We start from the raw sequence: 57,671 nt of genomic DNA, 5'->3' as shown, positions 1-57,671 counted from the left end.
TGAACGCTCAGGTTGAATCGCTGCTGAAAGTTGAGCAAGATCGAAGCTTAATAATTGAGGATCAAGTAACTCTAGCTCAGCACCTTTTTTCAGGTAGGCTTCTAATGCATCGCTTTCACGTGTATCGGTTGCTAAACCTAAAAATGCTAAACCTGTGCTCACCAGTTCATTACATAATAAACGAGCAGTGACATATGAATAGTTTGGTTCTTGTTCAATGCGAGTACGCGTTGCCATCATCATGGTGGTGGCAATATCGCTTGCTTTGACGCCGTTATATAAGTTTTTAACGGTTTCGTCCACAATTGCTTGAACACTAATACCTTCCAAACCTTCTGCTGCGGTACTAATGGTGGCCGTTAACTCGCTTAAATCAAGCGGTTGTAATTGACCATTTACATCGGTAATTTGCAAGGTTGGATGGTGATTAGCATTTAATTGTTGGCGTGCAGTGCTACGCTGCTCGCGGTAAATAACGTAAGCACGTGCAACTTTTTGCTCGCCTGTACGCATTAACGCAAGTTCTACCTGATCTTGAATTTCTTCGATATGAATTGTACCGCCAGAAGGAAGGCGACGGCTAAAGGTGTTAAACACCATTTCGGTCAATTGTGCGATTCGGTCGTGAATACGGCTAGAATCTGCGCTCTGCTGACCTTCTACAGCTAAAAATGCTTTGCCAATTGCAACAGAAATTTTTTCAGCATCAAAAGGGGCAACATCACCTGTGCGTTTGATCACTTGCAGTTGACCAGGTGTTGATGAGATTACGCTCATATTAGCTTAGCTCCAATGTCATCATTGTAATGTTTATAGACCATTTGAATCGGACGGAAACGCCCTCGATGTTTGAGGAATAAACACAAGACTTAGTGGTTTAGATTGAATTTAGGCACAAGATACGGTAAAAAACGTCGAAGATCAATATTGACTTTTTTATAAATTTTCAGACTTGTTCAAGAAAAGAAAACCTGAGGTTTTAATCTAAAAACGTAGGCTGCTGATTTCTTGTGACATAGCATAACAAAGCCGATCTAAAAAACGTATAGATAACTATGTGGATAAATAAAATAGCGATGGAACTGGTTACAAAATGAGTCGCTCTCTGATAAACGGTGATGACTGTGCAAAGTCGTTTTAAGGAAGGGCTAAGGTGACTTGGTTCTAAGCAAAAATTAAAAAGACTAAACTTTTCAATACCTAACAAAAATATTACAAAATGCACAGGTCGTGTATCAGTTTGGTGAACATGCTCTTGTTTACAATGTAAACATGTGTATATTGCAAGAATAAATTCAAGATCTATTTGATGAATTAGCGGCCTAAACATAGGCATACATATTTAAGGGGCAGTATATGAGCCAAGAAGAAAAGTTACCCAAAATTCTGATTGTCGAAGATGACGAGCGTTTGGCACGTCTGACTCAAGAATATCTAATTCGTAATGGATTAGAAGTTGGGGTTGAACCCGATGGTAATCGTGCAATTCGCCGTATTATTAGTGAACAACCTGATTTGGTGGTGCTTGATGTGATGTTACCCGGTGCAGATGGTTTAACCGTTTGCCGTGAAGTGCGTCCACATTATCATCAACCTATTTTAATGCTTACGGCTCGTACTGAAGACATGGATCAGGTGCTTGGGCTTGAAATGGGGGCAGACGACTATGTTGCTAAGCCTGTACAACCTCGCGTGTTGCTGGCTCGTATTCGTGCGCTGTTACGCCGTACTGACAAAACTGTAGATGACGAAGTTGCACAGCGTATTGAATTTGACGACTTAGTTATTGATAACGGTGGTCGTTCAGTCACACTACATGGCGAACTGGTTGATTTTACCAGTGCAGAATATGACTTGTTATGGTTGCTTGCATCAAATGCAGGACGTATTTTGTCGCGTGAAGATATTTTTGAGCGCTTACGTGGTATTGAATATGACGGACAAGACCGTTCTATTGATGTACGTATCTCGCGTATTCGTCCAAAAATTGGCGATGATCCTGAAAATCCAAAACGTATTAAAACCGTGCGTAGTAAAGGATATTTATTTGTAAAAGAGACCAACGGTCTTTAATGCTTACATAATCATAGCAATCCTAAAGGGTGAGTTTCGGTGTTTAAGCACAGTATATTTTTGCGTATTTATGCAGGCGTAGTAATTTTAGTCGCCTTAGTTGCCGTATTTTGTTACCTGTTGGTGCAAATTATTAACTATCAGCGTGCGCAAGAATATCGTGAATCTTTAACCAATGGGATTGCTTATGTTATGAGCCAAGGGGTAGAGCGGCAGCAAACACTTCAACAAAAGCAAGACTGGATTTCAGATGCAGCAGATTTGTTGGAGTTGCCGCTATATTTAGTTGAACGCTCTAAAATGGATTTATCTCGTTCTGAGCAAAAAAGAATTGATAGTCAGCAAGCGGTGGTGCGTTATGATGCGCAAACCATGATTGCAACCTTATTGATTGGTTTACCACACGATTCTAAACATTATCTCTTTATTAAAGTTAATAAAATTGGCGAACGGCAAATGAAAGCCTTGCCCATTTTTATTTTGGATTATCTGATTTATTATCCAGGGCAAGAAAAACAATATTTAGATAAAATTCGTCCTTATTTTTCTTACCCCATTCAAATTGAGCCAATGCTGAGCTTAGGTTTAGACTCTGAACAAATTGGACGTTTACGCCAAGACCAAAGTATTTTGCTGTATCGCGACAGCGCTACCATGCGCGGCACGACCATTTCAATTGTGTCACCGATGCCGAACAATCCAAGCCAAGTTTTATTGATTGGCCCAGTACCGATGTTTAATTGGATGCCATTTCAACTGGCGGCAGGTATTACGCTATTAAGTTTATTTTTATTAAGCCTTGGTGTGTACGGTCTCATTTTGCCAATGCAGCGCAAGACTAAGCAAGTGATTAGCGCTTTAGATAAAATGAAAACAGGCGATTTGTCACTGCGTTTGCTTGTAGATGGGCATGATGAAATGGCAAGTTTGTCGTCTAGCTATAATGATATGGCCAGTCATATTCAACGTTTGATTGAAGCGCAGCGTGAACTCATGCGAGCCGTATCACATGAACTGCGAACACCTGTCGCGCGGATTCGCTTTGGTATGGAGATGCTGGCCGATGAAGACGATTACGAATTCCGTAAAAGCCAATTAGAAATGATTGATAAAGATATTGAAGCACTCAATACTTTGATTGATGAAATCATGACGTACGCCAAACTTGAGCAGGGCACACCATCATTAGATTTTGAGCGGATACAGATCGCTGATGTTTTACAACAAGTGGCAACTGAAACGGAAGCGTTAAAAACTCAAAAAACGATTGTTGTTGCTAATATTGATGCTGCTGTAGTTGCTGATGCTGAGCGCCGTTATTTGCACCGCGTGGTGCAAAATTTAGTGGGCAATGCTGTACGCTATTGTAATGAACGTGTGCAAATGAGTGGTGGCATTTTAGAAAATGGCCAAGCCTATATTTGTGTAGAAGACGATGGTGCGGGTATTCCCGAAGAAGATCGACAACGTGTTTTTGAAGCCTTTGCACGATTAGATGATAGTCGTACGCGTGCTTCGGGTGGCTACGGTTTAGGTTTATCAATCGTGAGTCGTATTGCTTTTTGGTTTGGCGGAAAAATTCAGGTTGACCAAAGCCCACAGTTGGGTGGTGCAAGATTTACCATGATATGGCCTGCTAAGCGGTTTAATCCTGCAAAACAGAAGCGTAAAGAAAAAGAAGAAAGTTAAGTTAATTGTTATAGAAAGCAGCATATATGAAATGTTGGGATTTAATGATTTAAAAAAGTAATTTGTCTATTTATGTGCTTGGCACAGCTTTTAGATTCGCTAAAGTCGTATCCGCTATTGGACGCTTTTTAATTTGGCTTCTTTTCATTTTCTTGTATCACAGCGGTTTCAATTATTTTCAAAGGATACACGTAGGGATACACGGCAAGCAATACTATATACAGTTATGTTTCGTTATATACAGGCAAGAAAAAAGGCTTAATCCCTTTAGAATCAAGCCTTTTGGTCTTATATATCGTTATGTAACGGCATATAAATTTAATGATTTGGTGGAGATGGCGGGAGTTGAACCCGCGTCCGCCAGCACTACACTCAAGAATACTACATGCTTAGATATCGTCTACTAGTTTAACCTCTTGTGACCCGACGAACAGGGTACAAGACGCGATCCTTTAAGTTTGGTATAAAGCCCCAAGGCTTGACTTTATACGGACTTGTGTGCGTGCGCTTCGGTCGGACTCTCTAACCACAAGTATTTAGAGAGGCGGACAAGCTGCCCTTAGGCAGCTAGAGCGTAAGTTTCGTCGTTTGCGACTAAAAAATGCAAATTTGATTTACGAGAGAAAATGCGCTCTCGACATGCATCTATAAGCTTCATTACCAGCGTCGAAGCCAATAACATCCCCAGATATTTCCATCATAACACAACTATTGAAAAAAACTGTGTATTTTTAAAACACTCTGTGCTCGAAAATATATTTCTGTGGGTGTTTGAGTTAATATTTTTGCTGTCTAATTCAATCAATGCCAAATTTATGCGTTACTTACTTGCGCTAGATCAGGGAACGACCTCTAGCCGTGCCATTATTTTTGATGAACATGGCAAAATTTATGCAACCGCACAACGTGAAACTCAAATAAAAACACCACAGTCGGGGTGGGTCGAGCAAGATGCCAATGAAATTTGGGCAACACAAATGGCTGTTGTACAACAAGCCTTTGCTTCTGCCCATTTGCTTGCCAAAGATATTTTTGCTTTAGGCCTTACTAACCAACGTGAAACTACTGTGGTTTGGGACAAGCGTACAGGTCAGCCTTTAGCACCTGCATTGGTTTGGCAAGATCGGCGTGCTGCATCATGGTGTAACCAACTGATTCAGCAAGGCTATTCCAATAAAATTCAGCAAAAAACAGGGCTGCGAATAGACCCTTATTTTAGTGCTGGGAAATTAGTCTGGTTACTTGAAAATATTCAAGGCTTAAGAACACTTGCCGAGCAAGGTCACGCGGCATTTGGCACAATTGACTGTTGGTTGGTTTGGAATTTAACTCAAGGTAGTGAGCATGTAATTGAAGCCAGTAATGCTTCGCGCACTATGCTAATGAATCTACAAAGCCAGCAGTGGGATACCGAATTACTCGACTTATTCAATATTCCACATCAGGTTTTACCTAAAATTATTCGTTCAGATGAATATATTGCAGATACTGCTTCAGGTTTACTTGGCAGTACCATTGCAATTGCAGGGATTTTGGGTGATCAACAAGCCGCGTTATTTGGCCAAGGTTGTTTTGATGTTGGTAGTGCAAAGAATACCTATGGTACGGGGTGTTTTATGCTTTTTAACACGGGGGATGAGTTGCAACTTAGTCAGAATCAGTTGTTAACGACACTTGCTTGGCAAGCGCAAAATCAAACCCGATACGCACTTGAAGGCAGTGTGTTTATGGCAGGTGCGATTGTGCAATGGTTACGTGATGGCTTAGGTATCATTCAACATAGTCAAGATGTTGAAACACTCGCCAATCAAGTGAGTGATACCGATGGCGTAGTTTTAGTCCCTGCTTTTACAGGTTTGGGTGCACCTTATTGGGATAGCGATGCACGTGCTTTGTTGTGTGGCATATCGCGTGGTACAAACAAGGCACATATTGCGCGTGCAGCTTTAGAAGCAATTGCTTTTCAGGTCGCCGATGTTTTAAGTGCTATGCAATCTGATGTATCGCAACCTCTAACCCAATTACGTGTTGATGGTGGTGCAAGCCGTAACGATATGCTTATGCAATTCCAAGCAGATATTTTGAATGTTCCCGTACTTCGTCCGAAAATGCATGAGTCGACAGCATGGGGTGCTGCGGCGATGGCAGGCTTAAAAATGGGGGCTTTCGAGCATTTAGATGAAATTGCAGCGACTTGGCAGTTAGACCGTGCTTTTGAACCGAGTATGTCAGTAGATCGGCGCGAGCAGCATTTAAATAAATGGCATCGTGCATTGGTACGTGCGCGGTCTGACTTATAAATTTAAACGAGGGTAAGTGTCAAAGCTGTTGGCTATTTTTCATTTTAAATTCAATTTTAAAACAGGTGCGTTTATTTAGGCTTGAACCATAACGATAACGCAGATTTAAAACACAAATAAAAAATGCCCCTCAAAATATAGAGGGGCAGCATTAAAATATTCAGTTCTTATATCGTTTTATTTTTGAACGGCCCAATCATAAATTTTACGTTGGTAGGCAATTGCGAAAAGCAAAGCACCGACTAGAATCATCGGGAACGAGAGCATTTGGCCTTTGGTGACCCAACCCAACAAAATAAAGCCTTGGTCGGCATCGGGTTCGCGGAAAAACTCGACAATAAAGCGTGCTAAACCATAGCCAATTAAAAATAATGCCGAGACCGCCATACGTGGGCGAGGCTTACTACTAAACCACCACAGCACAATAAATAAGCATAGGCCTTCGCATAACGCTTGGTAAATTTGTGAAGGATGACGTACCAAATGCAGTGGATCAGTTGGGAAAATCATTCCAAATGGGTAGCTCGGGTCAGTTACAGGGCGGCCATAAAGTTCACCGCCAATAAAGTTCCCAATTCGTCCAAACATTAAGCCTGTTGGTACACATGGTGCAATAAAATCCAAAGTTTGAAACCATGTTTTTTGATACTTTCGACACCACAGTAACATTGCAGCCATAACGCCCAAAAAGCCGCCATGAAAGCTCATGCCACCTGTCCAGACTTGGAATAGCCAAATCGGATGGGCTAAGAATTGATCGAATTCATAAAATAAGACATAACCAACCCGCCCGCCAATAACAACGCCGAGTGCGCCGTAAAAAATTAAATCAGACACCATGTCGGCAGTCCAATCCGTACGTTGTTTGGCTCTATAATTGGCTAGGCCCCAAGCGCATAAAAAAGCCAAGAGATACATTAATCCATACCAATGAACCTTGAGCGGGCCAAGGCTAACGGCAATTGGATCGATATGTGGATAGGTCAGCATTCTGCTTCCTTCGATTCAGATTTGGCATAATTTTATCCGAATCTTTAGAAAAATGTTGTACATTCAATGTGTAAAGATAGGAGACAACATGTGTATTGTCGCAATTGTATGGCAAGTCATTGAAAATATGCCGCTGTGTCTAATTTCAAATCGAGATGAATTTTATCAGCGCCCAAGCCAAGCACTGCACGTTTGGCCAAACTCTGAAATTATTGCAGGGCAAGATGTGCAGGCAGGTGGAACATGGTTAGGGTTGACGCAATCAGGTCGTTGGGCAGTGATTACCAATCATCGCGATGGGCACGATACGCGTCAATTTGAAGCTTCGCGTGGGCAGATCATCACTAAGTTTTTAAATAGCGAATTGCCTCCGATTCGTTTTGCAAAACAGTTGGAAGCGCTACAACAGCAATTTTCGGGTTTTCATATCTTAATAGGAACACGACAACAAGCGGTCTATATGAGTAATCGTGGTGAAGCACCGCAGGTTTTGGCAAATGGGGTATACGTACTTTCAAATACTCAAATGGGTGACTTTTGGCAGAAAACGCAACATTTAAGAACGCGTTTTTGCCAAGAATTATTACCACACTTAACGCAAAAAATGTTCAATGAAACTGAGCTTGAAGCAATGGTTTGGGATATTCTGCAAGATCAACGTCAGGTTAACCCCAAAGATTTACCAAATACAGGCATTGCAAGTGAACTTGAGCATGTATTGTCTTCAAGCTTTATTCAAAGTCCATATTATGGAACGCGGAGTTCGAATTTTTTACGAATTTATCAAAATAATGCGCTGTGGTATGAGAAGTTGCAGCCGTTAGGACAACAAATTATACGGCTGAATGTTCCACTCCAAGCAGAAACAAATTAAAATTTAAGTTTTCTTTTAATACAATAATTTAAAATAATAGAAATAGAATAAGCAGGGAAAAAATCGTGACCTTATTATTGCCATTACTGGCATTCATTTCGGGATGGGGATTGGCATCAACGCCATATATTGGTCATTTTCGCCGCTTTTTCTCAAGTATTTTGGCGCGATTTTTTATTCCATTTGTCATCGTTTATAACATGGTCTACTACCAAGCTGGCAGTCTTGCCCTCATGGCATTTAGCTTTTGTTCGGCACTTTTGGTATATGGCTATTTTGTCTATGTCTTTAAAGATCGTCTATTGGCACTTTGCGCCAGTTATGTCAATTTGGCATGGCTCGGTTTTCCATTTGCCTTGGCCATTTTTGGGCATGAAATTAGCTCGGCAATGATTGCTTTATATGTGGGTGGTTCGATTTTTGGTAATGTTTGCTCTGTAACGGCTGTGAGTAAAGCACCGCAATCGTTTGGTGTTATTTTAAAAAAAGTATTAAAGTCTCCCCCTGTGATTGCTCTCATTATTGCTGCGCTATGTCGTCTAATTCATTTGCAGGATGTACCTGAACCGAATTGGATATTACAGCTCTATCAATTTGCCAAACTGGGCATGATTTTTACTGGCATGAGCGTACTTGGGATGTGGTTGAAGCATACCCAAATTTTAAAACAAGATTTAATCCATAGTTTAAAGGTCATGCTGCCCAAGTTGGTTTTGGGGGCGATTATTTGTAGTCTGACGTATTACTTTATCGCAACACCGACCATGCAAAATTATATTGGTTTGATGTTCTTTTTATTTTGTTTACCTCCAGCCGCGAATATCGTGGCGATAGAAACACATTATCAAGGAACAGGTGAATCTGCGCGGTATATTGCAGCAGGAACGGTTGTGAGCATTTTTATGATCGCAATTTTTGCAGTCATTTGGCATTTTATTGCCAGATAGATTTCAGCTCTCCCTCATTCTAACGTTCTCCATAAAGGAAAGGTGAGAGTGAGGGGAGGAATCACTTAATTTTAAAAATGTGATCGAACTTAAGCGTGCAAAGATCAGTCTAAGCTTTGACGGAACAATTGCATGGCTTGCCCACGATGGCTGATCTGGTTTTTTTCTGCTTTAGATAATTCAGCACTACTTTTGCCAAGTTCGGGTAACCAAAATAGCGGATCATAGCCAAAGCCATTTTCACCACGGCTTTCTGCCAAAATTTCGCCATGCCAAATGCCTTGGAAGATTTGTGGTAATGGATCATCTGCATGTTCAACCAAAGCTAATACACACACGAACATGCCTTGAATGGCTTTATTTTCTTGGCGAAAAAGCAATAAATCTTTCAATAGTTTTTCATTGTTTGCAGCATCGTTGCCATGTTCACCTGCATAACGTGCTGAATAAATACCAGGTGCGCCGCCTAATATCGGCACACATAAGCCAGAATCATCTGCCATAGCAGGTTTTCCTGAAATTTTGGCCGCATGGCGCGCTTTAAGAATGGCATTTTCAACAAAGCTCAGGCCATCTTCAATTGCATCTTCAATATTGAGTTGTCCTTGTGGAATGACGCTTACAGGCAGTTTGAGTTCTTCAAATAATCGCTCAAATTCAGCCAGTTTACCTTTGTTATTGCTGGCAAGTACTAGGTTTTTGTGTTTTAACCACGTTGTGTTAGACATTTAATACAACTCAAAAAATGAAGAATAAACAGAATTATGCACAAACTGGTGCATAAAAACAAAAGACACCCTCAGGTGTCTTTGCTTATACACTTCATTTAAGTGAACTTATTGTGCTTGAATCCATTTGTCGGCACGGTCAACTGCCTGACGAATTTGTTCAGGGGTTAAGTTCGCAGCCAAAGCAGTTTTCTTGGTTTGTGACATATCAATAACTTTGTTGTCTAACATGCCATCACGCGTTGAAAGCTCATACCACTGGTAAGCGCCCATGTAGTTCTTTTTGTGCTCGTCCATTAACGCCAAATTAAAGCTGGCGCGGTTGTCGCCGTGGCTGGCTGCTTTTTCAAGATAGGTGCGTGCTTGAGATTCACTTTTCGCCGTGCCTATGCCATCAACCAGCATACGCCCAACGTTTAACTGCGCTGCTGCAACGCCTTGATCGGCCGCTTTTTTATACCATGCAAAGGCTTGGTTGACATCTTTTGGCGCATCTTTACCAAATTGATAACGGGTTGCAACATAGAATTGTGCCGCCGCTTGTCCTGCTTTGGCTTCTTCTAATAATTGATTAAAACTCATGGTAGAGTAGCGTGCAGCTAAAGCTGAAGTTGACTGCTGTGATGGAAGATAATCAGCATGGGTTTGAATGCTGATCATGCCAAACAAAAGAGTACCAAGAACAAATTTTTTCATAGGGCGCTTACTCGATAAATTGCGACTTCACCAAATAAGTTTGGAAGACGTTTACTGAGTAAACTGTCTTTTTGATTCCCATTCACGGCGAGTCGATTAATAATCTTAATCTGATTTTCTGCACAAAGTGCTTCAAAATCCCGAAAAGTACATAAATGAATATTCGGGGTGTTATACCACATGTAAGGTAATGTTTCAGAAACAGGCATCATTCCTTTAAGTGCAAGGAAAGAACGTGTCTTCCAATGCGCAAAGTTTGGAAAAGTAATGATGGCTTGTTTCCCTACACGCACCATGTCGCGTAATAAAACATCAGGAGCATCAACAGCTTGCAACGCCTGTGCCATGACCACGTAATCAAAAGATTGGTCAGCAAAGCGATGTAAGCCTAAGTTGAGGTCTTGTTGTATAATATTTAAGCCTCGACTGACAGCAATTGCAATCTTTTCTTGATCAATTTCTAGTCCATAAGCACGAATATCGTGTTTTTGGCTTAAATGGGCCAATAATTCTCCATCGCCACAGCCTAAATCTAAAATGCTTGCCCCAGGTGTAATCCATCTTTCTGCCAATTGCTGATCTAAACGCATTACACAGCCTCCTTCGTTTGGGCAAGGTGTTGCTCACCGCCTAAAAAGGCGCGTAATGATTTAACATACAACGGAATTGGGAATAAAAATGAGTCGTGACCTTGTTCTGCTTCAATATCTAAATAGCTGACGGGTTTGTGGTTACTAATGAGTGCATCGACAATTTCTTGTGAGCGTTGTGGGGTAAAACGCCAATCGGTGGTAAAGGACACCACCAAGAAACGGCACGTGGTATTGGCCATCGCTTTTTGTAAGGACTGTTCGTATTCACGCGAAGGGTCGAAATAGTCCAAAGCTTTGGTCATAATTAAATAGGTATTGGCATCGAAGTTTCGGCTAAATTGCTCACCTTGATAACGCAAATAACTTTCGACCTGAAACTCGACATCGAAACCATACATAAATTTGCCCGACTTTAAGTCACGGCCAAATTTTTGTTTCATAGCTTCTTCAGATAAATAGGTAATATGACCGACCATGCGCGCTAAAATTAAACCGCGTTTCGGGTAACTGTCGTGTTCTAAATAACGCCCTTGATGAAAATCGGGGTCGGATAAAATAGACTGACGTGCGACTTCATTAAAGGCAATATTTTGTGCTGACAGTTTAGGTGCACTGGCAATGATCACGCATTTTTTTAAACGGTTTGGATAGTCCACCGACCATTGTAGTGCTTGCATACCACCAAGCGAACCACCAATAATGGCATACCAAATATTGATGCCTAAGCGGTCAGATAACATTGCTTGGGTTTTGACCCAGTCGCGTACCGTCACTAAAGGAAAATCGGGGCCATAAGGCAAATTGTCATTTTCCGGATTCGGCGATACAGGACCCGTTGAGCCACTACATCCACCAATATTATTGAGTGCAACTACAAAAAACCGATTGGTATCGATGGCTTTATTTGGGCCAATACAAGCATCCCACCAACCTGCTTTTTTATCTTCAGCATGATGATAACCCGCAGCATGATGATGTCCTGACAACGCATGGCAAATTAAAATGGCATTGGATTTGTCGGCATTGAGTGTGCCATAAGTTTCGACCATCAATTCAAAACGTGGTAAAACTCGGCCACACTCTAGTTCAAGTGGCGCTTCAAAAGCGTATTTTTGCGGGGTGACTAAACCCACCGAGTCAGCGGAAGAAAAAGACACGAGTATCTGTCGCCTTAATTTAGTTTTAAGTTTTAACAAGCAGCTAAGCAGAAAAAGGATACCAGTTTAGGTATCCTTTTTAAATCATTTTTAAAGATTAGACGGTTTCAGAAACCATGTCTTCTGTGCGAAGTAAGCCTTGTTCGATTAAACGATTGGCGCAGGCAAAAATCGCTTCAATCGATGAGGTGACGGTGTTGTCATGAATGCCGGCACCGAAGGCACTTTTACCTGAACCTTTGACTTGTAATTCAACTAAGGTTAAGGCTTTGGCATGCGCACCCGAACTAATGCTACGTTCTTCATAATTTAATACATCAATGGGCAATTGAAGCGCGTTGACAATGGCTGAAATTGGGCCGTTGCCTTCACCACGTAAGTGCTGAATTTCACCGTCAATTTCAATCTCGACATCAATAATTTGGCTGCCATTTTCGTCAGATAATTTATAGTTGCGCGCAACATAATTTTTATCTTTAATCGACACATACGTGCTTTGGAACAAGCCCCAAATTTCGGTTGCTGAAATTTCTTTGGCGGTGGTGTCGGTGTGTTCTTGGACCACTTGGCTAAATTCGATTTGCAAACGGCGTGGCAACACGACGTTATAGTTCGACTCAAGTAAGTACGCGATACCGCCTTTGCCTGATTGGCTATTCACGCGAATGACTGCATCGTAGTCACGGCCCAAATCTTTCGGGTCGATCGGTAAATACGGCATATCCCAAATGTCTTGATTTTTTTGGAATTCGAAGCCTTTTTTAATGGCATCTTGGTGCGAACCTGAGAATGCAGTAAAGACCAAATCGCCCGCGTACGGATGACGTGGATGCACAGGCAACCCTGTACATTCTTCAACAGTTGCAATAATTTCGTTAATGTTCGAGAAATCTAAGTTTGGCGCAACGCCTTGGCTATACATATTTAAAGCAATGGCTGCGACATCGACATTGCCTGTACGTTCGCCATTTCCAAACACACAGCCTTCAACACGGTCAGCACCTGCCATAAGGGCAAGTTCAGAAGCGGCAATACCACAGCCGCGGTCGTTATGGCAATGTACCGAAATAATCACGCCGTCACGGCGGGCAAGGTTGCGGTGCATCCATTCAATTTGGTCGGCATAGACATTAGGTGTTGAAACTTCAACCGTTGCGGGTAAGTTTAAAATCACTTTATTTTCTGGTGATGCTTCCCAAATTTCAGTCACGGCATCGCAGACTTCTTTCGCGACTTCAAGTTCAGTTGCGCTAAAGCATTCAGGGCTATATTGGAAAATCCAGTCGGTTGCAGGTTGTTTTTCTGCATATTCTCTGACTTTTTGCGCAGCATTCATCGCCAATTTTTTTGCGCCTGCTACATCCACATTTAATACTTTTTGGCGGAAGGTGGGCGAGTTTGAATTATAGATATGAACGATGGCACGTTTTGCCCCTTCAAGTGCCTCAAACGTACGGGCAATTAAATGGTCGCGGGCTTGAACTAAAACTTCAATATAAACATCGTCAGGAATGTGATTTTCTTCAATTAATTTACGAGTGAAATCAAAGTCAATTTGTGAGGCAGAAGGGAAGCCAATCTCGATATGTTTAAACCCAATTTTGACCAACATTTGGAACATTTTGAATTTTTGTTCCATATCCATTGGCTCAAAAATCGCTTGGTTACCATCACGTAGGTCTGTACTCATCCAAATGGGCGCTTGGTTAATTTCTTTATTTGGCCATTGGCGGTCGGGTAAATCGACACGTTGGTACATACGGCGGTATTTTTTGCTTGGGTCTGCCAACATCATGGGATTGCTCCTTGCTTGTAGTTTTGCACTGGGGTAATGGCAATAGCTACTTTTAAATATGGTGTGTTAAATCTAGATTTCAATTGCTTAACGGATTGCTGAGTCAAAATAAGACACTAAAGCCATTGTGATCAGTGCTCTAAGGGTATTAGAGTTGAAACAAAGAGATCGGGTCAATCTAGCAAGCTTTACGAACTTGAATCATAAGCAATTATGCACAACACGTTTAAGTACGAGCAATGTCATCACAACAAGTTAGGTGCAATACATCGCAGTACATTTACTTCTATTATAATAAAGCAGTGGCTTGGGAAATATTTACCGAATTTAATCTTAAAGCCAAAGCTTTAGAAAATATTTTGCACAAATTAATTTATTCTCGATAAATATGCTCGCTATTAATCTCTTTTAAGGTTGATGTTCCCATTAAAGCCATAGTTACCTCAAATTCTTCCAATATGCAGCGAATGACGTGTGCCACACCTAAGGCGCCAGCGGTTGCCAGTCCATAAATATAAGGACGACCGATTAAAACAGCTGAAGCACCTAAGGCAATCGCTTTAAAAACATCGCTGCCACGGCGGATACCGCCATCGTAAAGTACCGGAATATGGCTTGGAATGTGACGCTTAATCATTTCTAATGCGGTGAGTGGTGAAATGGTGGTATCTAAGATCCGCCCGCCATGATTCGACACAATAATGCTTTGAACGCCAAGTTCAATGGCGCGTTTTGCATCTGCTGGATGCAGAATACCTTTTAAGATAACGGGTAGTGGCGTATTTTTGACCAGCCATGCAATATCGTCCCATTGCGGTGCAATTTTCATCAGCCCATTAAATAACGGATGTTCAGTCGGGGAAACTTGAGGGAAATCGATATGCGTTGGTGTATGCGGATGCTGCATGCCTTCGGGTAGTTGAAAACCGAGTTTTCGCTCGCGGTCGCGAATGCCAACATGTGGTGCGTCAACCGTCACCACAATTGCTTTAAAGCCGTGTTGTTCTGCTTGTTGAATCAGCGGATACGATTTTTCTTTTGAACCTTGCCAATACAATTGAAACCATTTGTAGGGATTTTCGATATTCAATTGATCCATCGCGGTATTGGTAAAGTTACTTAAAATATAGTTACTTTGCATCACTTCAGCCGCCAGTGCCGTAGCTGCTTCGCCTTGTGGATGAAACAATTGTTGATGACCAATCGGCGCTAAAAAAATCGGATGCGGATAACGTTGTCCAAACAATTCAACAGCAGTATGTCCTTGGGTTAAATTATTTAAATGACGTGGAATGAGTTGTAGTTGTTCAAATTGTCGAGGATTATTTTGAACACTTATCTCTTGCATTGCACCGCCAGACAAATATCCCCAAACATCGGCACTTAAATGCTGTTGGGCTTGCTGTTCATAATCGAAAACGGTTTGTAGATGTGCAGGAATTTGAGTGAGTGCAGCTAAAGGTGAGTGGGAGATTGTCATTATATATCTCCCCACTGGCGCAGTAAGTTGTGGTAATGATTGGTTAAATTCAGAACTTCTTCACAATCGCCTATTTTTTGTTTTAGTGCAATAATAGTCATGTCGAGATTAAATAACATCGAACGCTGCCAATCATCTTTCACGATACTTTGCATCCATGTAAAAGTGGCAATACGAGCGCCCTTAGTAACAGCCTCCACACGGTGTAAACTCGTGGCAGGATAAACAATTGCATCACCTGCATCTAACTTAACTTCATGGCTGCCATAAGAATCTTCAATGATTAATTCACCGCCTTCGTATTCATTCGGTTCAGATAAAAACAATGTCATTGAAACATCGGTACGAATAGGGGTGTGATCAAGCCGTGACCATTGCACCGCATTATCAACATGATTGCCATAGTGTCCACCATCCTGATATCGATTGAACATCGGCGGCAGAATATTTTTCGGTAAGGCAAAAGATTGAATCAGAATATTATTTTTAATTGCCGCTGCAATAAAGCCACTTAGGTCTTGGTAGAGCTCACTTTGTGTATCTATTTGCAAATTGTTTTTTATTTTTGTGGCTTGATGACCTGCAGTTTTTGTCCCAGAAATCCATTGTTCATCGGCTTGCATAGCCGCTCGAATTTGGGTGACTTGTGCCTTGGTTAGTACATTGGGAACATGCAGCATCATGGTGAAATTTCCTCTTGCAAAACCATGTTGATGTAAAAAACCAGTGAAACGAATTTCACTGGTTAAGTGTTGATGATATGCGATCTTAAAGCATAATCAATATTGTTATGAATTAGTACTTAAAGTTTACTGCAAGTACTGCATTACGGCCATCACCTTCAAAAGCGTAATGTGCTGCATGTGCACTTGTGAAATAACGCTTGTCAGTAATATTGTTGATGTTTAACTGCAAGTTTACGTTGTCATTCACGTTATATTTTGCCATTGCATTATAAATGGTGTATGCAGGTAAATATTTTGGTGTTGCCGTCGCACTGCCACTGTTCACATAAACATCATCTTTATATTGTGCACCTGCACCTAATGTTAACTTTGGTAAGACTTTATATGTTGACCATAAGGTTGCACTGTTTTTGGCAACATAGGGAATTGGACCGCCTGTTGGAATTGCTGCGCCACGAGAATAACCTGCACTCTTAAGTTCACTATCGAGGTAGCTATAGCCTGCTGCCACTTCCCATTTATCAGTGATGTGCCCATTTAAGCCAATTTCAAAACCATCAACTTGGCTGTCACCCACATTTGAGATAAAGCCCGCTGAATCTGTGATACGAGTATTTTGCTTTTCGGTTCGGAAAATAGCTGCGGTGATATTGGCACGTTTATTCAAAATATCCCACTTGGTACCAACTTCAAAGGTGCGGGCTTTTTCTGGTTTTAAATCATTAATAGTAATCCCGACAGCTGACTCGCTGCTGTCACCTTGACCAACACCTACAGGATTGGCAGAAGTAGCATAGCTTGCATAAATACTGCCATTTTCGGTTGGTTTAAAAATTAAACCTGCTTGATAGCTAAAGAAATCGCTATCGCTATCAATCATGGTACCTGCTGCTGTGGTACCAGAAGCAGTATTATATTTGGCTTGCGTATTAAATTTATCCCAACGAAGTCCGAGATTCATTAACCATTGTGGGGTAAATTCAATACTATCTAATGTATAAAGGCCAACAGTACGACTACGTGTTGTAGTAACTGCTGTATTTGAGATACGGTTTCCAATAACCGCAGGATTATCAGGATTAGTTAAACTGGTACACCAATAACTTACAGCCGTACACGTCGTTGAAGTCGCCGTATTTGTATAACTATAAGATCCCATGTTTGTTGATTGGTAGCTCCATTCAACCCCAGTATTAAATGAATGTTTAATTGAACCTGTATTGAACTTACCTCTTAGTGCAAGTTGGTCTGAGTACGCGTCGGTATCAGAAATACGTGTTAAGGCATGACCACGATAGACATAGCCATTGATCACATTGCCTTTAGAGTCATCTGAGTTGGTATAAACATAATTAGTTTGAGATTTACTATAGGTTGCAACATTAGACAAGGTCAAATTATCATTAAAGTCATGCTCTAATTTTAATGTTCCAATATGATTTTCACGTTTATCAAAGTCGCGATTTTTCCAACCGTAATACATTCCTTGTTTAACTGAAACTGGCTTACCACCTACGGTTGGGAATGGAATTCCTGCATCGGGTTCATCATTGCTTTGTAAATAATAATAGCTGAGCAAGCCACGCGTATCCGAGCCTAAGCCCCATGCAATACTTGGGGCAATCCCAACGCGGTTGTATTCAGCACCATTACTTTCACCAGGTTTGTCATTTTGATGTCCCATGACAACCACACGTCCTGCAACGCCATTACCAAAGTCTTTGTTGGCATCAAGCATGATATGACGATAATCATCGGTACCGCCTGCAATTGTACCTTGATAAGTATTGCCTTGATGCGCTTGTTTGGTAATTAAGTTGACACTACCACCGACACCACCACCGCCAGAAAGGGTCGAACTTGAACCTTTAGTGACTTCTACTTGTTCGATGGCAAACATATCACGGTTCTGCACAGTTGCATTGCGAACACCATCAACATAAATTGAAGATTGTGCGCTATAACCACGAATATAAGGTGTATCACCAAAAGGAGTACCACCTTCACCTGCGGCAAAAGTAATCCCCGGTACATTTTGTAAGGCTTGGGTTAAAGAGTTGGCACTAGTTTCTTGTAATAATTTTTGAGAAACAACAGCAACAGACTTTGGCGTATCTAAGAGAGGAGCGATATATTTGGTATTTGCGGATTGATCAACCTTAACACTGTCATCACTTTTTTGCGCTTGTGCATGAATAGTAGGTAGCTGTGCGACCTCATCTGCAAAAGTTGTTGTTGCAAATAATGATAAAGATGAGGCGATTGCAGAAGAAACGAGCTTCTTGCGAGTTTTAATCAGTGACATAGGTGGCTCTAGCATATTAGATGTTAAAAATTTGTTAAATCTTAATAATAATTGTTATTAATAGCACTATTTTTAAATCGAAAAAAGCGATTGAATTGTGTGTAAAATGTGGATATTTTGATGTTTGAAATCACATTTTTATTTTAAGCCTTTGAATTATTTGGAAATTGAAAAGTTGAATTATGGTTGGCTTAATTAACGTAAATTAAAATGATAATGTTTATCATTTTAATATTTTCTTAAGATTCTCTGAATAAACCGAAATTTAAAAATTTTTGAGGAAGAGCATTATGGTAAGCATTGCCTAGCTACTTTTGATTTTCTCTCATGTAAAAAAGGAAGTGAAAGATAAAGATTCAGAACAGTCGTTTGCATTCTTACTGTGCGTGATTCATCCTCAAAAAGGATGTTTTACTGAAATTTGAGCAAAATTTTGTATATCTTGTCATGTTGGCTTATACTAGACGACTTTTAAAATTTGCTACTAATCATTGAGGAAGCCATGCAAGTAACGACTGAAGCGGTTTCGGGCGTTGCCCGTCGTTTAAACGTATCTGTACCGACGAGCCGTATTAATGAGCAATTTGAAGCTCGTTTAAAGCGCACTGCTAAAACTGCCAAAATCAACGGCTTCCGTGCAGGAAAAGTACCTGTAAATGTTGTACGCCGTGAATATGGTGCTGGGATTTACCAAGAAGTTGTTAACGACATTATTCGTGACAGCGTATTTGAAGCTATTCAACAAGAAAAAATCAATGCTGTTGGCATGCCAAACATTGAAAAAGTTGAAAACAAAGAAGACGCTTTAGTATTTGAAGCAACTGTTGAAGTTTACCCAGAAGTTGAAGTAAACGCATTTGATAGCTTGGAAGTTGAACGTAAATCAACTGAAATCAACGACAAAGACGTTGATGTAATGCTTGAAAACCTTCAAAAGCAACGTGCGACTTGGGCTGAAACCAAAGGCATGGCGAAAAAAGACATGCAAGTGACTTTCGACTTCGAAGGTTCTGTTGACGGTGAAAAATTTGAAGGCGGTTCTGCTGAAGATTTTAAACTGGTATTAGGCGCTGGTCGCATGATTCCTGGTTTTGAAGATGGCATCGTAGGCATGAAAAAAGGCGAAGAGAAAGTTATTGATGTAACTTTCCCTGAAGACTATCAAGCTGAAAACCTTGCTGGTAAAGCAGCTCAATTCAAAATCACAGTTAAACTTGTTGAAAAACAAAAACTTCCTGAAATTGATGCTGAATTTTTGACGATCTTTGGTTTAACTGAAGAAGAAGGCGTAGAAAAATTAAAAGCTGACGTTCGTAAAAACATGGAACGTGAAGTGAAAAATGGTCTACGTAACCAAGTAAAATCAGCTGCATTTGATGCGCTTGTTGCTGCAAATGAAATTGAAGTTCCTGCTGCAATGGTTGCCCAAGAAATTGACCGCCAACGTCAACAAATGATTCAGCAATTTACACAGCAGTTTGGTGCACAAGGTGCAAAAGCATTTGACTCAAGCATGTTGCCAGATGATTTGTTCAAAGAACAAGCTGAGAAATCAGTTAAACTTGGCGTATTGGTAAGCAAAGTATTGGCTGATGCTAAACTTGAAGTTGACCAAACTCGTGTAGATGCATATATCAATGACATGGCATCTTCTTATGAAGATCCAACAGAAGTAGTTGAATACTTCAAAAATGATGCACAACAACGTCAACAAATTGAAGCTGTTGTGTTAGAAGACCAAGTTGTGGATCACATCTTAGCTTCTGCAAAAGTAACAGAAACAGTTGTATCTTATGAAGAATTGTTGAAAGAGCAACAAGCTCGTCAACAAGGCTAATCTTTAGCTGTTGATGTAAAAAAGGCGCATTGATTGCGCCTTTTTTATTGAATGGAAATTGGTTTTGATCATTTAAGTATAATCGTTGGCATTTGGTTCAATGAGTGGTTTACCATCATTTAAACTGACGACAGCATCCGAATTTAAACTTAGTTTTAGTAGATGTTGAACTGAATCAATAATATAGCTTTGAATAATTTTTTGGTCACCTTGCAATGTTTCTACTTTATATTCGTCTGCAATATTTAAAATACCATCTAAATTGGTTGTGGCTGATGCGGTGTCGTTGTGAAATAAATTTTTGAGGGTTTCGGTAGAAATCTCTAAATTTGCGGTAGGGTGCTGTTTGATGTATTGCTGCACATGACGAATAAGTAGTTGTGCAAATAAAAAATAATTAGGTTTATGGGTAAATTCTAAATTCATATGTTGTCCTTTTACTGTTATTAAATTTTTAATGACTAAAAATAAGTCTAATTTAAAATAGTCGTATGTTGTGAAACAAAATTATATTTTTTGTATATCAACTTTATTTTTTTATGAGCAATGTGTCTAGAATTGAAATCATCCAAATTACTGATGATTTGTAAAATTTGTGTTTTTTTCAGTAGGATCGGGCAATTAAATCAGCAATATTTTTTGCAATTTTGATGTTTATCCCTCATATTGTTGTCATAGTTTTGGTCATAAAAATTTAGGAATAAATAAACGTATGTATGTTCCAAATATTGAAAATGCTTTAGTTCCTATGGTTGTTGAGCAATCGTCTCGTGGTGAACGTTCATTTGATATTTTTTCACGTTTACTCAGAGAACGTGTAATTTTCTTAACAGGTGAAGTTGAAGATAATATGGCGAACTTAATTGTCGCACAAATGTTATTTTTAGAAGCAGAAAATCCTGATAAAGATATTCATCTTTATATTAACTCGCCAGGCGGTTCGGTTACAGCAGGTATGGCAATTTACGATACCATGCAGTTTATCAAACCCGATGTGTCGACCATTTGTATGGGCCAAGCGGCTTCAATGGGCGCATTTTTGTTAAATGCAGGTGCGAAGGGCAAACGTTATTGTTTAGACAATGCTCGTGTAATGATTCATCAGCCTTTAGGTGGCTTCCGTGGCCAAGCTTCTGATATTGAAATTCATGCCCGTGAAATTTTGTTCATTAAAGAGCGTTTGAACCGTTTAATGGCAGAGCATAGCGGTCAAGACTATGAAACGCTTGCACGTGATACAGACCGTGACAATTTTATGACAGCACAAGCTGCTAAAGATTACGGTTTAGTTGATGCTGTATTAACAAAACGTCCATAATTCAAAAGATTAAACTGGAGACATTATGTCCGAACATCCTCAAGGACAAAAAAATTGTTCATTTTGCGGTAAAACGCAGTCTGAAGTCGGGAAACTGATTGCAGGTGAGGACGCCTACATTTGTAATGAATGTGTGGATGTATGCTTAGACTTGGTACAAACCAGTCAAGAAGTAAATGCTGGCGACTGGGCGAACCGTCCTTTGCCAAAACCTCATGAAATTCGTGCTGCGCTAGATCAATACGTTATTGGTCAGGATACTGCAAAGAAAACGCTTTCGGTTGCGGTGTATAACCATTATAAGCGTTTAAAAACCAGTCAGACTGAGCGTAAGCATGATGATGTAGAAATTGCAAAAAGTAATATTTTACTTGTGGGCCCAACGGGTTCAGGTAAAACATTATTGGCGCAAACACTTGCACGTTTACTGGATGTGCCATTTGCAATGGCCGATGCCACCACCTTAACCGAAGCGGGTTATGTGGGTGAAGATGTTGAAAACATCGTGCAAAAATTATTGCAAAAAGCCGATTACGATGTAGAAAAAGCCCAAAAAGGCATTATCTATATTGATGAGATTGATAAGATTACTCGTAAATCTGAAAATCCATCTATTACTCGTGATGTTTCAGGCGAAGGCGTACAACAAGCTTTGCTTAAGATGATTGAAGGCACGGTTGCATCTATTCCACCACAAGGCGGACGTAAGCACCCACAGCAAGAATTCATTCAAATCGACACTTCAAATATCTTATTTATTTGTGGTGGTGCATTTTCAGGCTTAGAAAAAATTGTCCAACAACGTCAAGAAAAGGGCGGAATGGGCTTTAATGCCGAAGTGAAAAAGAAAGATGACAGCAAAAAACTGTCGGAACTCTTTAGCCAAGTTGAAGCAACCGATTTGGTGAAATTCGGCTTAATTCCTGAATTCATTGGACGTTTGCCTGTTATTGCAACGTTAGAAGAACTTGATGAAGCGGCACTCATGCAAATTTTGACTGAGCCAAAAAATGCGTTAACCCGTCAATATGAACATTTATTCGATATGGAAAATGTCGACTTAGTGTTTGAAGATGATGCATTACGTGCTGTGGCGAAAAAAGCCCTAGAGCGTAATACGGGTGCGCGTGGTTTGCGTTCAATTTTAGAAAATGCGTTGCTTGAGACTATGTATGATTTACCAAGTCGTACCGATGTGGGCACAGTTGTAGTGACATCTGCGGTGATTAACGATAAAGCGATGCCTGAATTTAAAACTGAGCGTTGTAAAGTGGTGAATACAGATGAGAAAAAAGACTTAAAAGTGGTCGATTCTAAATCTGCTTAAACCCATCGTTGAAATAAAAAACGCGCATTCATGCGCGTTTTTTTATTGTTGATTGATATGCCATTATTTTGCTGTTTTTCCAGTTTTAGCTTGCTTAGGTAATGTTTTAAAGATTGCTTCAACTTGTTGTTGCAATTGTACTTTTTGTGCGTCAGTCAGCATGCCTTTTTGTATCGCTTGAGTCATTTCTTGCATAGTTTGTTGCATAATTACAGGCGTTTTTGCATTAATTGACTGGCCTTCAGGGGTTTTTAAAAAGCGAATATATGCTTGAACTTCTTCTTCCGTGAAACTCTGTTGATAAATATTGCGAATCATTTGTTCAGTATTCAAATTTTTGAAGATATTACTCATCATATCTTGAAGAAGAGCAGTCATTTTTTGAACGGCTTCAAGGTCTTGTGCAGTTAAGGTTTGGTGCCCTGTATATTTTTGCACACCATCACGTGCTTGTTGCTCAAACACTGGGTGCATAGCTTGCGTAGAGTCTTTTAGCATTTTGTCGACTTGTACCAATTGCATTAGCTGTTCAACTGAAGCGGGCTTTACAGGGCTTGCAAAACTGGTGCTGCTATAGGCACTGAACGCGAGAACTAAGCCAAGCGATAAATGTTTTAATTTTAACATCAGATATTGTCCTAAAAGATATTGCTGTTTTTATTTAGAGCAAAATAATATATGAATTTTTGGTTTTATTGAATAATTTTATCAGGGAAAACCAGTTGGTTATACAGCAGCCGTAATCACGAAAATCTAAAAAGCGCATTTAAACCAATGTTTATGTGCGCTCATTTTGGTGTATTAATTACTATCGACCCCTAGCATTTTAAACAGGCCATTGCTGATGGTGCTATTGCTCATCATATTTTTAATCACCACTTCATAGGTTTGTTGGCTCAAATACGGCATTTTTTGCGACAGTGTTTGACCTTCTGGTGTGGCATAAAAACGATTCAATGCTTGGATTTCTTCTTCGGTTAAATTCTGTTGATAAAGCTGTTTTAGTTGTGGTTCAACCGATGTCCAAAATTGTTCTTTGTCTAGCCCTAGCATTTTGAGTTGCTGTGGTTTAACCATTGATTGAGTATTTTGCTTGATTTGTAAAACATCGAACAGTTTATCAATTGAAGTTGGGGAGGCGGGAGTGGCATGACTGAAGTTAAACCAGAACAAACCACCCAGTAATGCAATAATTTGGCTTATACTTTTTAATTGCATGCTCATGTTCCAAAAAGAAGATGGCCATTAATGTAAATAAAAAAACACGCCAAGTGGCGTGTTTTTTGCTGTATTTGAGTTACTGTATTTATGCAGTTGCGTCAATTACAGGAATTTTGCCAATTTTTTCTTGCCAAATTTTTGGTGCAATCGCATGAATAGAGGTACCGTTTACATCTACTGCAACCGAAACAGGCATATCTTCTACTACAAATTTGTAGATTGCTTCCATACCTAAGTCGGCAAATGCCACCACTTCCGCTTCACGGACTGCTTTAGAAACAAGATAGGCTGCACCGCCCACTGCCATAAGGTACGTGGCTTGGTTATCTTTAATTGCTTCAATTGCCGCAGGGCCGCGGTCAGCTTTACCAATCATGCCAAACAAGCCAGTTGCTTCTAATACTTGACGGGTAAATTTGTCCATACGGGTTGCAGTTGTTGGACCAGCAGGGCCAACCACTTCGTCACCCACTGGGTCGACAGGGCCAACGTAGTAAATGAATTTACCTTTTAAATCGACAGGGAGTTCTTCGCCATTATTAAGCATATCAACCATGCGTTTATGCGCAGCGTCACGACCTGTATAAATCGTACCGTTTAATAATAAAGTATCGCCCGGTTTCCAAGCATTCATTTCTTCTTGGGTAATGGTGTCTAAATTCACGCGTTTAGATTGTGAAGAATCCCAAGTCACCGAAGGATAATCTTCCAATTTTGGTGCTTGAATGTGTGCAACACCTGAACCATCAAGTTGGAAATGTGCATGACGTGTCGCCGCACAGTTAGGAATCATGCCAACAGGCTTACCTGCTGCATGGCACGGATAATCTTTAATTTTAATGTCTAAAACAGTGGTTAAGCCACCCAAACCTTGTGCGCCAATGCCCAACGCATTGACTTTTTCGAAGATTTCAATCCGAAGTTCTTCCATTTTGCTTTGTGGGCCACGACGGAGTAATTCGTCCATGTTAATTTCTTCCATGAGCGCTTCTTTGGCAAGCATCATAGCTTTTTCAGCCGTTCCACCAATACCAATCCCGAGCATTCCTGGAGGACACCAACCTGCACCCATTGTCGGTACAGTTTTAAGTACCCAATCGACAATCGAGTCAGATGGATTAAGCATCGCAAGTTTAGATTTATTTTCTGAACCGCCACCTTTGGCTGCAACCGTAATATCCACTTTATTGCCCGGTACGAGCTTGTAGTGAATCACCGCAGGGGTGTTGTCTTTGGTATTTTTACGACCAAACGCGGGGTCTGCCAAAACCGATGCACGAAGTACGTTACTGTTTTCTAAATAACCTTGGCGTACACCTTCGTTAATGGCATCATCTAAGCTCATCGTGAGGTCAAATTTAACATCTAAACCCACTTCAAGGAAAACGTTCACGATTCCTGTATCTTGGCAAATTGGGCGATGTCCTTCTGCACACATGCGTGAGTTAATCAGAATTTGGGCAATCGCATCTTTTGCTGCTTTATTTTCTTCACGGTCATACGCACGGCTCATCGCCTGAATAAAATCTTGCGGATGATAGTATGAAATGAATTGAAGTGCATCCTTGACTGATGTGATCAAGTCGTCTTGTTTGATGATTGTTGTCATAACAAATTTCTCTTGAGCGGGCTGTTAGCTAGCGGGATAAATTATATGACAAAATGGCATTGCTGTGGGTGCTTTTGCAGAGATTTTCAGCAGCGTAATGTGGGTGTTGAAATGAATGAAATAATGAGATGGTCAAATAAACTTAAATAAAAACAGTGTAATTTTAGGAATGTGCGATGAAAACGATTGGTCTGTTAGGTGGCATGAGTTGGGAGTCTTCTGCGTTGTATTATCAAAAAATTAATCAGCACATACACACCCAATTGGGTGGGTTTCATTCTGCCAAGCTTATTTTACTCAGTGTCGACTTTGCTTATATCGAGGAATTACAAAAGCAAGCCTTATGGGAACAAGCAGGGCATTATTTGGCGGAACAAGCGCAAAAGTTAGTGCTGGCTGGGGCAGATTGTATTGTGCTATGTACCAATACTATGCACAAAGTTGCAGCAACAATTGAAGCCACTATTTCAATTCCTTTTTTACATATTGCCGATGCGACAGCGCTGAATATTTTGCAAACTGGATGCAACCGAGTGGGGTTATTAGGTACAGCATTTACCATGGAACAGGATTTTTATCGTGCACGTTTAGAGGAGCAAGGCATTCAAGTTTTGATTCCCAATACGGTGCAACGAAAAGTGGTACATGATGTGATTTATAACGAACTTTGTTTAGGGCAGGTCAATACTGCATCTAAACAACAATATATTGAAATTGTTGAAGACTTAATTACCAAAGGTGCTCAAGGCATCATTTTAGGTTGTACCGAAATTTGTATGCTGATTGGGGATGTCAATTTTTCAGTGCCGACATTTGATACCACTACAATACATGCCCAAGCTGCTGTAAATTTTGCATTAACTGACAAGGTCAAAACGCTCTAGCTGTGTGGGAAGGTGATGCTGTTGCAGTGCGTGTTGTATGTTTTGCAGTTGCCCCATTAGCGCTTGGTTAAAAATTTCAACCAATGCCGATTTTGGCCGATGATTGGCTCGAACAAGGTTTAAGGTAAAGGGAATGGAAAAGCTTAAAGGTCGCCATGCTAAGCCCTGATTGACATAATCGAGCATCACCAACGGATTCACAATCGATATGCCAAGCCCTTGTTGAACTAACTTACAAATGGTATGGGCACTTTGGGTTTCAATTGAAATTTTACGCTGAATATTAGCTTGTGCAAAAATGGCATCAATGTGCTTACGATAGGGATCTTGTGCGCTAAAAGAAATAAATCCCACATCATTAAAATCTTCAAGGTTTAAACAGGCTTTGGCAAGTAAAGGATGTCCTTGCGGTAAAATACACACTTCTTGGCTAGTAAATGTAACTTGTAGCGATGTTCCTGTAGGAATAATTTGGCTCTCGATTAAGCCCAAATGAAACTGTTGTGAGGAAAGCTGACTTTCAATAAAAGGCGATTCAAGCGGGGTCATTGAAATTGAGCTTTGTGGTGCTTGGGCTTTAAAGTCAGCCACAGTTTTTGGCAATATCGTAGTGGCTAAAAAAGGCAAGCAGCAAAGTTGTAATGTACCGAATTGATGTTGCTGAATCTGTTGTGCAGTGTGAATAATCCGTTCTAAGCCAATATGCGATTGCATGACTTCTTCATAGAGGGTAAAAGCCGCTTCGGTTGGGTGGATTTTGGCACTTTTACGCTCAAACAATTGAAAGCCACATACATGTTCAAGGCGAGAAATTTCACGGCTAATGGTTGGTTGAGAGGTAAATAATAACTGTGCTGCTGCGGTAATGCTGCCAGTTTTCATCACCGCTTGGAAAATCTCGATCTGACGATAATCAAACATCGCAATACCATATCAAAAATGAATGAAGTGACTAAAAATAAGTATTTTTAGATATAAGCTGATTTCGCCATACTTTAGTGCATAACGCAATAGACATGATTCACTAGAGGTTTCAATGAGCAATTTAGATTTGAATATTCGATCAGCACAGTTAAGCGATATTGAAGTATTGGCCGATCTGTTTAATCAATATCGGGCATTTTATGGTCAAGCTGAAGATTGTGCTGTGGCACGGCAATTTTTACAGGCACATTTAAACAATGACACCTCACAAATTTATGTGGCAGAAATTGAAAACCAACTGGCTGGTTTTGTGCAGTTGTATCCTTCGTGGTCGTCTTTGTCTATGGGACGAATTTGGCAGATTAATGATTTATTTGTACAGCAAAATTTTCGTCAATTGGGCATCGCTAAAAAATTGATGAATCAAGCGATTGCTTTTGCCAAGCAGCAAGGTGCTGTTTATGTCGGCTTAGAAACAGGCAAAGAAAATTTTGTGGCGCAACGGCTTTATCAACAATTGGGCTTTGAAATTGATTATGAAAATTATCATTTATACTTCACATTTTAAGTATAAATGCTTATTGAAGCAGGGTAAGGGCTAAGGTAAATATTGCCATTGCCCTGTAAGAAGGCACTTTAAGAAAGTGTGTCTGTAATCATGTAAATTGCTAGATTATGAATTATCCGGATTACCCTTTGTGACCATATAAATTAAGGCACAGAAGATAAAGAGGGCAGCAGATAGGCTGCTGACACAAAAATATAAAATACGTTGATAAGTGGTAATGTTGAGCAATTCATTATGAATAATGTAGTTCATAATGCACCATTGCACCAATGAAAATACAATTACAACTAAAGAGCGTCGGCGGACTTCTGGGCGCATTGCCATCATCATTTACCTATTATCAAACAAGCCAAGTATTATGCCATTTTTAAAATTTAATCTCAATGAACAAAAAAATAGCCCGACCGAAGTCGAGCTAAGTGCTTAGCAAAGCATGAACTTATTCAGCTTCTTTTTTCGCTTGTTCACGCACACGAATACCTAAGTCACGTAGTTGATTTGGTTCAACAGGTGCAGGTGCTTGTGTTAATGGACATTCAGCGGTTTTGGTTTTCGGGAATGCAATCACATCACGAATCGACGCAGCGCCAGTCATTAACATGACTAAACGGTCTAAACCAAAGGCTAAACCACCGTGTGGAGGTGCACCATAACGTAATGCATTCAGTAAGAAACTGAATTTTTCTTCAGCTTCTTCTTCAGAAATACCTAAAGCTTCAAAAATTGCTTTTTGCATTTCTAATGTATAAATACGTAACGAACCACCACCAATTTCAGTGCCGTTTAATACCATATCGTAAGCAACAGAAAGAGCTGCACCAGGGTTTACTTTTACTTCTTCTACAGAAGATTTTGGCAATGTGAATGGATGGTGAACTGATGTCCATTTACCATCGTCAGTTTCTTCAAACATTGGGAAGTCAACTACCCAAAGTGGCGCCCACTCAGAAGTTGCAAGGTTTAAATCGTGACCGATTTTAACGCGCAGCGCACCCATTGCATCATTCACAACTTTGGCTTTATCTGCACCAAAGAACACGATGTCGCCGTTTTCAGCGCCAACACGTTTAAGAAGGTCAAGCACGATTGGTTCGATGAACTTTACGATTGGCGATTGTAAGCCTTCAATGCCTTTTTCAAGCTCATTAACTTTAATGTACGCCAAGCCTTTTGCACCATAGATACCAACAAATTTGGTATATTCGTCAATTGCAGAACGCGGCAATGCACCTGCGCCCGGTACACGAAGTGCTACAATACGACCTTTAGGGTCTTTTGCAGGGCCAGCAAAGACTTTAAATTCAACGTCTTGCATAAGGTCTGCAACATCAACCAATTTTAATGGAATACGCATGTCTGGTTTATCAGACGCATAATCACGCATTGCATCGGCATAGGTCATGCGGTCGAATTTATCGAACTTCACACCAAGCAAATCGTTAAATAATTTAACGGTCATGCCTTCCATCAAATCCATAATGTCATCATCATTTAAGAATGATGTTTCAATGTCGATTTGGGTAAATTCAGGCTGACGATCCGCACGTAAATCTTCGTCACGGAAACATTTTGCAATTTGGTAATAACGATCAATACCACCTACCATCAACAATTGTTTGAATAATTGTGGTGATTGTGGAAGTGCGTAAAAACTACCATTTTGAACACGGCTTGGGACTAAATAGTCACGCGCACCTTCAGGTGTTGCACGGGTCAAAATTGGTGTTTCAACGTCTAAGAAACCGTTATCGTCTAAATAGTTACGAATTAACGTGGTCGCTTTAGAACGTAAACGTAAACGCTCTAACATTTCTGGACGGCGAATATCTAAGAAACGGAATTTTAAACGGTGTTCTTCAGAAACATTGATATTGTCGTCATTTAATGGGAATGGCGGCGTTTCAGATTGTGCGAGAACTTCAATTTCTTTGCCTAAAACCTCAATTTGACCACTCACCATATTGGCATTTTCGGTGCCTTCATAGCGACGACGAACACGACCTGTGATTTTAAGGACAAATTCTGAACGTACTTTGTCGGCAGTTGCAAATGCTTCTGGGGTATCTGGGTCGATAACCACTTGAACGAGACCATCGCGGTCACGCATGTCTAGGAAAATTACACCACCGTGGTCACGGCGACGGTGTACCCATCCGCAAAGTGTTACGGTTTGGTCAATTTGGGCTTCTGTTAAAGAGCCGCAGTAATGAGTTCGCATCATAATTTTAAAAATCCAAACTATATTGGCTGTAAGGGCGTATACGTAAACAGCGTACCGCAAGTGAATCGAAGATTATGCCTTTTTCAATCTATTCGCTCAAGGTTTAGTTCAAAAAACTCAATAAAAGCCGACTGTTCGCTGCCATTATTGATTGTGCTTTTGAAAGTTGCCTTTGCTTGCAATGAAACGTGGCACTTAAAAAGGATTTTTGTTGAATGATTCATGTTGGAGTCATGACGAAAGTTCTTGTATCTGTATCACATTGTTATGTTATATTATAACCATTGGTTTTCTTGAGTATGTGCCGATGGCAAATTTGAAGCAATATTGGATTCTTTCTTTACTGGCATGTTCTGTGCAACAAGTTATGGCAGCGCAAGTAGATTCTACAGATACGGTAAGCTTGCCGACCTTATCTTTTCATGCGGTTGCAGCAAAGCCTGAGTCGACACAGATTTTGACACAGCAACAATTGCTTCAAGGTGGCAGTACGATTGGGAATGCATTAAATGGTTTAGCCGGCATTTACTCTGCACAATATACTGGCGGTGTCAGCCGTCCTGTTATGCGTGGGCAAGATGGTGCGCGCGTTAAAATCACCCAAAACGGCGGCGATGCACTCGATGTTTCATCAGTTTCTCCAGATCATGCAGTCACGGTCGATCCAAATTCTGCAGACAAAATTGAAGTGCTGACCGGCCCTGAAACCTTAATGTATGGTGCAGGTTCTGTAGGTGGCTTGGTGAATGTGGAAGATCATAAAATCCCGACCAAAATGCCAGATAACGGTTATGAAGGACGTGTTGGCGTGCGTTATAACACGGGCGATGATGGTTTGATTTATTCAGGCGATACCACTATTGGTTTAGGTAGCCAAGTTGCATTAAATGTAGGTGGTTTAAAACGAGATGCAAACGACTACATTTTGCCGCGCGATTTACAACAAACAGACTCACGTCGTGAAAACAGTACCTTTGCCGACTCTAAAGATTATCATGCGGGGCTGTCATGGATTTACGACCGTGGTTTTACTGGTATTTCGTTTAGCCAACGCCATGATCAATACGGTATTCCGGGGGATGTGGATTCAGCTTGGGAACCGGATCAGCAGATGAAGTTAAGTATTCCTGTGCAACTTGATGACGATGAAGCTGAAAGTTCATCTTGGATTAATTTAAAGCAAAAACGTTATGATTTTAAAACCCAATTGGATAATCCATTTGCAGGGTTTAGTCGAATAACCGCACAGGCCAATCGTACAACCTATCAACATGCCGAAATGGATGGTGATACACCTGCAACGCTCTTTCATAGTACTGGCACAGATGCCCGTATTGTCCTCGATAATAATCCGTGGGCAGGTTGGAATGGGCAGTTCGGATTGCAATATACCAGTCAGGCATTAAGCATTGACGGTGAAGAAGCCTTAATGGCAGCAACCAATAGCAAGCGTTATAGTCTGTTTGGCTTACAGCAAAAACAATTTGGCGATGTCACGGCAAAAGTTTCGACACGTATCGATCAGCAAGAAATCACTGTCGATTCAGACCAGAAGAACTTTAACGGTACAGCGTATTCTGCCGCAGGTGAATTGGCTTGGGAATTTGTGCCGAACCATAAACTAACCTTTGATGTATCGCATCAAGAACGTTTACCTTTGGCGCAAGAACTTTATTCTAATGGCGGTTTACATGGCCCAACCAAAAGTTTCGAATTTGGTAACGACTCGCTTAGCGCAGAAAAATCGAATAACGTCAGTTTAGGGGTTCATGGCGATCAAGATGCGCTGCATTATAACCTAAGCATTTATCATAATTGGTTTGATAACTTTATTTACGCCAACACAATCGATCAAAAAGGTGATTTCCGTTCGGTGTATTATCAACAAACTGCGGCGCGTTTTTATGGTGCAGATGCCGATGTGAGTTACCAATTTACGCCAGTGTGGAATGTCGGTGTGTTTGGTGATTATGTTCGTGGAAAATTAGAGGGTAACGGTAACGCACCGCGTGTGCCGGGTGGTCGTGTTGGAACACGCATTAATGCCAACTTTGCCGATGGTTATAATCTAAATGCTGAATATTCACATGTGTTTAATCAAGCAGATATTGCCGATTATGAAACAGCGACCCAAGGCTATAATATGCTTAATTTGGGCTTCGGGTATAAAGGAGTGATCAATGCAAAAACTGGATATAATCTTTATCTGAAAGCCAATAACCTGCTCGATGCCAAAGTTTATCAACATGAATCATTCTTAGCCAATGTGCCACAAATGGGGCGTAATTTGACGGTGGGTGTTGATTTTAACTTTTAAAATTGATGTGTTTTACAGTGGTGATGAGCTTCATCACCAAATTCAACTTGAAAAAATGAGACAAAAAACCTAGCCTGAGTCTATTCGGTTAGGTTTTTATCTATATGTTTCAACGATTACATAAAAAATTAAATTGGTCAAAACGTCGTTATTTAGGCTTAGTTATTGGCGCGTTGATGGTTGGCTATATTGGCTCGGCGGTGTATCAAACAGTGAAACCCTTACCGCAAGGTTTAGACTTTGCAGGGAAACTGCGCCCAACGCAGGTGCAATTTATCAGTGATCAAACCTATGTAGATGCACAGGGCAAACAGCAGCTTAATCAGCATATTTTTGATCAAATGTTATCGTTAATTCAGCAAGCCAAGCAAACCATTGTGTTAGATCAATTCTTATTTAATGCCGAAGTGGGCAATTCTAAACAACAGCACCGTGCGTTGATGCAGCAATTGGTCGATGCCTTAGTGCAAAAACGTCAGCAAAATCCCAATATTCAGATTGATTTTATTACCGATCCGATTAATTCGATGTATGGTGGCATTGCACCTGAGCAGTATCGAAAATTACAGCAGGCTGGGGTTAATTTAATTGAAAGTAATTTATTGCCGTTACGCGCATCGAATCCAGTTTGGTCGGGTTTTTGGTATTTGTGCTGTCAGGACATTAAAAATAACCCTGAATCAGGGTGGTTGCCGAATCCGGTTGGGCAAGGCAAAGTCAGTCTGCGCAGCTATTTAGCACTACTGAATTTTAAAGCCAATCATCGTAAAACTTTGGTGGTCGATACCGATGACGGTTGGAAAGCATTGGTTTCATCGATGAATCCGCACGATGGAAGCTCACGGCATGACAACGTGGCGTTATTAATTTCAGGGCAAACCGCAGTGGATGTTTTAAATAGTGAACAGCCTGTGGCAAACATGTCCAAAGCCGATAATTTTCCAACGGTGATTGTTGGCGATACGCCTGCAAATCCAACGCTGCCACAAGCGCAAGTGCTGACAGAACAAGCCATTTATCGTACAGCTTTACAGATGATTGAACAGGCTAAGCCATCCGATCAGCTTAATTTAGCCATGTTTTATTTGTCTGAACGCAACATTATTAATGCACTAAAACAGGCGAAACAACGCGGTGTTGTGGTTCAAGTGCTCCTTGACCCGAATAAAGATGCGTTTGGTCGGCAAAAAAATGGTATTCCAAATCGCCAAGTCGCATCGGAGTTAGATAAAGCAGGTGTGAATGTGCGTTGGTGTGACACGCAAGGTGAGCAGTGCCACAGTAAAATGTTGCTTAAAATTGGTAAAACCAACAGTGAATTATTGTTGGGTTCTGCCAATTTTACCGCGCGTAATTTAAAAAATTATAATTTAGAAACTGATGTGCATGTGCTAGGTGCATCCACAGGCGCAGTTTTTAAGGACGCAGCGCAATATTTTAATACGGCATGGTTGAACTTAAATGGTCGCCAAATGAGTGTGGATTATGCCAAATATGCCGATGAGTCCACATTTAAATATTGGATGTATCGCTTTATGGAATGGTCGGGGATCTCGACTTTTTAAATGCTTAAATGTGAATAAAGCACCTTGACGCATCAAGGTGCTTGTTTATACCGTTTAATCTAGGTGCTTAGCGATCAGGTGAAATAAGTTGATCCAAGGCTTTATCATCTAATTGATCTAATTCAGTTAAATCGGTTTGAATTTTCCACTGTGCCTCATCGGCAACAGGGTTTGGCAAACGTCCCTCTAACCAATCACAAATCACATCGGGTGAAAAATCGGCGTGATTGCATTGAATCACCCATGCTAAAAATTCTTGTGGACCACCGTTCATATACGGTGGGGGAGATACTGGAAAAAATTGCGTTGGTAAACGCTCATTGGTCGATAAGTAATTCAGCACATGCCCGAGTTCTTGCACCGTTTGCCATGCCAAAGCATGTTCGGTATTGATATGAAATTTAAACCACCATGCATTTTTACCATCTGTGCCATGCGCCACAATGCCATGCGCTTGAACGCTTGGAACGTTGCTAAAAAATTGAGATAAGCGTTCAAAGCTAAGTTCAGACATTGATTTTTCCTTTACTAGTTTAGTCATTATGTCTGGCATAGTTTAATTCAAATCTAGCAAGATCGCTTATGCCAATTCATCATCTTGAGGTTGCAGTTTTTTGCTGTTCGCTTCATTTTTTTCTTTAATGGCAGATGGATAATGCCAAGATGCATAGCGCACAATAAGAATTGCCACGGCCAAAATTAAAATTGAGCCTGTGACAATCAATAAATCGAGTGAAGCTTTATGGTCGTGTTGAATGACAGAAATGAGTAGTCGCGTTAGTGCGGTAATTGCTACATAAATCAAGAATCTTACAGGCATATGATTGGTTTTAAAATAAATTCCAACCATCGCACCGAGTTCTAAATAAATAAAAAGTAGCAGAATGTCGTCAATACTGGCATAGTTTTTTTCGGTAAAAATATCGAAAGTGGTATGTGCCGCAGACCAAGCAATCATACAGCCAATAATAAACAGTGCCAAATAATGAAAAGCTTCTACCGCTAAGTTGCCAAGGTGGTCTAAGTTTTGCTGTAATTTGTGGAATTTATCTTTAGAATCAGACATCTGTCATATACTTATGTGGCTGAGATTAAGTATTCATCATGCCTGAAAAATTATCATTAAGTAAAGTTAAATTCTGAAGAAAGCTATAAATAAAAAAGCTGAATCATGCTGATTCAGCCTGTCTTAGAAAGAGGATAGTTTAATTTTGTGCAGTAAAATAGTCGGCACTAAATTGCATAATGGTGTCTGAACCTGTTCGAATTCGGGTAAAACGTGCCATTAAATCAGGTAAAATTTTCTCGCAATAATAATGAGCCAAATGAATTTTATTTTCATAAAACTCGTCATTTTGCGCGTGTGCGGCTTTGGCAATACGGCTAAACATATAGGCAAAACTGAGTAGACCAAGCGCATGTAAGTAATCTACTGCCACGCCATTGGCAAAGTCGGGATTGTCTTGTGCTTGTTCTAAAATAAATTGGGTGATGGCTTCGACTTCGGTGCATGCATCTAAGGTACAGTCTTTTAAATACTCAAGTTCAACGCCTAAATCTTGGACGAAGCTACGAATTTCGGCAGTATATTCAAATAAAGACACACCTTTATCTTTAATGACTTTCCGGCCAATTAAATCTTGCGATTGTACGCCGTTGGTGCCTTCGTAAATTTGCGCAATGCGTAAATCACGCACACACTGTTCCATGCCCCATTCGGCAATATAACCATGTCCACCAAAGCACATTTGTGCATCAATCACGGCATTAAAAGCGGTATCGGTTAAAAAGGCTTTGGCAACGGGGGTGAGGAGCGCGACACGGTGATTGGCTTTTTTCACCATTTCGGCATCATCTACAAATTTGGTAATGTCGAGCTGTTGTCCAACATAAACCGCAAATGCACGTGAAGCTTCATTGTTGGCACGGGCATTGAGTAACATACGGCGCACATCGCCATGCACTAAAATGCTGTCGGCAGGTTTTTCGGGCTGTTGTACACCTACCGCACTGCGACCTTGTAGGCGGTCAGTGGCATATTGCGCAGCATTTTGGTAGGCAAATTCAGATGCGCCAAGTCCTTGAATACCCATAGATAAACGCTCGTAATTCATCATTACAAACATGGCAGCAAGGCCTTCATTTTCTTTCCCCACCAAGAAGCCTTTTGCGCCATCAAAGTTAAGCACACAGGTTGCAGAGGCTTTAATGCCCATTTTATGTTCAATCGAGCCTGCGCTGACAGGATTTCGCTCGCCCAATGAACCATCGGCATTCACTAAAAATTTAGGCACAATAAACAGTGAAATACCACGAGAACCTGCGGGCGCATTTGGTGTTTTGGCAAGCACTAAATGAATGATGTTTTCCGATAAATCGTGTTCGCCACCGGTAATAAAGATTTTAGTCCCTGTAATGTTGTAACTGCCATCATCATTCGGTTCTGCCTTGGTTTTAATAATGCCTAAGTCAGTCCCTGCATGAGGTTCAGTTAAACACATGGTGCCTGTCCATTCACCCGAATAAATTTTAGGTAAATAGGTTTGTTTTTGTTGTTCAGAGGCATAGCTGTTGAGTGCCATACCTGCACCCACCGAAAGCAGGGGGTACAGCATAAATGCAGGACTGGTTGCAAAAATCATTTCATCGGCCAGAACCGTGAGCATTTTCGGCATATTTTGTCCGCCCCAACGCTCATCTGCACCTAAACCAATCCAACCGCCTTCTGCATATTGATTAAATGCTTGTTTATAACCTGCGGGGGTTGTGACCTTGCCATCGGCAAAACGTGCGCCTTCTTCATCGCCTGAACGATTGATTGGAAGCGTGACATTCTTCGCAAATTTTGCCATTTCCTCTAAAATTGCCTCAGCCGTTGCTGCATCAATATGCTGCAATTGTGGATGGCTTTGCCAAAAGGGTTCTGCGTTAAAAACTTCATTTAAAATGAAGCGCATATCTTTGAGTGGGGCATTGTAGATTGGCATGGAAGGTCACCTTTTATTATCTGTCCGTGAAGCTTTAAAGTACTGTTGTGACTTGAGTCTATTGTTGGCTATAACGCCCTTAAGCTTGCTATATTTGCAAACTTAAGGGAAGTTTGTTTTAGAATACAAAGTCTTCGGCATCAAGTTGCATTAATGGCGCTAAACCACCAGCAATAACCTCTGCATGTGAATGGGTTCTTGGTAAGATTTTTTTGAAATAAAACTCGGCAGTTTTAAGTTTCGCTTGGTAGAACGCAGTTTCGGTTGTGCCTTCAGCCAATTTTTGTGTAGCGACCTCGGCCATCCGCGCCCATAAATAAGCCAAAGTAACATAACCTGCAACGAATAAATAATCGACAGCAGCCGCACCGACTTCATCAGGATTGCTTTGTGCACGCTCGGCAATTTTGTTGGTTAAGTCGCCCCATTGTTTGAGGTATTGCCCCAACGTGTTGCTATAAAAACTTAACTCAGGATGCGCTGCATTTTCTTGGATAAATGCCATTATGACTTTACTAAAATCTTTAAGCAGCTCGCCCTTGCTTTGCAAAATCTTACGACCCAATAAGTCTAATGCTTGAATTTCTGTGGTGCCTTCATATAAGCAAGCAATGCGGGTGTCACGCACAATTTGCTCCATACCATGCTCTGAAATAAAGCCATGTCCACCAAACACTTGTACGCCTTTATTGGCCGCTTCATAGCCTGTTTCAGTTAAGAAGGCTTTGGCAATTGGCGTGAGCAATGACAACATGTTGTCGGCACTGTGTTGTTCAGCTTCGGTTGCACCGCGCTCAACGCTGTCGGCATAAAAAGATAACCAATACACCAAGGCACGCCCACCTTCAGCAAATGCTTTTTGAGTAAGTAGCATATTGCGTACCGCGGGATGCACAATAATGGCATCGGCATCTTTTTCTGGATTTTTCACGCCAGACAGTGAACGCATTGCTAAGCGCTCTTTGGCATAGCTGAGTGCACCTTGAAAAGATGATTCAGATGCAGCCAAACCTTGTACTGCTGTACCAATACGCGCCGTGTTCATAAAGGTGAACATGCAGTTTAAGCCGCGGTTTTCAGGCCCAATTAAATAGCCTTGTGCTTTATCGAAATTGAGTACGCAGGTGGCATTACCATGAATACCCATTTTGTGTTCAATTGAACCGCAGTGAACCGCATTGCGCTCGCCTAAAGAGCCATCGGCATTGACTAAAAATTTTGGTACAATAAATAGTGAAATCCCTTTGGTACCTTTAGGTGCATTTGGCAAGCGTGCTAATACAATGTGGATGATGTTTTCAGCCATATCGTGCTCACCCGCCGAGATAAAAATTTTCTCGCCCGAAATGGCATAACTACCATCGGCATTTGGCTCGGCTTTAGAGCGAATAATGCCTAAGTCTGAACCCGCATGAGATTCAGTTAAGCACATAGTACCCGTCCATTCACCAGACACTAATTTGGGTAAATAGACGTCTTTTTGTTGTTCTGAACCATGATGCTCAATAGTACGTACTGCACCGTGAGACAAGCCCGGATACATGCCCCATGCCCAGTTAGCACTGCCAACCATTTCGGAAATTACGACACCTAACGAGTTGGGTAAGGCTTGTCCGCCGTATTGTTCATCGGCTGCTAAAGAAGGAAAGCCAAGTTCAATATATTTTTGATACGCTTCTTTAAAACCAGTGGGTGTGGTTACAACACCATTGTCCCATTTACAACCTTCACGGTCGCCAATGGCATTTAAGGGTGATAATTCATTTTCACAAAAGTCAGCTGCTGCTTCTAAATATTGGTCAATTAATTCGCGATTCACAATGTCTTGAAATGCAGGCAGTGCAGCATAATGCTGTTCAGCATTGAATAATTCATGTAAGACAAACTGCATATCGCGTAAGGGTGCTTTATATTGTGGCATGTTTGCTTCCTCTTGCTCTGGTTTTTATCACCAGTTTACTATCCTAATAATGGGGTGTATGTGTATCCATTACACCGCTTTTATCTTCACATCGTGCTACAACTGCTGCTTGCGAACAAGGGTCAAGACGTTGTTTCTGTGTGACTGTAAAGTCAAAAAAAATAAGTGGTTCACATTTAAGTTTTTAATCATGTTCAATATTTTGAATAATCAAAACAAAGTTTGGGTCAATTCTATTTTTTGAAAAAGAAAAAAACTGACTCTGATTAAGGAAAAGCGACTTTTGCTTTAAGCTAAAATTACGATGCTGTGGCAGGTGCGATAGTTGTTGCAGGTGGCGGTGGTAGACGACGATCTTTCATTTGGTGGTCGGGGTGGAAGCGTAATTCACACGTACCCAAAATGCTCTAGTCTTTGATGGTTGTTCAGGGCGACTTGTCGCAGACTGACATACCCTAAGTGTTCCCATACCCAATAAGACTGCACTGACAAAGGCAATTTTACTGAGTGCATTCATCGATTTTCTTTGCTTGTGTTGGTTGGAATTTGCACGGTAACTGTAACCAATCAACATGAAGGAACAATGGAGAGTTTTTTTATTGAATCTTGATTACAATAAACATGAAAATATTGCTTGTTGAGGCTGAGGTCTTATTTTGAATCGTCATCGTTTTCCTATCGCTTTGCGCCTATTTCTGACGGTGCTGTTTACCAGTGTGGTGACGATTACCATTAGTTTGGGCGTTTTTCAGTGGACGATGAAAGAGAACTTTTCCAAATATGTTGCTGATGTTGAAATGCAAAAATTGGATCATCTTGCCGATAACTTAGCCGGCATTTATAGTTTGTATCATGATTGGGGGAATGCCATTCAAGCACAAATGTTGCAAATTGAAGGCACGCCTGATCCTAATGATTTTGATCATTTATCACATATGTGGTTACGTCGCCAATACGATATTGCCTTGCAGCAGCGTTATTTTAAAGATAACACCATGTTGAATGTTCCGACGGGTTTAGATCAGAAACGTAATGTTAAAAAAACGGGTTTAACTGAAAAAGAAATTCAAGAAGTTCAGCAAGATTTACCATCAGAATATCAACCATTTGAAGGGCTTACCTTTCCATTAAATCGTGATCAGGCGATGTGGGCACGGGATAGTAAAAATTCGAATTCTGAGCTGCTCGGTAAGCGTTTTATGCCTGTGCCAGATAAGCTCGGTTTAAGTGATCGGTTGGCACTTTATGATGTAGAAAAGCATTTGATAGTGGGGGTTCCTGCCAATGGCGAGGTCTCATTTCGGCCTATTTTAGTCAATCAAAAATTGGTTGGCTATTTGGGTCTAAAACCTGTTTTAGATGAAAAAGATGTCTTAAGCATTAATTTCTTTAGTAATCAAAAAAGATTGTTACTGTTAATTTATGCCGTTACTGTTTTGGCGAGTTTAATTTTAGCGTTGTGGTTGGCGCATTCGTTTAGAAAGCCGATTCATCGTTTGTTACTTGCTAGTTTGGAACTCACCCAAGGTAATTATCAATATCAAGTGAAAGTGAAGCGAAATGATGAGTTAGGCGACTTAGCCAAGCAAATTAATCAATTGGCGACAATTTTACATCAACATGAACAGTCACGTCGTCAATGGGTGGCTGATACTTCACATGAACTAAAAACACCGCTTGCGGTCTTGCAAGCACAAATTGAGGCGATGCAAGATGGAATTCGGAAGGCGTGTCCTGAGCATTTGGCTGCGATGATGCGTCAAATTAGTAGTTTGAAAAAATTGACACAAGATTTGGGTGACTTAGCACAAGTTGAAGCACAACAGTTGAGCTTTTATTTTACCGAAGTTGACCCGTGGCAAGTCGTTGTACAGGAAGTAGAAAATTTCCATCCTAACTTTGTGCAGGCACAATTGTCAGTTCAGGTGACAGGTACAGGGGCGATTTTGTCTTTAGATATTGATCGCTTCAAACAAATTATTGTTAATTTAATTGGCAATAGCATTCGTTATACCGAATCCGATGGCAAAGTACATATTCATACTTTACAGGATGAACAGCAATGGACACTTTATATTGATGATAGTCCTTTGGGCTTAAGCGATGAACAACTGCAACATTTAGGTGAGCGTTTTTATCGGGTGGATAACTCAAGAACCCGTAGTACAGGCGGCACAGGTTTGGGGCTTGCACTTTCGGTGAAAATTGCCAAAATTTTAGGTGGAACGCTGCATTTTGAGCATTCTCCACTTGGCGGCTTACGCTGTATTTTAACTTTTCCAAAAATGGTCGGGAAGTAAACAATGAAACATATTATTTTGGTGGAAGATGAAGTCGAACTCGCAGGCTTAGTCAAAGACTATTTAGAAGCGGCAGGCTATGAAGTCAGTATGTTTCATGATGGTCAAGAAGCCTATAACTGCTTTTTGCAGCGTAAGCCGAGTTTAATGATTTTAGATTTAATGGTGCCACGTATGGATGGTTTAACCATTTGTCGTAAAGTTCGTGAACAGTCGGATGTACCAATTATTATGGTCACAGCTCGGACGGAGGAAATTGACCGTGTGCTTGGCTTGAATATGGGCGCAGATGATTACGTCTGTAAACCTTTTAGTCCCAAAGAGTTGGTAGCACGTGTGCAAGCAGTGTTACGCCGTTTAGAACGTAAGGCTGATCCTGAGCAAGAAACGGGGGCATTTCGCATTGATAAATCTCAGCAACGCATTTGGTATAAACAAAAAGCCTTAAATTTGACCCCAACAGAATTTCGTTTATTAGAATTATTTTTGGAACATTTGGGACAGGTTTATTCACGGACGCAATTGTTAGACCATATTAATCCTGACAGTTTTGATGTTGCCGACCGTGTGATTGACAGTCACATTAAAAATTTGCGCCGTAAAATTATCGAAACGGTGGAAGGCTCTGCACATCATGAATGGATTCAAGCGGTGTATGGCGTGGGTTATCGTTTTGAATATCCTGAAGAATAAAAGCTAAAAGTGGTTCTGAACAATCACATTTTATTCACTATTGCTCATGCAGTTTCTGTGTATTGCAGCTAATGCTCGTAATTAGCTGCAAACGCATTTTTTGTGCTTTATTCAGCTTATCAACCACTAACTGATAGGACGCTGTGACCAAATCTTCAATGAGTGCCGCATCGATTTTTGGGCCTTCAAAAATTGAGATCCAGTGTTTTTTATTCATATGATAACCAGCTTTAATAGAAGGGTAGAGTTCTTTAAGCTCATCCCTTTGATTTGGGTTTATTTTCAAATTGATAAATTTCTGTTGCTGCACTTCGCCGGTTAGCAAAAACATTTTATCGAACACTTTAACCACATCACATTGTGGGCCAAAGGGTTGTGATAGATGGGTTTCAGGTAGCATTAGTGCCACTTTTATCGCCAAAGCTTGAATGTCTACGGCATGCATATGTGTTCTCTAGTTAGGATTAGGGATAAATTTCAATCACAGTGCCATCGCGAACCAATTGCCAAATTTCATCAATATCCCGATTTGAAACGGCAATACAGCCCCATGTCCAATCTGCGTGGGGCAAATAGCTATAAAGTGCAGACCAACGTGCTAATTGTTGCTTTGTGGCAGAACCATGAATCATGATATTTCCACCGGGCGAACGCTTAAGCGCCTGTGCAGCGAAGGTGTCGGCTGTGTTCGGATAAGAAATATGTAGTGATTTATAAAATGCACTTTTAGGGTTGCGCCAATCAATTTCATAATGTCCTTCAGGCGTTTTGCCATCACCTTCTTCAACTTTGTGTCCAATCGGATTAAAACCCAGCCGCATAGGATAACGCGTAATCATTTCTTGATGGTGAAATAATTGCAGCTCTCTTTTGGACTTATAGACTTTAATGGTTGAAATAGGCGTTGTGGCATTAATGTGTTGGATTTGTTGTGCTGAAAGCGGCGTATGCAGCGCACTTCGCGCGGTTGGTAAGAATTTTCCATATTTAACATAGCAAGCCATGAGGACGACAAATAAAACCAGTGTTATGAACAAAATAGTTGTACGTGTTTTCATCACAGTATCTCAATTAAGATTGATTTAATTTTAATCGTTTTGAGGCTTTCTTGTATATTTGTGCCTGCTAAAAATCTATCCTGTGGATAAAAACAAGTTTATCCACAGAAAATGGGGGTAAAAGTACTTTACTTTTATCCATTAAGAAGAACAACTCACCGCAATTTCAGCTTGATCACTGGCCAGTGGTGCTAAGTCTTCAGCACGTTCGAGTGGATGCTGGCTAAACGGTGTGGCAAGCAGTTGAAATAAACGATCGACTTCAGAAAAATCATCATTCTCGGCAGCTTCAATAGCACGTTGTGCCATGTGATTACGCAATACATAACGTGGGTTGTGCTGTTGCATTGTGGTTTGTAGTTGCTCTAAATCTTGATTTTCACGCAGTGCGTGGTACTGTGCTAAAAATTGGTCGAACTGATGTAGATTCAAACAATCATCACGTAGTTTTTGATAGTCTTGCTGTTGCAAGCGTAAAAAACTTTGCGTGTAATCAAGTTGTTCGCTTTGTAAAATTCTTAGAAATTGCATCGCACAATCAAAGCTTTCTGATGTGTCAGGCAAGCCCATTTTGTTATTTAAACCTTGCTGATAATGTGCCAAGAAGGTTGGCTCATATTGTTCAAGTGCGCTGGCTAAATCTTGCTTGAATTGTTCTTTTTCTTCAGCTTTAGCTAAAGGCATTAAATTGTTGAGCCACATCCATAAATTCCAATGTCCAATGCTTGGTTGGTTTTGGTAGCTATAACGCCCCTGAGCATCGGAGTGGTTATTAATCCAATTAGGACGAAAACGCTCCATAAAACCAAAGGGGCCAAAGTCGAGGGTTGAACCTGTAATATTTAAATTATCGGTATTCATCACCCCATGTGCAAAACCGACCAGTTGCCAGTTGGCAATCATGATTGCTGTTCGGGTAATCACCTGTTGGGCAAAGGCCAAAATCGGTTGTTCTTCGGTTAAGCATTCAGGGAAATGCCACTCAATACATTTTTGAGTGAAATCTGCCAATTGTTCGGGCGCATATTGGTTGATCCACTCGAAATGCCCTAAGCGGATATGGCTGTCTGCGGTGCGCAGCAACATTGCACCAAATTCAGCACGTTCACGCTGTACTTTTTGGCTGGAACTGGTAAATCCAATGGCATTACTTGAGGCAATCCCCAACGCATTTAAGGCGTGACCTGCTAAATATTCACGAATGACTGAACGCAGCACCGCGCGGCCATCGCCCATCCGTGAATAGGGGGTTTTGCCTGCACCTTTTAGGTGTAAGTCGATGATTTGTCCGTGTTGGTTTTGGACTTGGGCAATCAGTAAACCACGCCCATCGCCCAATTGACCTGCCCATTGCCCAAATTGATGCCCTGCATAAACCATCGCTAACGGTTCAAAGTCGTTAAGGGTTTGTTGTCCACTGCACAGTGCCACCCAATTGTCTTTTTCTGCCTCACTCCATTGCAGAGTATTTGCCAAAGCGGCATTAAAATGTCCCGCCTTTGCGCCGTGTAATGAGCTAGGCTGCTGCTGATGATATAACTTGGAATTTAACTTGGGATAACGCGAATTTAAGATCATACCAATCGACAAATACGGAGGATATTTCACTATAACAAAATTTGCTTTAAATCCTAAACCTAGAATGTGAGCATAATAAAAATCAGCCATCGAAATGACTGATTGAAATGAGTGTTGTAGATGATTATTTCATGAGCTCTTGGAACTTACTGCGCAACTTGAGTAATTTTGGCGGAATGGCAAAATTACAAAAGCCTTGCGTTGGATTCTTGGCATAATAATTTTGATGATATTCCTCGGCGGCGAAGAAGGTTGGGCGTGGACTTAATTCAGTCACAATATTTAAGCCATCTGCTTTAAGTTCATCAACAAATGCTTGTGCTTGTTGCTGTTGGGTTACATCGTCATAATAAATGACCGAACGATATTGTGTCCCAATGTCATTGCCTTGGCGGTTGAGTGTGGTTGGGTCATGTGTTGCAAAAAACACACCAAGTAAATCTGAATATGAAATTTGTGTTTCATCAAAGTCGATTAAAACCACTTCTGCATGTTCAGTTTTGCCTGTACAAACAGCTTCGTAAGTTGGATTTTGGGTGAGTCCACCTGCATAACCACTTGTGACCTTATTTACGCCGCGCAATTCTAAAAAAACCGATTCGACACACCAAAAACAGCCGCCGCCAAATAGAGCTTGTTGCATAAGAGAGATCCTTATCGGTGAATGATTATGAAGTAATAACCATGTAAGTTGGTGACGATGGCAATATAATTCAACTATAAAGCGAGGTTTTATCTGATTTTGTCAATTTTTGTGGTGTTTCAGCACTCTTTTTTTGGATTTTTTATATCAGCAGGTTATGTCGTAAAAAAGGGCATTTGAAAAAATGCCCTTGCAGTAAATGTACTCAATGAGACGTTAAACACGCTCATAACGTGCAAATTCAAATTGAATTTGCGTGTTTTCATCTTGCTGCATTTCACTGGTGGTCTTTTTAAACTGAGCCGGAATTTCAGGATAAAAAGCATCACCTTGTACGTCTAAGTCGACATGGGTGATTTCTAAACGGTCTGTAATATCAAGCGTTTGCTTAAAAATTTCACCACCACCAATAATAAAAATGCTCTGTGGTTTTTCACTGGCTTTGACATCTGCAACAGCTTGGTTTAGTGCATCTTCAATGTTGTGTGCGACTTTTGCTGTAGTAAACTGCCATGATAAGTCACGGGTAATGACCCAATTGACCCGTTTAGGTAAGGTTCGACCCATTGATTCTAAGGTTTTTCGACCCATGACCACCACACCGCCTTGGGTAATCGCTTTAAAGTGTTTTAAATCGGCAGGGATGTGCCACGGCAAAGCATTACCTTGACCAATACAATGTTTGCGATCGATTGCGACCACATGAACCACTTCTAAACCTTGAAAACTCATACTGCCACCGCTGCTTTAATGGTTGGATGAGACTGATAGTCGACAATTTCGATATCTTCAAATTTAAAGTCGAACAGGTCGTGAATGTCTGAATTGAGTTTAAGCTGACACAGTGGAAGCGGTTCACGGGTTAATTGTAATTGCGCTTGTTCGAAGTGGTTGGCATATAAATGCGTGTCGCCACCTGTCCAAACAAAGTCGCCTACGCCAAGTCCACACACTTGTGCAATCATGTGAGTAAGTAGGGCATAACTGGCAATATTAAACGGCACGCCTAAAAACACATCGGCGCTGCGTTGGTACAATTGGCATGACAATTTGCCATCTTGCACAAAAAATTGGAATAAAGTATGGCAAGGTGGTAAGGCTACTTGTCCTGCTTCATTAGGGTTCCAACCCGACACGATTAAACGGCGAGAATTTGGATTGGTTTTAATTTCATTGATCAGCCATGCAATTTGGTCAAAGCCATCTTGGTTATAGCTGCCATCTGCATTTTGACTCGCGCCAAAATTACGCCATTGATGACCATAAATAGGTCCAAGTTCACCTTCAGGGCGGCCAAAACGCGCAGTTTGGTCGGCGGTTGCCCATTCATCCCAAATTCGGACTTGGTGGTCTTTTAAATATTGAACGTGGGTATCACCTTTTAAGAACCATAACAGTTCAATCACAATTGAACGGAAATGAACTTTTTTGGTGGTGAGTAAAGGGAAACCTTTAGACAGGTCAAAGCGCATTTGATGACCGAATACTGAACGTGTACCTGTTCCTGTGCGGTCGCCTTTGTCGCCGCCGTTGTCGAGGATATGTTGTAGAAGGTCTAAATAAGTGCGCATAAAACTCTCTAAATGTAGAACAAAAATAACCGCATCTTACAGGCAAAAGCAAGGATCGATGGGGCAGCTATCATAACAGATTTACGCTATGTGTCCGTAGTTGAATTAATGCCGTTTGCTACGATACTGCAACGTCAGTACTAAAATGAAACCTAAAAAAGCAAAGCCAATATACTGGCCAAAGTAAATGAAGCGATTATTTCCTGAATAAAAATAAGTCACTAGCATAAGGCCAATAAAGGGCAGCAACAGTAGAACATCGCCAAGCCACGCAGGTTGATGATCTAAAAACCGTTGCCGTGCTTCTTTAAAAAAATGTAAGCAGATGCCTAATGCTAAACTACTCAAAATTGCAATTTGAGGGGCTTGCGCTTGTTTGGATAAGATGACAATGCACACGCAGGCAGCGATGCTTGCAATAAATTTGTATTGGCGCTGAAACTGTAAGGTGTAAAAAAAATTAAGCCAATTAAACATGCGCAGATTTCTTAAACAGTGTTTGAGGTGAAAATAGGCAAATACTGACCACCATAATGGCAATTCCTTGAATGCCCCATTCAAGCAAATGATTCATGGTCTTTAAAAATAATAAGGCACATAACAGCGCGAGCGGAATCCATGTAAAGACCCGAAACAGTAAATTACGTGAGTCGCCATTGGTGAGGTTGAGTTTACAAAAACGGCAGATTAAAAAAATAAGACCTGTGCCTGCAAAAAGTCCTGCTAAGGTAATGGGCAGTGGTGCTTTTAGGTATAGCCCAAGACTCAGTATTATTGCTGTAATGAAGATGCAGAGTTTCCGTGCAACCGTAATGTTGGGGTCAAACCAAAATTCAAGCATGGTTCGGTGGTCTAAGTGAAAAAGAGGTGTTTAGTATAACGACCATCTATATAGATATGTTTATATTTTGGTAGGTGCTAATCTAAAAACAGGATTCGTATGAATGAACGTATTTATAGTGAAGAACAACTGTTAATGGGGGGCTTGAGAAATTTTCCACCTTTTGAGCTTTTCACTGACGAAAGATCATAATTTGATTTTCATTCAAATGTACCTCTAAGTAAAAAAAGGCTGCGAATCGCAGCCTTTTTATTTGGTTGTCGATGACAACATATGTGTCGCGTGACCGTCACACGACTCATCCTTTGTCATTATCGAATACATAAATTCAAACACTTATAAATTCTTGCGACATATAATGACAATAAACAGTGACGCAACCTATGTCATTTTTGGGATAACACGACACAACCTATGTCAATTTTTGAAAATGTGTTTTCAAGAAGGAGTAAAATATGATCCCATTACAAGAATTCCACTTTTATTTAACTACCGCAAAAATCAGCCATTCGCTATTATGACTGAAATTAAGAAAGCCGATAGTGGTCAATTTAGTGCATGGACTGGGATGCCACAAGAATTACCAACAGATATTATTGTAGATATAAGTCAATCACCTCTATCATCAGAAATGCATGATACAGCTCTTAATGCTTTTGAGGCTTTATTCGCTAATATTGTAAAATATGCCGAAAAATATAATTATAACTTTACCAAAATTAATAATCCTTGTAACTGCGAGCTTTTATCAGTTGAAAAACAGAAAAATTTATTAAGTCAATTTAATATTGATGCAGAAGTAACAGTTAATAATCCTCCATCACTTACAGCGCCATAATTTTATATAAGAGAGTTGAATGCAAGTAAAGACAGGGAGATGGGCTATACCTATATAGTTCATACGAGAAAGCCAGAGAGGATGTCTGGCTTTTTTATTGTCTATATTTCAGATGTGTAGTAGGGAAGAATATGACCATAAAAAATCATCGTCGGCTATTTCATAGATTAATACTATGATTCCCCAAATAACAACTTACCGATCCACCAAATAGACTGGCCAAAATTTGAAATAAGTTGTTCACCTTGTCTAAGATAAGACCTATTTTCATCAATTCCAGCTAGCTTCAAAGCATCTCCAATCTTAGAACTCGTCTGATGTGCATCACCATTTCGCATATCATAGACTCCAGCAATCACTCCAAAAATCTCACGAGCTTTATCGTTTCCAACTTTATCAGCTAAGATACTTTCAAGAAGTTTATTTGAACCAAGCTTCTCTTTATCTTTATGCGTTGAAAGCTTACGGAGTTGCTCCTTATTCAAACGCTCAGAGAAAAAACGGATAACTTCCTTTGCTAATCTTAATAATGATGTCTGATCCTTACTCGAAAAACGAGAGATATCCTTAAAAAAGTTTGTATCACTTATATCTTGTGAAAATAACTTAATTCCATATTCATTATGGAACCCAGCTTCTAACAACTTGGTACATTCAAATAGCATAGTTTCAGCAGCGTGTGTAGAAGCAGGTTGTGCCCTAACCTGTGACATTAGTAATTCAGAAGAAACTTTCCCATCTGGAACTATGTTATGGGCAGCCCAAACATGTTGCTCCCATGCTTCTAAACGAGCTATATCATAAGCATATACAGTGATGAAATCTGATGAGTTCACTCCAAAGTGTATTTTATATCCAGAAGTCGAATGAATAGCCCCAGTTTCTGCCGTATACCATTCAAGAAAAAATCCTCTGTAACTGAGCAATTCACTAATAACACTAGAACGAAACCATAGCCAACGACCAATATCTTCATTATTTAATGAAGTGGCATTCATTCTTGCCCCATCAGTTTCTACAACAAAGTTTGGTAATGTATCGTTTTGATCTCTACGAACACGTATACTTTTTTCTTGATGATTAATCCATTCATCCTTCCAAAACTCTCCTTCTACTCGTACACCTTGATATCCACCTTTATGACCTTCGGAAGTTTCATAATCTGTATTATCATCACTTTCAGGCCCCATTACTGGTGCATCATCACTTTCATCGACATCTGTTCTCCAAACTCTAAAAGATGCCCATCCACCTCCAAAGACATCATTTATATTTCGAATAAGTAGCTCAAATCTTCCATCGTTTCGCTGTTCTTTAAGATTTGTTAAATCTGCATAAACACTACTTGTCAATGATTCAACGTTTTCTACTCTTTGACGATAATATGAGAGCCGAAGTGTTAAATTTCTTGCAGCTAAATAATCAATTAAGAACTCTCTTTTAATTTCTATTAGTACATGATTACCTTTTTCATCAAAAACTTCACGAGCTACTTCAACAAAATTTTCCTCAGGTCTTATCCAACTTTGCCCTTCCTTAATTAAGCCAAGAGCAACTATCAAATCTGGATTAAGTATCCACTTCCTCCCGCCAATAACAGGTTGTGGGTATTCGAAAATTAAATGGACACCTATAGGTTCTCTATCATTGCGTTCGTACTGATCAATTGGAGAGTAATGACCATCATCATATGCATATGGTTTACCAATTGAGCTAATACCTATATCACCCCAACTTAAGTTATTTGCTCTATCTACATGCTCCGGTGGAAATGCAACTGATCCACATCCAAAAAACTCACTTTCAAACCCTATATTTTTAATAGAGCCTTTTTCATTGGTCTGTGATGCTCTAAGAGGAATCCAAGTTGAATTATTAAAATTTCTGCGAGTTTCTTGAAGTTGAAGAATCCAATTCTTTTTATCCATTTTACGTACGTTATTTAATTTAACTATTATCAGTATACCTAAATTATATTAAACTTGGCTAATTGAAAATATGGAGAAAAAATGAGTAGCCCAGAACATAAACCAAATGAAAAACAGGCTTTTTCTATTGCTTGCAATGCTCTAAAACATAGATATGGAAATGCGCAATTAATCCCTGAACAAAAAGATAAACCCGATTTCGGTTTTATCTGGAAAAATAAAAGAATAGGTGTAGAAGTTGTAGCACTAGATGATAGTGAATTATTAAGAGCGATAAGTTCTCATGAGGCACAAAAACTAACGAAAGCAAGAAAAAAAGAGCTACATGCTATTAAAAATCTTCAACCCTATACAAGATACAATCAGACAATTAAGCCTGATACTAGTTTCGTTAAGCCAGCTCTTGATAGTAAGTTGAAGCTCTACGAAACTTATAAATCAAACTTTGATGAAGTTTTTCTTTTATTGCATTGTGAATCATTCGAAAATATAAAATTCCTAAATCTATTAAAAGTTATTGCTAATAATTATTTACTGGATAATGATTGTTTATTCTCTAAAGTCTATCTAGTTGATCTTAAAAACAATAAATTTATTGGAAAGGTTTTTGATTTTAAGAATAAGAAAAGATTAAAAATACCAAAAAATTTACTTTCTTATGAAAGTGAAACACGAGTGTCCCATTTTTTTCCTGTAGCAAAGGAAGTTTTTTTTTATGAAACATATGAAAGTGAATTGAAATAAGTTTTCAATAGTTTTTTTACTTAAGTATAGAGTAATGTTTCTATTTTAAATTTAAAAAATGGGGGAGACATGAGAGGATTACTAGAATCAATATTTTTTCCGTTTTTAGTAAGTCAAAAATTATGGTGGATCATCATTACAGGTCTGGGACTATCTTTATTAATTAAGTTTACAATGGATTACCAATTAGCAAGATTTCATGCTCAGACAGCACATACATTTTTGTCAGGACTAGAACCTTATCGATTGATAAAGAGATCTAACTATCTAATCATTGGTATTCTGATTTGGACCCTAATTGCATCAATTCGAGAGTACAAGAAGACTTACGGTAGGTGTTACTGATACGAGTAGATAGTGGTAAAGATATGGCTATATAGTCAACATTACTTTAACTTAAGGAAAGTAAATGAGCTTAATAAGTATAGAGATGTTAGATGACGTTGACTCAACAGTTTGTAAACCAGATCTTATTTAATATAGATAAAAATCAGTTAACTATCTTAAAAAAAGCAAGTAAAAAGCTCATATCTCTAGGAGATAACAATTTTAATGATTTGAACCAAAATCAAAAAAACATACTATTAAAGTCATTTGATAAGCTATTGAATAGTAATTATAAATTATTGAATAATGATTTGGATGTTCTCTTTAATAAAGGTACAAGTTTTAACGATTTTTTTAAGATAACTCGTTTGCCTAGAGATGACAGTTTTTCGTTATTTTGGGATCACATCCAGTTAGTTGATGCACTTAACAATGATTTAAATAAAAAGAATTTTAATAATCTTCAAATATTTTTGGCTAAATTTGGATCTTTAAAAATTCAAGATCAAACTTTGGATGTTTTTTGGAACGAAGCTATTAGTCTGAAAAATTCAGATATTCTTGCACAATGTGTGTTTGGTTTAAGTCTTTATTCGCTTCTTTCTCATTTAGATATATTAATTCATCGCTCTATTTTTAAAGAGATTGAACCGATATGTTTAGGATGGTTTTTCCAAAAAAAATTGAATCCAAAAACTTTTCAGTGGCAAGAGGGTAAGATTACTAAGATTAGTAAGCATAAGGCTATATGGACTAATCCTAGTCGTAGCTTGCTGACTCTAATGGCTACTTTTGCTGCTTTAAATCTAGATGATGAAAAGCCCTCTACTTGCCATGGTTTAAACTTTTCAAACTATTTATTGAATTACACGGAAAGAAAAGAAAATTTTATAAAAAAAGCTAACGAAGGCTTTTCTATTACTTACACAGACTTTCTTTGGTTGCTTTCAGACACTGTTGAACGTGATGAAAGTGAAGTCAATAATTGCAAAAGGACTAGCCAAGAAACAATCAATATTTTGCTGAATAGAGAAACTGAGTATAAGCCCAATAACACTTTATTCTTATTGTGGATTGTCTACAGATTTTTTCAAAATGATTATGAATCTAGACCTGAAAACACGGCTTATATGCATGGGATTTACTATGAGTTTTGGGAGTTTTTTTCTGATTTTTATAAAAATACAGGTTCTAATACACTAACTAGTCAATGGCCAATAGATTTACAAAAGCTCGCTCAGCCACCGAGTAGTTGAGCGAGTTGCCATTAAAGGTTACTTACCTTTAGGTGGATTATTGCCACGACCACCGCCAGAAGGATTACCTGTTGTGCTTGGACCATTTACTAGTTTACCCATTGTTTTTCCTTTGATTTGATTAACTTGGTGAGATAAATATAACTAGAACTGGAAGTTAACTATTCCCTAAAAAGCATCTTTTTTTGATTAAAAAACAATCATAAAATATGCTTTTTGATTAATTGGGATTTAACTTATTGATTTATGATTGAAATCAAGGGTGTCTAAATGGGATCGGATCTATGTATATTTATTTCTAGCTCCTACTTTCTATAAAAAGATGTACCTTCCGTTAGGTACAAGATATTTTATCTAGATTGCTAATTTGATGGGTTAAGTACAATATTTTGTACTTAACTAAGTGCGTTAAATAATATTTAAATGAAATTTAAAAAAAGTAGTTGGATCATTAATCTGTTATTGAATATTCAATTCAAGATCCTAAAAAACACCTATGTTGAGTGGAATTTAGAACCATAACCATCCTCGATTAGTTTGATCACCTCAGACTTTTTATAAAGCTTGATTTGATGTTTTGTACCAAGTGAGATGGGTTGGATAAACCCTTGTGTGCTTAAATTTGATATATGGGATTTGTGCATACCCATTAAATGACTAGCCTCTGTACCGGTTAAAAATTCACTTTTAATTTTTAGGGCATTTTCAACTTCTGAAGCCAAAATTAATTTCCAATATACTAAGTCTTCTACGGAAATTATTTCTGTTTTTACCCAATATGCATTGAACCAATTGGGTGAGCACTTTAATAGTTGAAGAGTATCTTTGTAGTGGAGATATTTAGGAGATGATATTTTTTCCAATAATTTATTTAGAGAATTTAGCTCAATAAGGATATTTCCAGAAGACGATAATTTCTTTATCAAAATGCTTTTAGCTGCTAACTGAGCAACTTGTAAAAGAGATTTACCCAAGAGCTTGGCGGCTTCATTTAATGTTATGTAGTTACTATCTACAGCCTGTGTGGAACATTGAAGTTTTTTTCTACCAGTGGATGTAGCGTATTGTTTGATATCATTAAGTTTTTCTTGGCTTAGCGTTTTAATAGAATTCCTCAAAAAAATGTTCGTTCTAGTTTTATCAATGTTAGGGCCATGAACAGGTTGAATGCCTAAACTAGCAAGCTTTTCGGTTAAATTTGTTGAATTTACTTTTAATTCCTTAGCTAAAGCCCCCAATAGAATTTTTGAATCATGAAAGTCATGCAATGGCTTTGGTAAAATACTATGGGTTACACCCTTTGAGTTTTTAGATACGGGGAGTAACTGATCCCTTATAAGAAATCTAATAGTTTCTGTGTTGACGTTTAGATAGCTTGCCGCTTGTTGTAGTGTATAGAATCCTGAGCCATTCTTGTTATTTAAGTGATCTGTTTTGATTTGAGAAAGTGCAAAATCTAATTGTCTAGGTTGCATTAGACAATTTGTAATATCAGAAGTAGAAAAGTATATTTGCTCCGTTTTTCTAATAGGGGGTAGCCAGCCGAGTACAATAAGAGATTCAAATTCATCTTTGTTCTTATCAAGGATTTTAAGGCAGTCCTTCCAAGCTAGTGGATTTAAATCAACGTGATTATTAGGAAAAATCCAGCTACTACAAGCATCTTGAATTAAAGACTTATACGAAGTGATGAATTTATCTCTAGTTAGAAAGGGGAGTAAAACAATTCTCGGGTGTAAGTTGGGGATCTTACTTAATAAAATGGAACTTAGTGAATTTTGAAATTTAGCGCTATGATTAAAAAAATCATATGCTAGTGTAGCCATGCCTTCGATACTCATCCCAAGTTTATTGATTGAATTAATTTTTTCTAGTTTTCTCCAGAAATTTTTAAAATGTTCTACGAGCTGTGTATCTGCTTGGTCAAAAATTTGATCTAACCAGTTTTGAACTCTCATGGAACTACAAGCTATATTAGGTGCAATTCTTATATCAGTTTGACACTTAACACAAAATGACAATCTAGCTCTTACAATATTGAGTTTTTTAAAGCATTTTGGGCAATGACTTAATAATTTTATGTTATGGATGGAACAGGCATAATTCAGTTTAAACAACCAATCTTTTCTCCAATATTCTTTGTCCTTTAAGCATAAAGGGCAGTAATGTTGTAGATCATTATGAAAAAAACTATCAGGTAAAATTACATTATTCCATCGAATATTTGAGCGTTGAGTATTGGATTCTCTACTTAAGGCTAAACAGACATTAGATGGATCTAAATTTATTTTAGATAAAAATATTTTAAATTTTTCTTGATGTCTAATTGTTGAAACAAACTCTTCAACACTATTGATTCCTGCTCGACTCTTATAAATAGCTGCTGGATGTTGATATGAGTTAAGTTGTATTAGCCTTGTTATGAAACTTCCTGCCGATTCTTGATTGTATGGAAGAGGGGTTAGTGGATAGAACAATTTTTTCATTGTTGAATCCTTAACTTAATTGATAACGTATTAATATTCATATTAAAGGGGTTGTGAGGAGTCAGTGTTACATAATTAGTTATTCCTGTTTCCCAGACTTCCGCGAAATCTTGAGTTGTCACAATAGTCCTATTGTTGTTTAGAGTAATAAAAATGGTCTGTTTGATCAGTAAGTTAATAAAGGCAATATTGCCATTTGTTGCGGCAAATATTTGTAGACTTAATAATTGATCATTAAGTGGAAGAGCAAATGTAATAGGAGTATTTTCAAGGATATTTCTTTGATATTGTTCTAAAAATTTTTGAATAGTTCCATTTTTATTTGGAGAGTATTGGAGATTTCTAAATTTAAAACTAAGAGGGAATCTACGTGCGAGCTGAGTATCATCTTTAATAATACTTTCAAACTCTGGCAAGCCTACTAAACAGAACGTGATTCCTGTCCTATTTACTAAATTTTTAATCCAAGATGCAACATTCTGATTTAATCTTTTTGAAGTCTTAGTTAAGTCGACTAAATGATGAAACTCATCAAAAATCACTAGTTTGGTCTGACAATTCTCTATAGATTGACATAATCTGTTTGTTAATTGTAGGGTGTCCCCAATTGTTGGGGTTGGATCATTAAATTGAGCCAACATATGTGCTGCTAATGATTTAACTGTTACGGGTGAGGGAACTTCAATATAAAATGCTGGAATTTTTTGTCGTACGGCACCATCAGTTTCCTCGTAACTGCTTTTGTATTGGGACATTATTGCCTTACATATTGTAGTTTTTCCCATGCCACCTTCAGCTAGGATAAAGCACCCGAGAGGAGTGCCAAATGCCTGAGTTTTTTGTATATTGAGATTTACCTCATTGAGTATTCTTTTTATATCTGGTGGTATCACAATGATATTTTTTACTTTTTCGAGAATATCGAATATTTCCAAATTGTTCATTCAGGGCTCTTTCGCTAACTAAGGTGATTACGAATTAATATGAAAATTGACTAAATGCTCATGGATTCATATGTGCTTTCCTCGTCATCATCTGACTTAGGGGTAGCATTAGTGATAGGTTCGTTATGATTGAAGGTTGAGAGGGTAATATATTCATCTACAATCTCACTCTCTTGATGAGCAGTTGATGAACCATTGACTTGATTGTGTGTAACTACCGAATTAGAAAAATGATTTATAAGACTCTTAATTTTTGAAGGTGTGTCTAATTTAAGTTTTTTTAACTTTTTATTGGCAGCATAACTTTCTTGAATTCTGACTAAAAGATTCCATCGAGCTAGAATGTCTGCTTTTTCGCCTAAAGCTTGTAGATCTTTTCTTGAAATATTTTTTTTCTCTTCTTGAGTAGATATATGCTCATAAAGTGAAAGATTTTCTGTGTATGAGGGATTAGTAGAGTCTGCAATGATGAAGCTATTTTTATCATCAGGATCTCTAACATAAATTTTAGCTAAGTTAGTTCTGTCAATTAAAATAGTAACCTTCTTTTTATTGAGATTATCTCTTACTAAAAGATGAGAATAATATGTCAGGTAATTAAATTGGATTCGGCCATTATGTACAGTCCTTTCCATAGGTATTCTAAGTAATATATTAACTTCATCTTCAGACATGGAAAGTACAGGAGTATGTTTTACAGACTCCTTCCAAAAAACTGCTGGTATTCGATTATCAATTCCACTATGTGGAGACTGATGATAAATGCTTTCTATCCATTCATGTAAAAGGGCTTTCAAATCAGAAAGTGTTAAATTGGCATTGTTTTTAGAATTGTATTCACCTCGTGAGGTTGGATTTGAAAAAGTGGTTCCTTTGAGTTTTTGAGAAAAGCTAAATGTGAGCGTTCTAAAAAATCTTTCAATGTGAGGTTTATTGTTGGGATTATATTTTTGGGATGGAAGAATAGTTATTTTCCTATTTTCACAAATATGGCTTAAGGTATTATTTTTAAATTCAACTCCATTATCAGGAATGATATAGGAGGGAATTCCGCCCGAGAGATTCTTCTTAGGTCGTGTGAACATATCTTTTAATAAATTAATAGTATTATCAATATTAGGTGGCAGTACACTTAGATCCCATCCAACAATACACCTTGAAAATACATCAATTGCACAAGTTAGTATGGGTCTGCCAATTTGCTCCAAAGTGTTATCGTCGAGAACAATAACATCTAAAATATGTGAATCTATTGTAAGCCTCCGCTGAACCCCACTTGAACTCAAGCAGGTTTCCATTTATGAGGCAACAATTCCTCAATATCTTTCATTTTATGGGTCGGCAATCTTTTGAGCACATCACTCAAATAGGCATACGGATCTAGACCATTCAATTTTGCCGACTGAATTAAGGTCATGATATTGGCTGCTCGTTGCCCACTTCTCAATGAAC

52 protein-coding genes and 1 other RNA gene (1 of these 53 running past the window's edge) are annotated in these 57,671 nt (G+C 39.4%); 17 read left to right on the top strand and 36 right to left on the bottom strand.

Annotated features, from left to right (window positions below; genetic code table 11):
* On the bottom strand, nt 1-777 hold the 5' end (the start) of the coding sequence (locus tag FXN70_RS10885; protein WP_324647489.1) for a ribonucleoside-diphosphate reductase subunit alpha. Its footprint begins 2,055 nt before the window's first position; 777 of the gene's 2,832 nt are visible here — the first part of the coding sequence; it begins with the start codon at nt 775-777; its stop codon lies off the left edge, out of view.
* A 579-nt stretch (nt 778-1,356) separates the two neighbouring features.
* Here FXN70_RS10885 and bfmR point away from each other — a divergent pair.
* Both bfmR and bfmS read left to right on the top strand, forming a co-directional pair.
* Nucleotides 1,357-2,073 carry a response regulator transcription factor BfmR gene (gene bfmR / locus FXN70_RS10880; RefSeq protein ID WP_324647488.1) on the top strand — a complete coding sequence of 239 codons (717 nt, stop codon included), beginning with the start codon at nt 1,357-1,359 and terminating at the stop codon, nt 2,071-2,073.
* 39 nt (nt 2,074-2,112) lie between these two features.
* Nucleotides 2,113-3,762, top strand: coding sequence for a sensor histidine kinase BfmS (gene bfmS / locus FXN70_RS10875; RefSeq protein ID WP_324647487.1), 1,650 nt, complete (start codon nt 2,113-2,115; stop codon nt 3,760-3,762).
* 327 nt (nt 3,763-4,089) lie between these two features.
* Here bfmS and ssrA read toward each other — a convergent pair.
* Nucleotides 4,090-4,448, bottom strand: a transfer-messenger RNA (tmRNA) gene (ssrA, locus tag FXN70_RS10870).
* A 129-nt stretch (nt 4,449-4,577) separates the two neighbouring features.
* Between ssrA and glpK the strand changes: the two genes are divergently transcribed.
* Nucleotides 4,578-6,062: a glycerol kinase GlpK gene (gene glpK, locus FXN70_RS10865; protein WP_324647486.1), complete on the top strand. Its 1,485-nt coding sequence runs from the start codon at nt 4,578-4,580 to the stop codon at nt 6,060-6,062.
* A gap of 177 nt (nt 6,063-6,239) precedes the next feature.
* Here glpK and lgt read toward each other — a convergent pair whose 3' ends face one another.
* Entirely contained in the window at nt 6,240-7,052 is an 813-nt protein-coding gene (lgt, locus tag FXN70_RS10860; protein WP_324647485.1) for a prolipoprotein diacylglyceryl transferase, read from the bottom strand.
* Between the two features lie 88 nt (nt 7,053-7,140).
* Between lgt and FXN70_RS10855 the strand changes: the two genes are divergently transcribed.
* Together FXN70_RS10855 and FXN70_RS10850 are read left to right on the top strand one after the other, a co-directional pair.
* On the top strand, nt 7,141-7,926 hold the full coding sequence (locus FXN70_RS10855; protein WP_324647484.1) for an NRDE family protein: 786 nt from the start codon (nt 7,141-7,143) through the stop codon (nt 7,924-7,926).
* Between the two features lie 65 nt (nt 7,927-7,991).
* Nucleotides 7,992-8,873 (top strand): permease, encoded by an 882-nt coding sequence (locus FXN70_RS10850; RefSeq protein ID WP_324647483.1) that lies wholly within the window; start codon nt 7,992-7,994, stop codon nt 8,871-8,873.
* Nucleotides 8,874-8,977: 104 nt separating this feature from the next.
* On the opposite strand, the gene rdgB is transcribed toward FXN70_RS10850, so the two are convergent.
* The 8 genes from rdgB to FXN70_RS10810 all read right to left on the bottom strand — a co-directional run bounded on the left by rdgB (nt 8,978) and on the right by FXN70_RS10810 (nt 18,313).
* The gene (gene rdgB / locus FXN70_RS10845) at nt 8,978-9,601 is read right to left on the bottom strand and encodes an RdgB/HAM1 family non-canonical purine NTP pyrophosphatase (RefSeq protein ID WP_324647482.1); all 624 of its coding nucleotides are present in this window, start codon (nt 9,599-9,601) and stop codon (nt 8,978-8,980) included.
* A 108-nt stretch (nt 9,602-9,709) separates the two neighbouring features.
* Nucleotides 9,710-10,297, bottom strand: a complete 588-nt coding sequence (locus FXN70_RS10840; RefSeq protein WP_324647481.1) for a tetratricopeptide repeat protein — start codon at nt 10,295-10,297, stop codon at nt 9,710-9,712.
* Nucleotides 10,294-10,887, bottom strand: coding sequence for a methionine biosynthesis protein MetW (metW, locus tag FXN70_RS10835; protein WP_324647480.1), 594 nt, complete (start codon nt 10,885-10,887; stop codon nt 10,294-10,296). Before metW ends, FXN70_RS10840 begins: the two co-directional genes overlap by 4 nt.
* Nucleotides 10,887-12,047 carry a homoserine O-succinyltransferase MetX gene (metX, locus tag FXN70_RS10830; protein WP_324647479.1) on the bottom strand — a complete coding sequence of 387 codons (1,161 nt, stop codon included), beginning with the start codon at nt 12,045-12,047 and terminating at the stop codon, nt 10,887-10,889. The genes metW and metX overlap by 1 nt, the downstream gene beginning before the upstream one ends.
* Nucleotides 12,048-12,144: 97 nt before the next feature.
* On the bottom strand, nt 12,145-13,842 hold the full coding sequence (gene leuA, locus FXN70_RS10825; RefSeq protein ID WP_324647478.1) for a 2-isopropylmalate synthase: 1,698 nt from the start codon (nt 13,840-13,842) through the stop codon (nt 12,145-12,147).
* A 373-nt stretch (nt 13,843-14,215) separates the two neighbouring features.
* Nucleotides 14,216-15,322 (bottom strand): alpha-hydroxy acid oxidase, encoded by a 1,107-nt coding sequence (locus tag FXN70_RS10820; RefSeq protein ID WP_324647477.1) that lies wholly within the window; start codon nt 15,320-15,322, stop codon nt 14,216-14,218.
* Complete coding sequence (locus FXN70_RS10815) at nt 15,322-16,005, bottom strand: Fe2+-dependent dioxygenase (protein WP_324647476.1); 684 nt, start codon at nt 16,003-16,005, stop codon at nt 15,322-15,324. The genes FXN70_RS10820 and FXN70_RS10815 overlap by 1 nt, the downstream gene beginning before the upstream one ends.
* 112 nt (nt 16,006-16,117) lie before the next feature.
* Complete coding sequence (locus FXN70_RS10810) at nt 16,118-18,313, bottom strand: TonB-dependent siderophore receptor (protein WP_324647475.1); 2,196 nt, start codon at nt 18,311-18,313, stop codon at nt 16,118-16,120.
* Between the two features lie 502 nt (nt 18,314-18,815).
* Here FXN70_RS10810 and tig point away from each other — a divergent pair.
* The gene (gene tig, locus FXN70_RS10805) at nt 18,816-20,150 is read left to right on the top strand and encodes a trigger factor (protein WP_324647474.1); all 1,335 of its coding nucleotides are present in this window, start codon (nt 18,816-18,818) and stop codon (nt 20,148-20,150) included.
* 72 nt (nt 20,151-20,222) lie between these two features.
* On the opposite strand, the gene FXN70_RS10800 is transcribed toward tig, so the two are convergent.
* The gene (locus FXN70_RS10800) at nt 20,223-20,576 is read right to left on the bottom strand and encodes a hypothetical protein (protein WP_324647473.1); all 354 of its coding nucleotides are present in this window, start codon (nt 20,574-20,576) and stop codon (nt 20,223-20,225) included.
* A 286-nt stretch (nt 20,577-20,862) separates the two neighbouring features.
* Here FXN70_RS10800 and clpP point away from each other — a divergent pair, with 286 nt between their 5' ends.
* Both clpP and clpX read left to right on the top strand, forming a co-directional pair.
* Entirely contained in the window at nt 20,863-21,468 is a 606-nt protein-coding gene (gene clpP / locus FXN70_RS10795) for an ATP-dependent Clp endopeptidase proteolytic subunit ClpP (RefSeq protein WP_324647472.1), read from the top strand.
* A gap of 25 nt (nt 21,469-21,493) precedes the next feature.
* On the top strand, nt 21,494-22,795 hold the full coding sequence (gene clpX / locus FXN70_RS10790; protein ID WP_324647471.1) for an ATP-dependent Clp protease ATP-binding subunit ClpX: 1,302 nt from the start codon (nt 21,494-21,496) through the stop codon (nt 22,793-22,795).
* 63 nt (nt 22,796-22,858) lie between these two features.
* Here clpX and FXN70_RS10785 read toward each other — a convergent pair whose 3' ends face one another.
* The 3 genes from FXN70_RS10785 to FXN70_RS10775 all read right to left on the bottom strand — a co-directional run bounded on the left by FXN70_RS10785 (nt 22,859) and on the right by FXN70_RS10775 (nt 25,625).
* Complete coding sequence (locus FXN70_RS10785; RefSeq protein ID WP_324647470.1) at nt 22,859-23,422, bottom strand: DUF2059 domain-containing protein; 564 nt, start codon at nt 23,420-23,422, stop codon at nt 22,859-22,861.
* 174 nt (nt 23,423-23,596) lie between these two features.
* Nucleotides 23,597-24,013: a DUF2059 domain-containing protein gene (locus FXN70_RS10780; RefSeq protein WP_324647469.1), complete on the bottom strand. Its 417-nt coding sequence runs from the start codon at nt 24,011-24,013 to the stop codon at nt 23,597-23,599.
* Nucleotides 24,014-24,101: 88 nt separating this feature from the next.
* Nucleotides 24,102-25,625, bottom strand: coding sequence for a fumarate hydratase (locus tag FXN70_RS10775; RefSeq protein ID WP_324647468.1), 1,524 nt, complete (start codon nt 25,623-25,625; stop codon nt 24,102-24,104).
* Nucleotides 25,626-25,801: 176 nt separating this feature from the next.
* Between FXN70_RS10775 and FXN70_RS10770 the strand changes: the two genes are divergently transcribed.
* On the top strand, nt 25,802-26,509 hold the full coding sequence (locus FXN70_RS10770; protein ID WP_324647467.1) for an aspartate/glutamate racemase family protein: 708 nt from the start codon (nt 25,802-25,804) through the stop codon (nt 26,507-26,509).
* Here the strand turns inward: FXN70_RS10770 and FXN70_RS10765 are convergent.
* Nucleotides 26,483-27,430: a LysR family transcriptional regulator gene (locus FXN70_RS10765; RefSeq protein ID WP_324647466.1), complete on the bottom strand. Its 948-nt coding sequence runs from the start codon at nt 27,428-27,430 to the stop codon at nt 26,483-26,485. The genes FXN70_RS10770 and FXN70_RS10765 overlap by 27 nt on opposite strands.
* 115 nt (nt 27,431-27,545) lie before the next feature.
* Here FXN70_RS10765 and FXN70_RS10760 point away from each other — a divergent pair, with 115 nt between their 5' ends.
* Nucleotides 27,546-28,001 carry a GNAT family N-acetyltransferase gene (locus tag FXN70_RS10760; protein WP_324647465.1) on the top strand — a complete coding sequence of 152 codons (456 nt, stop codon included), beginning with the start codon at nt 27,546-27,548 and terminating at the stop codon, nt 27,999-28,001.
* A 105-nt stretch (nt 28,002-28,106) separates the two neighbouring features.
* Here the strand turns inward: FXN70_RS10760 and FXN70_RS10755 are convergent, their stop codons facing one another.
* Both FXN70_RS10755 and aspS read right to left on the bottom strand, forming a co-directional pair.
* Nucleotides 28,107-28,325 carry a hypothetical protein gene (locus FXN70_RS10755; protein WP_324647464.1) on the bottom strand — a complete coding sequence of 73 codons (219 nt, stop codon included), beginning with the start codon at nt 28,323-28,325 and terminating at the stop codon, nt 28,107-28,109.
* A gap of 115 nt (nt 28,326-28,440) precedes the next feature.
* On the bottom strand, nt 28,441-30,222 hold the full coding sequence (gene aspS, locus FXN70_RS10750; RefSeq protein WP_324647462.1) for an aspartate--tRNA ligase: 1,782 nt from the start codon (nt 30,220-30,222) through the stop codon (nt 28,441-28,443).
* 307 nt (nt 30,223-30,529) lie between these two features.
* Here aspS and FXN70_RS10745 point away from each other — a divergent pair, with 307 nt between their 5' ends.
* Both FXN70_RS10745 and FXN70_RS10740 read left to right on the top strand, forming a co-directional pair.
* Entirely contained in the window at nt 30,530-32,539 is a 2,010-nt protein-coding gene (locus FXN70_RS10745) for a TonB-dependent receptor domain-containing protein (protein WP_324647461.1), read from the top strand.
* 98 nt (nt 32,540-32,637) lie between these two features.
* Nucleotides 32,638-34,104 (top strand): phospholipase D-like domain-containing protein, encoded by a 1,467-nt coding sequence (locus tag FXN70_RS10740; protein WP_324647500.1) that lies wholly within the window; start codon nt 32,638-32,640, stop codon nt 34,102-34,104.
* Between the two features lie 67 nt (nt 34,105-34,171).
* On the opposite strand, the gene FXN70_RS10735 is transcribed toward FXN70_RS10740, so the two are convergent.
* The 5 genes from FXN70_RS10735 to FXN70_RS10715 form a co-directional block, all read right to left on the bottom strand.
* Nucleotides 34,172-34,618, bottom strand: a complete 447-nt coding sequence (locus FXN70_RS10735; protein WP_324647460.1) for a hypothetical protein — start codon at nt 34,616-34,618, stop codon at nt 34,172-34,174.
* Between the two features lie 66 nt (nt 34,619-34,684).
* Nucleotides 34,685-35,170, bottom strand: coding sequence for a phosphate-starvation-inducible protein PsiE (locus tag FXN70_RS10730; protein WP_324647459.1), 486 nt, complete (start codon nt 35,168-35,170; stop codon nt 34,685-34,687).
* Nucleotides 35,171-35,309: 139 nt separating this feature from the next.
* On the bottom strand, nt 35,310-37,091 hold the full coding sequence (locus FXN70_RS10725) for an acyl-CoA dehydrogenase C-terminal domain-containing protein (protein ID WP_324647458.1): 1,782 nt from the start codon (nt 37,089-37,091) through the stop codon (nt 35,310-35,312).
* 118 nt (nt 37,092-37,209) lie between these two features.
* On the bottom strand, nt 37,210-39,012 hold the full coding sequence (locus tag FXN70_RS10720; protein ID WP_324647457.1) for an acyl-CoA dehydrogenase C-terminal domain-containing protein: 1,803 nt from the start codon (nt 39,010-39,012) through the stop codon (nt 37,210-37,212).
* A gap of 358 nt (nt 39,013-39,370) precedes the next feature.
* Nucleotides 39,371-39,586, bottom strand: coding sequence for a hypothetical protein (locus FXN70_RS10715; protein WP_324647456.1), 216 nt, complete (start codon nt 39,584-39,586; stop codon nt 39,371-39,373).
* A gap of 82 nt (nt 39,587-39,668) precedes the next feature.
* Between FXN70_RS10715 and baeS the strand changes: the two genes are divergently transcribed.
* Both baeS and FXN70_RS10705 read left to right on the top strand, forming a co-directional pair.
* Nucleotides 39,669-41,312, top strand: a complete 1,644-nt coding sequence (baeS, locus tag FXN70_RS10710; protein WP_324647455.1) for a sensor histidine kinase efflux regulator BaeS — start codon at nt 39,669-39,671, stop codon at nt 41,310-41,312.
* A gap of 3 nt (nt 41,313-41,315) precedes the next feature.
* On the top strand, nt 41,316-42,005 hold the full coding sequence (locus tag FXN70_RS10705) for a response regulator (protein ID WP_324647454.1): 690 nt from the start codon (nt 41,316-41,318) through the stop codon (nt 42,003-42,005).
* 37 nt (nt 42,006-42,042) lie between these two features.
* Here FXN70_RS10705 and FXN70_RS10700 read toward each other — a convergent pair whose 3' ends face one another.
* From FXN70_RS10700 to FXN70_RS10665, 8 genes are all read right to left on the bottom strand, one after another.
* On the bottom strand, nt 42,043-42,405 hold the full coding sequence (locus tag FXN70_RS10700; RefSeq protein WP_420714411.1) for an MmcQ/YjbR family DNA-binding protein: 363 nt from the start codon (nt 42,403-42,405) through the stop codon (nt 42,043-42,045).
* A gap of 64 nt (nt 42,406-42,469) precedes the next feature.
* On the bottom strand, nt 42,470-43,063 hold the full coding sequence (locus tag FXN70_RS10695) for a L,D-transpeptidase family protein (protein WP_324647452.1): 594 nt from the start codon (nt 43,061-43,063) through the stop codon (nt 42,470-42,472).
* Between the two features lie 141 nt (nt 43,064-43,204).
* Nucleotides 43,205-44,641 (bottom strand): protein adenylyltransferase SelO, encoded by a 1,437-nt coding sequence (locus tag FXN70_RS10690; RefSeq protein ID WP_324647499.1) that lies wholly within the window; start codon nt 44,639-44,641, stop codon nt 43,205-43,207.
* Between the two features lie 124 nt (nt 44,642-44,765).
* Nucleotides 44,766-45,284 (bottom strand): peptide-methionine (S)-S-oxide reductase MsrA, encoded by a 519-nt coding sequence (msrA, locus tag FXN70_RS10685; protein ID WP_324647451.1) that lies wholly within the window; start codon nt 45,282-45,284, stop codon nt 44,766-44,768.
* A gap of 216 nt (nt 45,285-45,500) precedes the next feature.
* A complete protein-coding gene (locus tag FXN70_RS10680; protein WP_324647450.1) occupies nt 45,501-46,016 on the bottom strand; it encodes a dihydrofolate reductase in 516 nt (171 codons plus the stop codon).
* The gene (gene thyA / locus FXN70_RS10675; protein WP_324647449.1) at nt 46,013-46,855 is read right to left on the bottom strand and encodes a thymidylate synthase; all 843 of its coding nucleotides are present in this window, start codon (nt 46,853-46,855) and stop codon (nt 46,013-46,015) included. The genes FXN70_RS10680 and thyA overlap by 4 nt, the downstream gene beginning before the upstream one ends.
* A 105-nt stretch (nt 46,856-46,960) precedes the next feature.
* Nucleotides 46,961-47,332 (bottom strand): hypothetical protein, encoded by a 372-nt coding sequence (locus FXN70_RS10670; protein WP_324647448.1) that lies wholly within the window; start codon nt 47,330-47,332, stop codon nt 46,961-46,963.
* On the bottom strand, nt 47,325-47,696 hold the full coding sequence (locus FXN70_RS10665) for a hypothetical protein (protein ID WP_324647447.1): 372 nt from the start codon (nt 47,694-47,696) through the stop codon (nt 47,325-47,327). The genes FXN70_RS10670 and FXN70_RS10665 overlap by 8 nt, the downstream gene beginning before the upstream one ends.
* A gap of 430 nt (nt 47,697-48,126) precedes the next feature.
* Between FXN70_RS10665 and FXN70_RS10660 the strand changes: the two genes are divergently transcribed.
* Nucleotides 48,127-48,534 carry a hypothetical protein gene (locus FXN70_RS10660; protein ID WP_324647446.1) on the top strand — a complete coding sequence of 136 codons (408 nt, stop codon included), beginning with the start codon at nt 48,127-48,129 and terminating at the stop codon, nt 48,532-48,534.
* 173 nt (nt 48,535-48,707) lie between these two features.
* Here the strand turns inward: FXN70_RS10660 and FXN70_RS10655 are convergent, their stop codons facing one another.
* The gene (locus tag FXN70_RS10655; RefSeq protein WP_324647445.1) at nt 48,708-50,462 is read right to left on the bottom strand and encodes a hypothetical protein; all 1,755 of its coding nucleotides are present in this window, start codon (nt 50,460-50,462) and stop codon (nt 48,708-48,710) included.
* Nucleotides 50,463-50,543: 81 nt separating this feature from the next.
* On the opposite strand from FXN70_RS10655, the gene FXN70_RS10650 reads away from it, so the two are divergent.
* Nucleotides 50,544-51,206 (top strand): hypothetical protein, encoded by a 663-nt coding sequence (locus FXN70_RS10650; protein ID WP_324647444.1) that lies wholly within the window; start codon nt 50,544-50,546, stop codon nt 51,204-51,206.
* Nucleotides 51,207-51,643: 437 nt separating this feature from the next.
* Nucleotides 51,644-52,789: a hypothetical protein gene (locus FXN70_RS10645; protein WP_324647443.1), complete on the top strand. Its 1,146-nt coding sequence runs from the start codon at nt 51,644-51,646 to the stop codon at nt 52,787-52,789.
* A 494-nt stretch (nt 52,790-53,283) separates the two neighbouring features.
* Here the strand turns inward: FXN70_RS10645 and FXN70_RS10640 are convergent, their stop codons facing one another.
* The 4 genes from FXN70_RS10640 to FXN70_RS10625 all read right to left on the bottom strand — a co-directional run.
* Nucleotides 53,284-55,275, bottom strand: a complete 1,992-nt coding sequence (locus FXN70_RS10640) for a TniQ family protein (protein WP_324647442.1) — start codon at nt 55,273-55,275, stop codon at nt 53,284-53,286.
* On the bottom strand, nt 55,272-56,219 hold the full coding sequence (locus tag FXN70_RS10635) for a TniB family NTP-binding protein (RefSeq protein WP_324647441.1): 948 nt from the start codon (nt 56,217-56,219) through the stop codon (nt 55,272-55,274). The genes FXN70_RS10640 and FXN70_RS10635 overlap by 4 nt, the downstream gene beginning before the upstream one ends.
* Nucleotides 56,220-56,269: 50 nt before the next feature.
* On the bottom strand, nt 56,270-57,505 hold the full coding sequence (locus tag FXN70_RS10630; RefSeq protein WP_324647440.1) for a Mu transposase C-terminal domain-containing protein: 1,236 nt from the start codon (nt 57,503-57,505) through the stop codon (nt 56,270-56,272).
* Nucleotides 57,502-57,671, bottom strand: a 170-nt coding sequence (locus tag FXN70_RS10625; protein WP_324646385.1) for a transposase domain-containing protein, incomplete at its 5' end; no start/stop codon positions are given. The genes FXN70_RS10630 and FXN70_RS10625, both read right to left, overlap by 4 nt.

It is taken from the genome of Acinetobacter sp. MD2 (assembly GCF_035615575.1).
Lineage (GTDB): Bacteria > Pseudomonadota > Gammaproteobacteria > Pseudomonadales > Moraxellaceae > Acinetobacter.
Note: the sequence above shows the minus strand (reverse complement) of the source record. Positions and strands in the feature narration are given on the sequence as shown.

Excerpts from the sequence above, each read along its gene's own strand:
- FXN70_RS10725 (WP_324647458.1), bottom strand. The coding sequence starts at position 37,091 with ATGCCAATCTACAATGCCCCACTCAAAGATATGCGCTTCATTTTAAAT.
- FXN70_RS10640 (WP_324647442.1), bottom strand. The coding sequence starts at position 55,275 with ATGAAAAAATTGTTCTATCCACTAACCCCTCTTCCATACAATCAAGAA.
- FXN70_RS10650 (WP_324647444.1), top strand. The coding sequence starts at position 50,544 with ATGAGTAGCCCAGAACATAAACCAAATGAAAAACAGGCTTTTTCTATT.
- leuA (WP_324647478.1), bottom strand. The coding sequence starts at position 13,842 with ATGATGTTGGCAGACCCAAGCAAAAAATACCGCCGTATGTACCAACGT.
- FXN70_RS10780 (WP_324647469.1), bottom strand. The coding sequence starts at position 24,013 with ATGCAATTAAAAAGTATAAGCCAAATTATTGCATTACTGGGTGGTTTG.
- FXN70_RS10745 (WP_324647461.1), top strand. The coding sequence starts at position 30,530 with ATGGCAAATTTGAAGCAATATTGGATTCTTTCTTTACTGGCATGTTCT.
- FXN70_RS10855 (WP_324647484.1), top strand. The coding sequence starts at position 7,141 with ATGTGTATTGTCGCAATTGTATGGCAAGTCATTGAAAATATGCCGCTG.
- FXN70_RS10660 (WP_324647446.1), top strand. The coding sequence starts at position 48,127 with ATGTGTTTTCAAGAAGGAGTAAAATATGATCCCATTACAAGAATTCCA.
- FXN70_RS10820 (WP_324647477.1), bottom strand. The coding sequence starts at position 15,322 with ATGACAATCTCCCACTCACCTTTAGCTGCACTCACTCAAATTCCTGCA.
- FXN70_RS10665 (WP_324647447.1), bottom strand. The coding sequence starts at position 47,696 with ATGCTTGAATTTTGGTTTGACCCCAACATTACGGTTGCACGGAAACTC.
- FXN70_RS10810 (WP_324647475.1), bottom strand. The coding sequence starts at position 18,313 with ATGTCACTGATTAAAACTCGCAAGAAGCTCGTTTCTTCTGCAATCGCC.
- FXN70_RS10695 (WP_324647452.1), bottom strand. The coding sequence starts at position 43,063 with ATGAAAACACGTACAACTATTTTGTTCATAACACTGGTTTTATTTGTC.
- msrA (WP_324647451.1), bottom strand. The coding sequence starts at position 45,284 with ATGCAACAAGCTCTATTTGGCGGCGGCTGTTTTTGGTGTGTCGAATCG.
- aspS (WP_324647462.1), bottom strand. The coding sequence starts at position 30,222 with ATGATGCGAACTCATTACTGCGGCTCTTTAACAGAAGCCCAAATTGAC.
- FXN70_RS10785 (WP_324647470.1), bottom strand. The coding sequence starts at position 23,422 with ATGTTAAAATTAAAACATTTATCGCTTGGCTTAGTTCTCGCGTTCAGT.
- FXN70_RS10680 (WP_324647450.1), bottom strand. The coding sequence starts at position 46,016 with ATGAGTTTTCAAGGTTTAGAAGTGGTTCATGTGGTCGCAATCGATCGC.
- FXN70_RS10755 (WP_324647464.1), bottom strand. The coding sequence starts at position 28,325 with ATGGCAATGCGCCCAGAAGTCCGCCGACGCTCTTTAGTTGTAATTGTA.
- rdgB (WP_324647482.1), bottom strand. The coding sequence starts at position 9,601 with ATGTCTAACACAACGTGGTTAAAACACAAAAACCTAGTACTTGCCAGC.
- metW (WP_324647480.1), bottom strand. The coding sequence starts at position 10,887 with ATGCGTTTAGATCAGCAATTGGCAGAAAGATGGATTACACCTGGGGCA.
- FXN70_RS10700 (WP_420714411.1), bottom strand. The coding sequence starts at position 42,405 with ATGCTACCTGAAACCCATCTATCACAACCCTTTGGCCCACAATGTGAT.
- tig (WP_324647474.1), top strand. The coding sequence starts at position 18,816 with ATGCAAGTAACGACTGAAGCGGTTTCGGGCGTTGCCCGTCGTTTAAAC.
- FXN70_RS10815 (WP_324647476.1), bottom strand. The coding sequence starts at position 16,005 with ATGATGCTGCATGTTCCCAATGTACTAACCAAGGCACAAGTCACCCAA.
- FXN70_RS10670 (WP_324647448.1), bottom strand. The coding sequence starts at position 47,332 with ATGTTTAATTGGCTTAATTTTTTTTACACCTTACAGTTTCAGCGCCAA.
- FXN70_RS10775 (WP_324647468.1), bottom strand. The coding sequence starts at position 25,625 with ATGACAACAATCATCAAACAAGACGACTTGATCACATCAGTCAAGGAT.
- FXN70_RS10840 (WP_324647481.1), bottom strand. The coding sequence starts at position 10,297 with ATGAAAAAATTTGTTCTTGGTACTCTTTTGTTTGGCATGATCAGCATT.
- FXN70_RS10800 (WP_324647473.1), bottom strand. The coding sequence starts at position 20,576 with ATGAATTTAGAATTTACCCATAAACCTAATTATTTTTTATTTGCACAA.
- FXN70_RS10715 (WP_324647456.1), bottom strand. The coding sequence starts at position 39,586 with ATGTTGATTGGTTACAGTTACCGTGCAAATTCCAACCAACACAAGCAA.
- FXN70_RS10720 (WP_324647457.1), bottom strand. The coding sequence starts at position 39,012 with ATGCCACAATATAAAGCACCCTTACGCGATATGCAGTTTGTCTTACAT.
- FXN70_RS10655 (WP_324647445.1), bottom strand. The coding sequence starts at position 50,462 with ATGGATAAAAAGAATTGGATTCTTCAACTTCAAGAAACTCGCAGAAAT.
- FXN70_RS10730 (WP_324647459.1), bottom strand. The coding sequence starts at position 35,170 with ATGTCTGATTCTAAAGATAAATTCCACAAATTACAGCAAAACTTAGAC.
- FXN70_RS10765 (WP_324647466.1), bottom strand. The coding sequence starts at position 27,430 with ATGTTTGATTATCGTCAGATCGAGATTTTCCAAGCGGTGATGAAAACT.
- FXN70_RS10635 (WP_324647441.1), bottom strand. The coding sequence starts at position 56,219 with ATGAACAATTTGGAAATATTCGATATTCTCGAAAAAGTAAAAAATATC.
- FXN70_RS10645 (WP_324647443.1), top strand. The coding sequence starts at position 51,644 with ATGACGTTGACTCAACAGTTTGTAAACCAGATCTTATTTAATATAGAT.
- thyA (WP_324647449.1), bottom strand. The coding sequence starts at position 46,855 with ATGCGCACTTATTTAGACCTTCTACAACATATCCTCGACAACGGCGGC.
- FXN70_RS10760 (WP_324647465.1), top strand. The coding sequence starts at position 27,546 with ATGAGCAATTTAGATTTGAATATTCGATCAGCACAGTTAAGCGATATT.
- FXN70_RS10735 (WP_324647460.1), bottom strand. The coding sequence starts at position 34,618 with ATGTCTGAACTTAGCTTTGAACGCTTATCTCAATTTTTTAGCAACGTT.
- clpX (WP_324647471.1), top strand. The coding sequence starts at position 21,494 with ATGTCCGAACATCCTCAAGGACAAAAAAATTGTTCATTTTGCGGTAAA.
- bfmR (WP_324647488.1), top strand. The coding sequence starts at position 1,357 with ATGAGCCAAGAAGAAAAGTTACCCAAAATTCTGATTGTCGAAGATGAC.
- FXN70_RS10690 (WP_324647499.1), bottom strand. The coding sequence starts at position 44,641 with ATGATCTTAAATTCGCGTTATCCCAAGTTAAATTCCAAGTTATATCAT.
- clpP (WP_324647472.1), top strand. The coding sequence starts at position 20,863 with ATGTATGTTCCAAATATTGAAAATGCTTTAGTTCCTATGGTTGTTGAG.
- FXN70_RS10770 (WP_324647467.1), top strand. The coding sequence starts at position 25,802 with ATGAAAACGATTGGTCTGTTAGGTGGCATGAGTTGGGAGTCTTCTGCG.
- FXN70_RS10705 (WP_324647454.1), top strand. The coding sequence starts at position 41,316 with ATGAAACATATTATTTTGGTGGAAGATGAAGTCGAACTCGCAGGCTTA.
- lgt (WP_324647485.1), bottom strand. The coding sequence starts at position 7,052 with ATGCTGACCTATCCACATATCGATCCAATTGCCGTTAGCCTTGGCCCG.
- glpK (WP_324647486.1), top strand. The coding sequence starts at position 4,578 with ATGCGTTACTTACTTGCGCTAGATCAGGGAACGACCTCTAGCCGTGCC.